General features: G+C 71.1%; 47 protein-coding genes, 2 tRNA genes and 1 pseudogene (2 of these 50 only partly in view). 22 read left to right on the top strand and 28 right to left on the bottom strand.

The genetic code is table 11. The features are described from left to right. The 5 genes in view from DA075_RS24305 to DA075_RS24285 are tightly spaced (at most 25 nt apart) and all read right to left on the bottom strand, a layout consistent with a single transcriptional unit that may run on beyond the window. A protein-coding gene (locus DA075_RS24305) for an ABC transporter ATP-binding protein (RefSeq protein ID WP_099955406.1) crosses the window boundary here: on the bottom strand, positions 1-177 show its 5' end (the start). Its footprint begins 519 nt before the window's first position; only the first 177 of its 696 coding nucleotides appear in the window; the start codon lies at positions 175-177; its stop codon lies beyond the left edge, outside the window. Then, positions 177-929: an ABC transporter ATP-binding protein gene (locus DA075_RS24300; protein ID WP_099955405.1), complete on the bottom strand. Its 753-nt coding sequence runs from the start codon at positions 927-929 to the stop codon at positions 177-179. The genes DA075_RS24305 and DA075_RS24300 overlap by 1 nt, the downstream gene beginning before the upstream one ends. Continuing rightward, positions 926-1,915 (bottom strand): branched-chain amino acid ABC transporter permease, encoded by a 990-nt coding sequence (locus DA075_RS24295; RefSeq protein ID WP_099955404.1) that lies wholly within the window; start codon positions 1,913-1,915, stop codon positions 926-928. Before DA075_RS24295 ends, DA075_RS24300 begins: the two co-directional genes overlap by 4 nt. Further along, complete coding sequence (locus tag DA075_RS24290; RefSeq protein WP_099955403.1) at positions 1,912-2,835, bottom strand: branched-chain amino acid ABC transporter permease; 924 nt, start codon at positions 2,833-2,835, stop codon at positions 1,912-1,914. Before DA075_RS24290 ends, DA075_RS24295 begins: the two co-directional genes overlap by 4 nt. 25 nt (positions 2,836-2,860) lie before the next feature. Next, entirely contained in the window at positions 2,861-4,078 is a 1,218-nt protein-coding gene (locus DA075_RS24285) for an ABC transporter substrate-binding protein (protein WP_099955402.1), read from the bottom strand. Between the two features lie 398 nt (positions 4,079-4,476). On the opposite strand from DA075_RS24285, the gene DA075_RS24280 reads away from it, so the two are divergent. The 6 genes from DA075_RS24280 to DA075_RS24255 all read left to right on the top strand — a co-directional run bounded on the left by DA075_RS24280 (position 4,477) and on the right by DA075_RS24255 (position 12,744). Further along, positions 4,477-6,843, top strand: coding sequence for an oxidoreductase (locus DA075_RS24280; RefSeq protein ID WP_099956781.1), 2,367 nt, complete (start codon positions 4,477-4,479; stop codon positions 6,841-6,843). Between the two features lie 180 nt (positions 6,844-7,023). Continuing rightward, entirely contained in the window at positions 7,024-8,709 is a 1,686-nt protein-coding gene (locus tag DA075_RS24275; protein ID WP_099955401.1) for a methyl-accepting chemotaxis protein, read from the top strand. A 368-nt stretch (positions 8,710-9,077) separates the two neighbouring features. Next, positions 9,078-10,253, top strand: a complete 1,176-nt coding sequence (locus DA075_RS24270) for a glycosyltransferase family 2 protein (RefSeq protein ID WP_099956780.1) — start codon at positions 9,078-9,080, stop codon at positions 10,251-10,253. Between the two features lie 7 nt (positions 10,254-10,260). Beyond that, positions 10,261-11,403, top strand: a complete 1,143-nt coding sequence (locus DA075_RS24265) for an acyl-CoA dehydrogenase family protein (protein WP_099955400.1) — start codon at positions 10,261-10,263, stop codon at positions 11,401-11,403. Then, the gene (locus DA075_RS24260; RefSeq protein WP_099956779.1) at positions 11,403-12,140 is read left to right on the top strand and encodes a PIG-L deacetylase family protein; all 738 of its coding nucleotides are present in this window, start codon (positions 11,403-11,405) and stop codon (positions 12,138-12,140) included. The genes DA075_RS24265 and DA075_RS24260 overlap by 1 nt, the downstream gene beginning before the upstream one ends. A gap of 10 nt (positions 12,141-12,150) precedes the next feature. Beyond that, positions 12,151-12,744: a class I SAM-dependent DNA methyltransferase gene (locus DA075_RS24255; protein WP_099955399.1), complete on the top strand. Its 594-nt coding sequence runs from the start codon at positions 12,151-12,153 to the stop codon at positions 12,742-12,744. A gap of 52 nt (positions 12,745-12,796) precedes the next feature. On the opposite strand, the gene DA075_RS24250 is transcribed toward DA075_RS24255, so the two are convergent. From DA075_RS24250 to DA075_RS24230, 5 genes are all read right to left on the bottom strand, one after another. After that, positions 12,797-15,121, bottom strand: coding sequence for a Tex family protein (locus DA075_RS24250; RefSeq protein WP_099955398.1), 2,325 nt, complete (start codon positions 15,119-15,121; stop codon positions 12,797-12,799). Positions 15,122-15,220: 99 nt separating this feature from the next. Next, positions 15,221-16,192, bottom strand: a complete 972-nt coding sequence (locus tag DA075_RS24245) for a DMT family transporter (protein ID WP_099955397.1) — start codon at positions 16,190-16,192, stop codon at positions 15,221-15,223. 305 nt (positions 16,193-16,497) lie between these two features. Beyond that, positions 16,498-16,719, bottom strand: coding sequence for a YbdD/YjiX family protein (locus DA075_RS24240; protein WP_099955396.1), 222 nt, complete (start codon positions 16,717-16,719; stop codon positions 16,498-16,500). A 4-nt stretch (positions 16,720-16,723) separates the two neighbouring features. Then, on the bottom strand, positions 16,724-18,787 hold the full coding sequence (locus DA075_RS24235) for a carbon starvation CstA family protein (RefSeq protein ID WP_099955395.1): 2,064 nt from the start codon (positions 18,785-18,787) through the stop codon (positions 16,724-16,726). 389 nt (positions 18,788-19,176) lie between these two features. Next, a complete protein-coding gene (locus DA075_RS24230; protein ID WP_099955394.1) occupies positions 19,177-19,842 on the bottom strand; it encodes a response regulator in 666 nt (221 codons plus the stop codon). A gap of 624 nt (positions 19,843-20,466) precedes the next feature. Between DA075_RS24230 and DA075_RS24225 the strand changes: the two genes are divergently transcribed. The 4 genes from DA075_RS24225 (at position 20,467) to DA075_RS24210 (ending at position 24,788) form a co-directional block, all read left to right on the top strand. Beyond that, positions 20,467-21,642, top strand: a complete 1,176-nt coding sequence (locus DA075_RS24225; protein ID WP_099955393.1) for an FIST N-terminal domain-containing protein — start codon at positions 20,467-20,469, stop codon at positions 21,640-21,642. 98 nt (positions 21,643-21,740) lie between these two features. Then, positions 21,741-23,006 (top strand): ATP-binding response regulator, encoded by a 1,266-nt coding sequence (locus DA075_RS24220; protein WP_099956778.1) that lies wholly within the window; start codon positions 21,741-21,743, stop codon positions 23,004-23,006. Positions 23,007-23,304: 298 nt separating this feature from the next. Continuing rightward, positions 23,305-24,465, top strand: coding sequence for an SDR family oxidoreductase (locus DA075_RS24215; RefSeq protein ID WP_232387280.1), 1,161 nt, complete (start codon positions 23,305-23,307; stop codon positions 24,463-24,465). Continuing rightward, positions 24,462-24,788 carry a DMT family transporter gene (locus DA075_RS24210; RefSeq protein ID WP_099955391.1) on the top strand — a complete coding sequence of 109 codons (327 nt, stop codon included), beginning with the start codon at positions 24,462-24,464 and terminating at the stop codon, positions 24,786-24,788. Before DA075_RS24215 ends, DA075_RS24210 begins: the two co-directional genes overlap by 4 nt. Here the strand turns inward: DA075_RS24210 and DA075_RS24205 are convergent. From DA075_RS24205 to DA075_RS24190, 4 genes and pseudogenes are all read right to left on the bottom strand, one after another. Beyond that, on the bottom strand, positions 24,779-25,363 hold the full coding sequence (locus tag DA075_RS24205; protein ID WP_164712474.1) for a TetR/AcrR family transcriptional regulator: 585 nt from the start codon (positions 25,361-25,363) through the stop codon (positions 24,779-24,781). The genes DA075_RS24210 and DA075_RS24205 overlap by 10 nt on opposite strands. A gap of 58 nt (positions 25,364-25,421) precedes the next feature. After that, positions 25,422-25,829 (bottom strand): tautomerase family protein, encoded by a 408-nt coding sequence (locus DA075_RS24200; RefSeq protein WP_099955389.1) that lies wholly within the window; start codon positions 25,827-25,829, stop codon positions 25,422-25,424. A gap of 98 nt (positions 25,830-25,927) precedes the next feature. Further along, the gene (gene bluB / locus DA075_RS24195) at positions 25,928-26,572 is read right to left on the bottom strand and encodes a 5,6-dimethylbenzimidazole synthase (RefSeq protein WP_099955388.1); all 645 of its coding nucleotides are present in this window, start codon (positions 26,570-26,572) and stop codon (positions 25,928-25,930) included. Then, a pseudogene (locus DA075_RS24190) lies at positions 26,569-31,442 on the bottom strand (NAD-glutamate dehydrogenase). The gene bluB and the pseudogene DA075_RS24190 overlap by 4 nt, the downstream one beginning before the upstream one ends. 127 nt (positions 31,443-31,569) lie before the next feature. Between DA075_RS24190 and DA075_RS24185 the strand changes: the two are divergent. Further along, on the top strand, positions 31,570-32,226 hold the full coding sequence (locus DA075_RS24185) for a peroxidase-related enzyme (protein WP_099955387.1): 657 nt from the start codon (positions 31,570-31,572) through the stop codon (positions 32,224-32,226). Between the two features lie 101 nt (positions 32,227-32,327). Then, positions 32,328-33,107, top strand: coding sequence for an ABC transporter permease (locus tag DA075_RS24180; protein WP_164712473.1), 780 nt, complete (start codon positions 32,328-32,330; stop codon positions 33,105-33,107). A 331-nt stretch (positions 33,108-33,438) separates the two neighbouring features. Here the strand turns inward: DA075_RS24180 and DA075_RS24175 are convergent. The 4 genes from DA075_RS24175 to DA075_RS24160 form a co-directional block, all read right to left on the bottom strand. Continuing rightward, positions 33,439-34,376, bottom strand: a protein-coding gene (locus tag DA075_RS24175) for an IS630 family transposase (protein WP_164712472.1) whose coding sequence is annotated in 2 segments (ribosomal slippage) — positions 33,439-34,025 and positions 34,025-34,376 — 939 coding nt in all. Because the reading frame shifts where the segments join, the coding sequence is not laid out codon by codon here. A 193-nt stretch (positions 34,377-34,569) separates the two neighbouring features. Beyond that, positions 34,570-34,654 (bottom strand) — tRNA-Leu (locus DA075_RS24170). A gap of 190 nt (positions 34,655-34,844) precedes the next feature. Continuing rightward, positions 34,845-34,929: transfer RNA gene (locus tag DA075_RS24165), tRNA-Leu, on the bottom strand. A gap of 122 nt (positions 34,930-35,051) precedes the next feature. Continuing rightward, a complete protein-coding gene (locus DA075_RS24160) occupies positions 35,052-35,357 on the bottom strand; it encodes a FliM/FliN family flagellar motor switch protein (protein WP_099956777.1) in 306 nt (101 codons plus the stop codon). A gap of 59 nt (positions 35,358-35,416) precedes the next feature. Between DA075_RS24160 and lipB the strand changes: the two genes are divergently transcribed. The 3 genes from lipB to DA075_RS24145 all read left to right on the top strand — a co-directional run bounded on the left by lipB (position 35,417) and on the right by DA075_RS24145 (position 38,619). Continuing rightward, a complete protein-coding gene (lipB, locus tag DA075_RS24155; RefSeq protein ID WP_099955384.1) occupies positions 35,417-36,142 on the top strand; it encodes a lipoyl(octanoyl) transferase LipB in 726 nt (241 codons plus the stop codon). 174 nt (positions 36,143-36,316) lie between these two features. After that, on the top strand, positions 36,317-37,450 hold the full coding sequence (locus tag DA075_RS24150) for an ATP-binding protein (RefSeq protein WP_099955383.1): 1,134 nt from the start codon (positions 36,317-36,319) through the stop codon (positions 37,448-37,450). 188 nt (positions 37,451-37,638) lie between these two features. Then, positions 37,639-38,619: a TIM44-like domain-containing protein gene (locus tag DA075_RS24145; protein WP_099955382.1), complete on the top strand. Its 981-nt coding sequence runs from the start codon at positions 37,639-37,641 to the stop codon at positions 38,617-38,619. Between the two features lie 81 nt (positions 38,620-38,700). Here DA075_RS24145 and rsmA read toward each other — a convergent pair whose 3' ends face one another. Together rsmA and pdxA are read right to left on the bottom strand one after the other, a co-directional pair. Next, positions 38,701-39,480 (bottom strand): 16S rRNA (adenine(1518)-N(6)/adenine(1519)-N(6))-dimethyltransferase RsmA, encoded by a 780-nt coding sequence (gene rsmA, locus DA075_RS24140; RefSeq protein ID WP_232388531.1) that lies wholly within the window; start codon positions 39,478-39,480, stop codon positions 38,701-38,703. Between the two features lie 53 nt (positions 39,481-39,533). Next, the gene (gene pdxA, locus DA075_RS24135; RefSeq protein ID WP_099955380.1) at positions 39,534-40,556 is read right to left on the bottom strand and encodes a 4-hydroxythreonine-4-phosphate dehydrogenase PdxA; all 1,023 of its coding nucleotides are present in this window, start codon (positions 40,554-40,556) and stop codon (positions 39,534-39,536) included. A gap of 156 nt (positions 40,557-40,712) precedes the next feature. On the opposite strand from pdxA, the gene DA075_RS24130 reads away from it, so the two are divergent. Next, on the top strand, positions 40,713-41,093 hold the full coding sequence (locus tag DA075_RS24130; protein ID WP_099955379.1) for a CCDC90 family protein: 381 nt from the start codon (positions 40,713-40,715) through the stop codon (positions 41,091-41,093). Positions 41,094-41,150: 57 nt separating this feature from the next. Here the strand turns inward: DA075_RS24130 and DA075_RS24125 are convergent, their stop codons facing one another. From DA075_RS24125 to lptF, 3 genes are read right to left on the bottom strand one after another with little or no spacing between them, the layout of a single operon-like run. Further along, positions 41,151-43,820 carry an LPS-assembly protein LptD gene (locus DA075_RS24125; protein WP_232387289.1) on the bottom strand — a complete coding sequence of 890 codons (2,670 nt, stop codon included), beginning with the start codon at positions 43,818-43,820 and terminating at the stop codon, positions 41,151-41,153. Beyond that, positions 43,820-44,908 (bottom strand): LPS export ABC transporter permease LptG, encoded by a 1,089-nt coding sequence (lptG, locus tag DA075_RS24120; protein ID WP_099955377.1) that lies wholly within the window; start codon positions 44,906-44,908, stop codon positions 43,820-43,822. Before lptG ends, DA075_RS24125 begins: the two co-directional genes overlap by 1 nt. A 5-nt stretch (positions 44,909-44,913) precedes the next feature. Next, positions 44,914-46,080, bottom strand: a complete 1,167-nt coding sequence (gene lptF / locus DA075_RS24115; protein ID WP_099955376.1) for an LPS export ABC transporter permease LptF — start codon at positions 46,078-46,080, stop codon at positions 44,914-44,916. 245 nt (positions 46,081-46,325) lie between these two features. On the opposite strand from lptF, the gene DA075_RS24110 reads away from it, so the two are divergent. The 5 genes from DA075_RS24110 (at position 46,326) to DA075_RS24090 (ending at position 52,727) form a co-directional block, all read left to right on the top strand. After that, positions 46,326-47,837: a leucyl aminopeptidase gene (locus DA075_RS24110; RefSeq protein WP_099955375.1), complete on the top strand. Its 1,512-nt coding sequence runs from the start codon at positions 46,326-46,328 to the stop codon at positions 47,835-47,837. Then, positions 47,834-48,568, top strand: coding sequence for a hypothetical protein (locus DA075_RS24105; protein ID WP_244936312.1), 735 nt, complete (start codon positions 47,834-47,836; stop codon positions 48,566-48,568). The genes DA075_RS24110 and DA075_RS24105 overlap by 4 nt, the downstream gene beginning before the upstream one ends. Before the next feature lie 65 nt (positions 48,569-48,633). Next, positions 48,634-50,349 (top strand): AMP-binding protein, encoded by a 1,716-nt coding sequence (locus DA075_RS24100; protein WP_269153920.1) that lies wholly within the window; start codon positions 48,634-48,636, stop codon positions 50,347-50,349. Positions 50,350-50,534: 185 nt separating this feature from the next. Then, entirely contained in the window at positions 50,535-51,647 is a 1,113-nt protein-coding gene (locus tag DA075_RS24095) for a CobW family GTP-binding protein (protein WP_099955374.1), read from the top strand. A gap of 123 nt (positions 51,648-51,770) precedes the next feature. After that, complete coding sequence (locus DA075_RS24090) at positions 51,771-52,727, top strand: GNAT family N-acetyltransferase (RefSeq protein ID WP_099955373.1); 957 nt, start codon at positions 51,771-51,773, stop codon at positions 52,725-52,727. A 24-nt stretch (positions 52,728-52,751) separates the two neighbouring features. Here DA075_RS24090 and DA075_RS24085 read toward each other — a convergent pair whose 3' ends face one another. The 5 genes from DA075_RS24085 to DA075_RS24065 form a co-directional block, all read right to left on the bottom strand. Then, complete coding sequence (locus DA075_RS24085; protein ID WP_099955372.1) at positions 52,752-53,081, bottom strand: HPr family phosphocarrier protein; 330 nt, start codon at positions 53,079-53,081, stop codon at positions 52,752-52,754. Between the two features lie 157 nt (positions 53,082-53,238). Beyond that, a complete protein-coding gene (locus DA075_RS24080) occupies positions 53,239-53,640 on the bottom strand; it encodes a PTS sugar transporter subunit IIA (protein WP_048432106.1) in 402 nt (133 codons plus the stop codon). A gap of 88 nt (positions 53,641-53,728) precedes the next feature. Continuing rightward, positions 53,729-54,178 (bottom strand): HPr kinase/phosphorylase, encoded by a 450-nt coding sequence (locus tag DA075_RS24075; protein WP_099955371.1) that lies wholly within the window; start codon positions 54,176-54,178, stop codon positions 53,729-53,731. A gap of 18 nt (positions 54,179-54,196) precedes the next feature. Next, complete coding sequence (locus DA075_RS24070) at positions 54,197-55,945, bottom strand: stimulus-sensing domain-containing protein (protein WP_414468148.1); 1,749 nt, start codon at positions 55,943-55,945, stop codon at positions 54,197-54,199. A gap of 163 nt (positions 55,946-56,108) precedes the next feature. After that, positions 56,109-56,825 carry a response regulator transcription factor gene (locus DA075_RS24065; RefSeq protein WP_048430384.1) on the bottom strand — a complete coding sequence of 239 codons (717 nt, stop codon included), beginning with the start codon at positions 56,823-56,825 and terminating at the stop codon, positions 56,109-56,111. Between the two features lie 316 nt (positions 56,826-57,141). On the opposite strand from DA075_RS24065, the gene DA075_RS24060 reads away from it, so the two are divergent. Next, positions 57,142-57,166, top strand: the 5' end (the start) of a protein-coding gene (locus tag DA075_RS24060) for a HugZ family pyridoxamine 5'-phosphate oxidase (protein WP_099955370.1). The gene runs 743 nt beyond the window's last position; only the first 25 of its 768 coding nucleotides appear in the window; it begins with the start codon at positions 57,142-57,144; its stop codon lies off the right edge, out of view.

Raw genomic sequence — 57,166 nt, 5'->3', positions numbered from 1 at the left:
CAGGATGCGGCCGGCCCGGGGTTTCAGCAGGCCGAAGATCGACTTCACCGTGGTGGTCTTGCCCATGCCGTTGCGGCCCAGCAGGGTCACCACCTCGCCCTTGGCGACGGAGAGGTCGATCCCGAACAGGATGCGGGAATCGCCGTAGGCGCTCTCCAGGCCCTCGATCGCGAGCATCAGGCCGCCTCCTCCTCGCCGAGATAGGCGGCGCGCACCGCCGGATCGGACCGGACGACCGAAGGCAGGCCGCTCGCGATGACGCGACCGTAGACCAGCACGCTCATCCGGTCGGCGAGCGCGAACACCGCCTCCATGTCGTGCTCGATCAGCACGATCGTGTGGGTCGCCTTCAGCTCATGCATCAGCCCGACCAGGATCGCCGATTCCTCCGGGCCGGTGCCGGCCAGCGGCTCGTCGAGGAGGAGCAGGCGGGCGCCGGTGGCGAGCGCCACCGCCAGTTCGAGCTGGCGCTTCTCGCCATGCGACAGGCTGCCGGCCCGCCGCCCGGCCCGGTCGGCGAGGCCGACGCGACCGAGCGCGTCCATCGCCTCGCCGTTGAGCGTCTTTTCTTTCGCCGCCGGGCGGAAGAACCGGAAGCTCGAGCCTGACCGGGCCTGAACCGCGAGCGCGACGTTCTCCAGCACCGAGAACCCGTCGAGGATCGAGGTGATCTGGAACGAGCGGGCGAGGCCGCGGCGGACCCGGGCGACCATCGGCCAATGCGTCACGTCCTCGCCGGCGAGGTGCACGCTGCCGGAATCGCTCGGGAGGCTGCCCGAGAGCTGGTGGATCAGCGTGGTCTTGCCGGCGCCGTTCGGGCCGATGATGGCGTGCAGCTCGCCCGAGGCCACGTCGAGGCTGACGTCGTCGGTGACCCTCAGGGCGCCGTAGGACTTTCGGAGATTTCGAACGGAGAGCAGCGGGGTCACGCGCGCCTCCCGAGCTTCGCCGCCAGCCCCGCGAGGCCGCCGCGGGAGAGGATCACCACCGCGACCAGCATCAGCCCGAGGCCGAGCCGCCAATGGTCGGAGTAATGCGCCAGCACCTCTTCGAGGGCGATGAGCGCCGCGGCGCCGGCCACCGGGCCGATCAGCGTGCCCATCCCGCCGAGCACCACCATGACGATCAGCTCGCCCGAGCGCTGCCAGCTCATATAGGCCGGCGAGACGAACTCGGCCTGGTTGGCGAGCAGCACCCCGGCGAGGCCTGCGATGGCGCCGGCGAGCACGTAGGCGGTGAGCCGGTAGGGTAGGGGGGAGAAGCCGATCGCCTGCATCCGCACCGCGTTGTCGCGGCTGCCGCGCAGCACCCGGCCGAAGCGCGAGGCGACGACGCGGCGCAACGAGAGGAGCACGACCGCCAGCACCGCCAGCACGCAGTAGAACAGCGCCGGATCGCCCTCGATCAGCCGCATCCCGAACAGGGTCGAGCGGCCCGATAGCGGCAAGCCGTCGTCGCCGCCGTAAGCAGCGAGCGAGACCATGAAGAAATAGGCCATCTGCCCGAAGGCCAGCGTGATCATGATGAAGTAGACGCCGCGGGTGCGCAGAGAGATCGCCCCGGTGACGAGGGCGAAGAGGGCGCAGACGAGCGCTGCCACCGGCGCCTGGATCGCGAGGTCGCGGATGCCGTGGGCGTCCAGGATTCCGACCGCGTAGGCGCCCAGGCCGATGAAGGCGGCGTGGCCGAACGACACCATCGCGCCGTAGCCGAGCACGAGGTCGAGGGAGAGGGCGGCGAGCCCGAAGATCATCATCCGGGTCGCGGTGACGACCAGGAAGGGCAGGCCGGCGGCTTCCGCCGCGACCGGCAGGGCGGCGAGGACCGCCAGCGCCAGTCCGGCGAGGGCGGCGCCCGGCAGCGCGGCGCGGCGCCGGGGCGGCTCGGTCGTCACGCGGGCAACCAGGGTGTTCATCGGGCCCCCCGCGCCGGAAACAGGCCTGAGGGCCGGAAGAACAGCACGGCCGCCATCAGGATGTAGATCAGCATCGGGGCGAGCGTCCGCCCGGTCTGCGAGGCGGAGGAGGCATCCATCACGCTGCGCAGCAGGATCGGCCCGAAGGTGCGTCCGAGCTGGTCGGCGAGGCCGACGAGGAGGCCAGCCACGAAGGCGCCCCGCACCGAGCCGACGCCGCCGATGACGATGACCACGAAGGTCAGGATCAGCACCGAATCGCCCATGCCGGGATCGACCGACAGGATCGGCGCCACCATCGCGCCGGCGAAGCCCGCCAGCATCGCGCCGAGCCCGAACACCACCAGGAACAGCCGGCGGATGTCGACGCCGAGCGCCGCCACCATCGGACCGTTGCTGGCCCCGGCGCGCAGGCGCATGCCGAGCCGGGTGTGGTTGACGAGGAGGTGGAGCCCCAAGGCCGTGGCGAGGCCGGCCGCGATGATCGCGACCCGGTAGAGCGGGTAATGCAGGGTGCCGACGAGGTGGACCGAGCCCGACAGGGCGTCGGGCACCGGCACGCTCATCGGGGCGGCGCCCCAGACGATCCGCACGCCCTCGTTGAGGATCAGGATCAGCCCGAAGGTGGCGAGCACCTGGTCGAGGTGGTCGCGCCCGTAGAGGTGGCGCACGACCAGGAATTCGAGGGCGAGACCGAAGACGAGCGTCGCCGGCAGGGCGAGCAGCAGGCCGAGGCCGAAGCTGCCGGTGGCGGTTGTGAGCGTCGCCGCGAGGTAGGCGCCGATCATGTAGAGCGCGCCGTGGGCGAGGTTGATGAGGTCCATCACCCCGAAGATCAGCGTCAGCCCCGCCGCCACCAGGAACAGCAGGATGCCGAGCTGGACGCCGTTCAGCGCCTGGATCAGGAACAGGTTGAGCATCGGCCCGGCACCTTCCGTCCGTCTGTTACTTCATCTTGCACTCGGCGGCGTAGTTGTCCTGATAATTCGAAAAGATCTTTTCGGCGATCTGGGTCTCGTACTTGCCGTCCGGGCGCTTGGCCGCCTTGACGAGGTAGAAGTCCTGGATCGGGTAGTGGTTGTTGCCGATCTTGAAGGTGCCGCGCAGGGACTGGAACTCGGCGGCCTTGAGGCCGGCGCGCAAGCCGTCCTTGTCCTTCATGTCGCCCTTGGCGCGCTTGACCGCGGCGTCGATCATCAGGGCGGCATCGTAGGCCTGCATGGCGTAGGTGCCCGGCACGCTGCCGTATTTCTTCTCGTAGGCTGCGACGAAGGCCTTCGATTGCGGGTTGTCGAGGTCCGGTGCCCAGTTGGCGCCGCCGAAGTAGCCGACCGCCGCGTCCTTCTGGGCCGGCAGGGTGCTCTCGTCGACCGTGAAGGCGGAGAGGAACGGGATGGTGCTGAGGCCCGCCTGGCGGTACTGGCGCACCAGGTTGACGCCCATGCCGCCGGGCATGAAGGCGAACACCGCGTCGGGCTGGGCGGCCGAGATCTGCGCCAGCTCGGCCGAGAAATCGAGCTGGCCGAGCGGCGTGAACATCTCGTTCACCACCTCGCCCTTGTAGGAATGCTTGAAGCCGGCCAGCGAGTCCTTGCCTGCCTGGTAGTTCGGCGCCAGCAGGACGAGGCGCTTGTAACCCTTGTTCTGGGCGTACTTGCCCAGGACCTCGTGGACCTGATCGTTCTGGTAGGACGAGACGAACAGGTTCGGGTTGCACTCCGCCCCGGCATAGTTCGAGGTGCCGGCATTGGGCGAGATCAGGAAGGCGCCGCCCTCGGTCACCGGACGCACCACCGCGCGCAGCACGTTGGAGAAGGTCGGGCCGACCACGAAGTCGACCCGGTCGCGCTTGACCAGTTCCCGCGCCTTGTTGGTGGCGACGTCGGGCTTCAGCTCGTCGTCGACCGTCACGACGTCGACGTCGAGCCCGCCGAGCTTCTTGCCCAGGGTGTCGAGGGCGAGCAGGAACCCGTCGCGGCCCTGCTCGCCGAGGACGGCCGAGGGGCCCGAGAGCGTGAACATCAGCCCGACCCTGACCTTCTCGCCTCCTTGCGCGGTGGCGGGGCCGGCCACCAGCGCGGCGCCAAGAATCGTGGCACCAAGAATCGTGGCGCCATTCAGGGCGGTCACGAGGCAGCTGGCGGCGTTCCGGATCGGATTCATCCCGTGTGTCCCTTATCTGTCGAGAGCATCGATGGCACTTGTCCGGTGCGAAGCGGCCGGAGTCGAGTCGGCGCGCGATGCGAGAGCGGCGCTCTTTCGTCGGATCCCGGCCCATCCCGTGAGGAATACTTTACGCATGAAATATCGTCTGGCAACCGCCTTTGATGATTTTTCCGCCCTGCCGCATCACTGTGCAATGCAGCGAGCAGAGTGCTGAAAAATCAGCTCTTTTGATCGCTGCGCCGCAGCATTCGGACGGGCGCTCACGATCCTGTCGCGGCCGGCCGACCATGCGCCGGGCGATCCGTCGCGTGCCCCCTTGCGTCGCGATATTTGAAGTATAAAGTTTCTCCATCGGCGAGCCCGCCGCCACAGGAGGAGCCCCCATGACAGGCCCGATGCGCGTCACGGTGATCGGCGGCGGACCCGGCGGGCTCTATTGCGCGCTCCTGACCAAGAAGCGCCGGCCCGAGTGGCAGGTCGAGGTCTACGAGCAGAACCGGGCCGACGACACGTTCGGCTTCGGCGTCGTGTTCTCGGACGAGACCCTGCACGAGTTCCTGTCGCGCGATCCCCGCTCCTTCGCCCGCATCCGCGACGCCTTCTCGTACTGGGACGACGTCGCGATCCACAAGGAGGGCCGGGTGATGCGATGCGGCGGCAACGGCTTTGCCGGGGTGAGCCGGATGCGCCTGCTCCAGATCCTCCAGGAGCGCTGCCGCGAGGAGGGGGTGGACCTCCATTTCGGCGAGAGCATCCCGCCGGATCAACTCTCGGAGCGCTTCCCCGATTCCGACGTGATCGTCGCCTGCGACGGCATCAACTCGCGCATCCGCGAGCAGTTTCGCGAGGCCTTCCGGCCCGAGGTCGAGATCAAGTCCAACCGGTTCTGCTGGATGGGCTCGACCCGGCCGATGGACGAGTTCAACTATTTCTTCCGCGAGACGCCGCACGGCATCGTCTGCGCCCATACCTACCAGTACGAGCCCGGCCGCTCGACCTGGGTGTTCGAGATGGACGAGGCCTGCTGGCAGGGCCACGGCTTCACCGAGACCGACGAGGAGGGCTCGCGCCGGATCCTGGAAGACATGTACGCCGAGGAATTGCAGGGCCACGGCCTGCTCCTCAACCGCTCGACCTGGCGCCGCTTCCCGCGGATCTTCTGCCATACCTGGTCGCACGACAACATCGTGCTCCTGGGGGACGCCAAGGCCTCGGCGCATTTCTCGATCGGCTCGGGCACCAAGCTCGCGATGGAATGCGCCATCGCGCTCTCGGACGCGCTGGTGGACAAGGCGGAGGAGGGCGTGCAGGCGGCCTTCGCGGCCTATGACCGCGCGCGCCGCACCCCCTGCCAGGTGGTGCAGCACAATGCCGACGTCTCGCTCGCCTGGTTCGAGCACATGAACCGCTCCTGGGACATGGATGCGGAGCAGTTCTCGATGGTGGTGATGTGCCGGGCGAAGTCCATCACCTACGACAACCTGGTGGTGCGCGATCCGGATTACGTGAAGGCGGTGGACGACGCGTTCTATGCCCGCCTCTACGCCGAGACCGGCGAGGATTGTCGCGAGAGCCGGCCGACACCGATGTTCACGGGCTTGCGGTTGCGCGAGATGCGGATCCCGAACCGCGTCGCGATGGCGCCGATGGCGCAGTACTCGGCCGATGAGGGCGGCAATCTCACCGACTGGCACTTCGTGCACTACACCTCGCACGCGCTGGGCGGCCCGGGCCTCCTCTTCACCGAGATGACCTGCCCGTCGGCCGACGCCCGCATCACCCCGGGCTGTCCGGGGCTCTGGACCGACGCGCACGAGGCGCAGTGGGCCCGCATCGTCGATTTCGTCCACGCCCATACCGACACGAAGATCGTGATGCAGCTGGGACACGCCGGGCGCAAAGGGTCGACCCAGGTCGGCTGGGAGCGGATGGACCGGCCGCTGCCTCAAGGAAACTGGCCGATCGTCTCGGCCTCACCCATCCCCTATCTCGACGGGGTGAGCCAGGTGCCCGGGGCGCTCGACCGGGCCGGGATGGACCGGGTGCGCGACGCGTTCGTGCAGGCCACCGAGCGGGCGGCGCGGGCGGGCTTCGACATGCTGGAGCTGCACTGCGCCCACGGCTACCTGATGGCCTCGTTCCTCTCGCCGCTCACCAACACCCGCACCGACGAGTACGGCGGCGCGATCGAGAACCGCCTGCGCTTCCCCCTCGAGGTCTTTTCCGCCATGCGCGCCGCCTGGCCGGCGGAGCGGCCGATGTCGGTGCGCATCTCGGCCACCGACTGGGCGGAAGGCGGCATGAACGAGGCCGACATCCTGGCGGTCGCGGAAGCCTTGCAGGAGGCGGGGTGCGACCTCGTCGACGTCTCGGCCGGCCAGACCGTCGCCGACCAGCGCCCGGTCTACGGCCGGATGTTCCAGGTCCAGTTCGCCGACGCGATCCGCAACCGCGCCCGCAATCGCGCTCCCATGGCGGTGATGGCGGTCGGCGCCATCACGGAGGCCGGCCAGGTCAACACCATCCTGCACACCCGCCGGGCCGACATCGTGGCGCTGGGGCGGCCGCATCTGTGGAACCCGAATTTCTGCCGCCAGGCCGCCGCCTGGTACGACGCCCGCACGCAAGGCTGGCCGAAGCCCTACCTGCCGGGCCGCGACCAGGCCCACCGCGAGCTTCCGAAGCTGCGCGAGCAGGAGATCGGCTTACGGCGCAAGGCCCGGCCGCGGCCGCACCAGGCCGGGCAGGCGGCGGCGGAATAGGGCCGCCCAAGTGCTGGGCAGCGCCTGCCCAGTCGATCGGCGCCGGTGCCGATCGTCGCAATGATCTGGCGCTTCGTGCGGCAATGACTTTTTTCTTCATCAAGGACTAACGAAGCGAATCGTATGCATCGAGACGCCTCGAATCCCGAGGCGAGACCATCGATGCCGGGCAGTCGCAGGATGAAGTTGTCGATCAAGCACGTCCTGATCGGGACGACGATGACGCTGATGCTCTTCAGCGTGGCGCAGGGTGGCAACGGGATCTCGCGGCTCATGACGCTGCGGGACGACATCGTCGACATGGCCCGGACCCGGATCCCGGCGTCGAACCTGATCAATCAGATCTACGCCGAAACCCAGGCCTATCGGATCAATCTCTACCGCTTCGTCGTCACCTCGACCGACGATGCCACCTACGACCGCAACGAGCAGGCCCTGACCGACAGCCGCAAGGCGCTGATCGACCTCCAGGCGCGGTACGAGCCCCTGATCTCCGGGCCGGAGGAGCGGGCGACGTTCGGGCGCTTCGTCGCCCGCTGGAGCGACTACCTCGAGGGCCAGAAGATGGTGACGGGCGCGATGGCGGCCGGCGACCAGGCCACGGCCCTGGCGACGCTGACCAGCCCCGAGATGACCGGCACCAATGCCGAGGCGACCGGCGCCCTGAAGGCGATCGTGGCGATGAATGCCGGCGCCGCCCTGACGAGCGCGGAGCAGAGCAGCGCGAGCGCCGATCGCGGCATCCTGGCGGCGGGACTCATGACGGCCCTGGCCTTCGCGGCGGCGATCGGCGCGGTGATCTTCAGTCTCCTCGGCATCGCCCGCCCGATCGCCCGCATGACCGCCGCGATGGGCCGGCTGGCGGCGGGGGATATCGCGATCGCGATTCCGGGCGCGGCCCGGCGCGACGAGATCGGCGCCATGGCGGCCGCCGTGCAGGTGTTCAAGGACGGGCTGATCCGCGCCCGCGCGCTCGAGGAGGAGACCGTGCTGGCCCGCGCCTCGGCCGAGGAGCAGCGCCGTGCCGGCATGCGCCAGATGGCGGACGCCTTCGAGCGGGCGGTCGGCGGCATCGTCGGCCAGGTCTCGGCCGCCGCCACCGAGCTCCAGGCCACCGCCCAGACCATGACCGCCACCGCGACCCAGACCGCGGCCCAGTCCACCGCCGTCGCGGCGGCGGCCGAGGAGGCCTCCTCGAATGTCGGCACCGTCGCGGTGGCGGCCGAGGAACTCGGCGCCTCGGTCCAGGAGATCGGCCGCCAGGTCGACGGCTCGGCGAGGCTCGCCCAGGCGGCGGTCGCGGAAGCCGGGCAGACCGCGCATCAGGTCCGTGCGCTGACCGAGGCCACCGCCCGCATCGGCGACGTGGTCGGGCTGATCTCGTCGATCGCCGCGCAGACCAACCTGCTCGCGCTCAACGCCACGATCGAGGCGGCCCGCGCCGGGGCGGCCGGCCGCGGCTTTGCGGTGGTGGCCGCCGAGGTGAAGGAACTGGCCGGCCAGACCGCGAAGGCGACGGAGGAGATCACCAGCCAGATCGCGGCGATCCAGGCCTCGACCGGGCAGGCGGCGGGCGCGATCGGCCAGATCACGGCGCGGATCCAGGAGATCTCGGGCGTCGCGACCTCGATCGCGGCGGCGGTGGAGGAGCAGGGCGCGGCGACGCAGGAGATCGTCCGCAACGTGTCGCAGGCGGCGGCCGGCACCGGCGAGGTGACGGGCAATATCGCGGGCGTGGCGGGCGCGGCGGAGGAGACCGGGGCGGCAGCCAGCCAGGTGCTGGCCTCGGCCTCGGAGCTGTCGCGCCAGTCCGAGCACCTCTCGGCCGAGGTGACGCGCTTCCTCGACACGGTGCGGGCGGCGTGAGCGCCGCGTCCGGGCGGCTCTCCCGACGGCGCTGACCGCCTCGACATTCTCCCTCGCAGCCGCGTCGTCGCGGGGGAATATCGGTGATGGATGGCCGTGCCGGACAGGTTCGCCATCCATCACACCCTCCGGACGGCCCGCGGGGCTCTGCCCCGGGGCAAGGTATCCTCCCGGGACACCTCCGCGACGTTCGATGGCGGACCCTCAGGCCGAAGCGGTCGATTTGGTCGCACCCGGGAGACTGGGGTAGAGTATGACATAGGTTTGTCTCTGAGGGCGGCCGGCGCGACCGGTTCGGGCCCGCGGAGACGCCGCGTGTGACCTATTCAGAGGATCGGGCCCGAACCCGGAGGCCGGAAACTGGGGGCCTGCCCGCGCCGCGCTGCATCGTCGCCGTTCCGGTCCGCAACGAGGTCGACCGGATCGGCGCCTGCCTGCGCGCGCTGGCCACGCAGGAGGAGATCGGGCCGGAGGCCCTCGGGATCGTCCTCTTCCTCAACAACTGCACCGACGGCACGGCGGAGGTCGTGGCGTCGCTCGTGCCGGCCTTGCGGGTGCAGGTTCGGGTCGTCGAGCGCGATTTCGCGGGGGCGCATGCCGGTTGGGCCCGGCGCGAGGCGATGGAGGCGGCCGCGTCCTGGCTCGACGAGACGGTCGGCGGCCTTGACGGATCGGCGCCGGACGGCGTGATCCTGACCACCGATGCCGATAGCCGCGTGCCACCGGACTGGGTCGCCCGCAACCTCGCGGCCCTGGCGCAGGGCGTCGACGCGGTCGCCGGAACCATTGCCCTCGACGAGGGCGAGGCCGCGCGCCTGCCGGAGGCGCTCCACGCCCGCGGCCGGCTGGAGGGTGCGTATGAGGCGTTGCTCGTCGCCCTCGAATCCCTGATCGATCCGGTCGCGCACGATCCCTGGCCGCGTCACGCGACCCGCTCCGGGGCGAGCCTCGCGGTCCACCTCTCCGCCTACCGCGCCGCCGGCGGCATGCCGGCCCTGCCGCTGGGCGAGGACCGGGCCTTCGTGGCAGCCCTGCTGCGGGCGGATGCCCGGGTGCGCCACGCCCCCGACATCGTCGTGGTTACTTCAGGGAGGCTCGACGGCCGTGCCCCGGGCGGCGCCGCCGACACGATGCGGCAGCGTTGCGCGATGCCGGAGGCCCCGTGCGACCCGCGCCTCGAAACCCTGGGCCGCGCCCTGTTCCGGTACGCCTGGGGGCGCCGGCTGCGGCGCCTGCACGGGTCCGGACGACTGGCCCGGACAGGATTCTGGGCGCCCTGGCTGCGCGTGCCGCGCGCCGAGGCGCGCCGGATCGCCGATCTCGCCTCGATCGGGGCGATCCTCGCCGCAATCGAGGCGGCGAGCCCGCTCCTTGCCTCCCGCCCTCTCCCTCCGCGCGCGCTGCCCCGGCAGATCCGCGCCGCCCGCCTCGTGCTCGCCGGGCTGCGGCGCGGGGCGCGAGGATTGCGGCTCCGCGGCCCCCTCGCGGCCGGCCGCGCCCGGCCGGCCCTCGGACGGGCGTCGGAGGAGGCCGGCAATGCGTGATCGGCCGATGGATCCGTGGCTGCGTCCCGGTCCGACCGCGGAGAGCGTCGCGGCAGCCCGCCGGGTCTCGACCCTGGCCGCCGCGCGGGCCGACGCGCAGGATCGCGACGACGGCTTCCCGGCCGAGGACGTGGCCGACCTCGCGCAGGCCGGCCTCCTCGCCGCCCCGGTCCCGGCGGAGGAGGGCGGGGCGGGCCTCGGGGAGGAGCCGGGCGCGGCCGACCTCGTCGCGGTTCTGCGCCTCGTCGGGTCCGGCAGCCTGGCGCTCGGCCGGCTCTACGAGGGCCACGTCAACGCGCTCCAGCTCGTCGCCCGCTACGCCGCGCCGGCGGAGCGGCACGCCCTGTTCGCCGAGGCCCGCGCCGGCCACCTGTTCGGGGTGTGGAACACCGAGCCGCCGTCGGACGGCCTCCTCCTCGGCGCGGACGGGCGCCTTTCCGGGGTCAAGACCTTCGCGTCGGGCGCCGGCCACGTCACCCGCGCCCTGGTGACGGCGCGCCGGCCGGGCGAGGCGAGGCCGCTGATGCTGGTCGTCGCCCTCGAACCGGGGACCCGGGCCGACCTCTCGGCCTGGCGCGCGCAAGGGATGCGCGCCTCGGCCACCGGTACCGTCGACCTCACGGGGCTCGCGCCGGTCGCTCTCCTCGGCGGGCCGGACGATTATCACCGCCAGCCGCACTTCTCCGGCGGCGCCTGGCGCTTCGCGGCGGTGCAGTTGGGGGGCATCGAGGCGGTGTTCGAGGCCTGGCGCGGCCATCTCGCCCGGACCGGGCGGGGCGCCGATCCCCACCAGCTCGCCCGTCTCGGCGAGGGGGCGATCGCCCTCGAAGGCGCCCGGCTCTTCGTCGGCCGGGCGGCCGCCGTGATGGCGGAGGGCGCCTCGGCGAAAGGCGCCCTGCCGGTGGAGCGGGTCGTCGCCTTCGTCGATCTCGCCCGGATCGCGGTCGAGCGGGCGGGGCTGGAGGTGCTGGGCCTCGCCCAGCGCTCGGTCGGCCTCCAGGGTTTTTTGCGCGGGCACCCGCTCGAGCGGCTGTCGCGGGACCTCGCGACCTATCTGCGCCAGCCCGCCCCCGACCGGGCTTTGACCGCGGCGGCCGCCACGATCCTGGCCGCCGAGGAGCCGGTGGCCGCTTTGTGGGAGGCGCGCTGATGCGGGCCGACGCCTTCCTCGAGGCCGCCGAGGCGCTGCCGGTGGGATCCCTGCGCGACCTCGTGCCCGCGGGCGGGATCGTCGTGGTGGCGCCCCATCCCGACGACGAGAGCCTCGGCTGCGGCGGGCTCATCGCCGAGGCCTGCACCCGGCGGATCCCGGTCAGGCTCGTCGTGGTGAGCGACGGGATCGGCTCGCATCCGAACTCGAAGACCCATCCGCCCGAGCGCCTGCGCGATTTGCGCGAATCCGAGACCCTGGCGGCGGCGGAATGCTTGGGGCTCAGCCCCGATCACGTCGCCTTCCTGCGCCTGCCCGACCGGTTCGTGCCGGCCGCAGGCCCCGAGGCCGAGGCGGCGGCCGAGGCGGTCGCCGCGGCGGCCCGGACCTGCGACGCGGGCGCCCTGTTCGTGACCTGGGAACACGATCCGCATTGCGACCACGCGGCGAGCGCGGCGCTCGCCCGTCGTGCGCGCGACCTCCTCGGTGACGCGAGCCTCTACGCCTATCCGGTCTGGGGCTGGACGCTGCCGCCGGAGACCGAGATCGGCGAGGCGCCCCGGGGCGTCCGCCTCGCGATCTCCCGCCACCGGCGCGCCAAGGCGGCGGCCATCGCGGCCCACCGCTCGCAGACCACCGACCTGATCGCCGACGATCCCGAAGGCTTCCGCCTGGAGCCGGCCATGCTCGCGCATTTCGCGCGGGATCACGAGATCTTCCTCGATGTCGCTCGGTAAGGAAATTGCGATGACCCGCCATACGGCCTCGCTGCCGCCCGGCTACTTCGACGAGCGCTACGCCGACGATCCCGACCCGTGGAATTTCGCCGAGAGCTCCTACGAGCGCGACAAGTACGCCGCCACCCTCGCATCCCTGCCGCGCCCGCGTTACGCTGCGGCGCTCGAGATCGGCTGCTCGATCGGGGTGCTGACGGCGGCGCTCGCGCCCCGCTGCGATACGCTGGTCGCCCTCGACGTGGCCGAGGCCGCCCTGGACCAGGCCCGCGCGCGCTGCCGCGACCTGCCGGGACTCCGCCTGCTCAAGGCCCGGGTGCCGGGCGAGTGGCCGGAGGGCCGGTTCGACCTGATCCTGCTCTCGGAGGTGGTCTACTACCTCGATGCCGGCGACGTCGCCCGCCTCGCCGGCCTCGTCCGCGGCAGCCTGCGACCAGACGGCGACGTCGTCCTGGTGCACTGGACCGGCGAGACGCATTATCCCCTGACCGGCGACGAGGCCGCCGACCTGTTCATCCGCGAGACGCGCGACCGCCTCGCGGTCGACCGGCAGGTCCGCACCGAGGCGTACCGGCTCGACGTGCTGCGCGGGCGGGATGGCGCGTAGATGTTGCGCCGCGGGCACGCCTTTCCGGGAGGCGTGCCCGTCGCGACTCGCCTCAGCGCCGCGTGCCCCGATCCAGCCCCGCCTTGCGCAGGGCGTCCGCCAGGGCGCCGCCGCCCGCCGGTTCCTCGCGGCGGGGTTGCGGGCGCGGGGCGTCGCGGCGGGGTGCGTCGCGGTTCTGGCCGCCCTGCTCGCGCGGCGGCCGGGCGCCGACCTCGTCGTCGAGGCGCATGGTGAGCGAGATGCGCTTGCGCGGCGCATCGACGTCCAGCACCTTCACCCGCACCACGTCGCCGGGCTTCACCACCGCCCGCGGGTCCTTCACGAAGGTCTTGGACAGGGCCGAGATGTGGACGAGCCCGTCCTGGTGCACGCCGATATCGACGAAGGCCCCGAAGGCCGCGACGTTGGTCACCACGCCCTCCAGCACCATGCCGGGTTTCAGGTCGCCGATCGTCTCGACGCCCTCCTGGAAGGTCGCGGTCTTGAAGCTCGGGCGCGGGTCGCGGCCCGGCTTCTCCAGCTCGGCGATGATGTCGGTGACGGTCGGCAGCCCGAAGGTGTCGTCGATGAAGGATTTCGGGTTCAGACCTTTGAGCACCGTACCGTTGCCGATCACCGCCTTGATGTCGCTCTTCGTCGCCTGGAGGATGCGGCGCACCACCGGGTAGGCCTCCGGGTGCACACCGGACGCGTCGAGCGGGTCGTCGCCGTTCTGGATCCGCAGGAAGCCCGCCGACAGCTCGAACGCCTTCGGCCCGAGCCCCGCGACCTTCTTCAACCCTGAGCGGCTGCGGAACGGCCCGTTCGTGTCGCGATGCGCGACGATGTTCTGCGCCACCCGCTCGCTGAGACCCGAGACCCGGGCCAGAAGCGGGCCGGAGGCGGTGTTGACGTCGACCCCGACGCCGTTCACGCAATCCTCCACCACCGCGTCGAGGGAGCGCGACAGCTTCCCCTCCGCCAGATCGTGCTGGTACTGCCCGACGCCGATCGCCTTCGGCTCGATCTTCACCAGCTCCGCCAGCGGGTCCTGCAGGCGCCGGGCGATCGAGACCGCGCCGCGCAACGACACGTCGAGGCCCGGCAGCTCCTGGCTCGCATAGGCCGAGGCCGAGTAGACCGAGGCGCCGGCCTCCGACACCATCACCTTGGTGAGCGTCAGCTCCGGCTGCTTGGCGATCAGCTCGGCGGCGAGCCGGTCGGTCTCCCGCGAGGCGGTGCCGTTGCCGATGGCGACGAGCTCGACGCCGTGCGCCCGGCAGAGCTTCGCCAGCGTCATCAGCGACCCGCTCCAGTCGCGCCGCGGCTCGTGGGGATAGATCGTGTCCGTCGCCACCACCTTGCCGGTGGCGTCGACCACCGCGACCTTCACGCCGGTGCGGTAGCCCGGATCGAGGCCGAGCGTCGGCCGGGCGCCGGCGGGCGCGGCGAGCAGGAGGTCGCGCAGGTTGCCGGCGAAGACCCGCACGCCCTCGGCTTCAGCCGCCTCCCAGAGGCGCGCGCGCAGGTCGAGCTCGATCGAGAGCCGGAGCTTGGTGCGCCAGGCGAAGCGCACCGCCTCCATCAGCCAGCGGTCGCCGGGCCGGCCGCGATCCTGGATTCCGGCCGACAGGGCGATGCGGCCATCGTAGAGGCTCTGGGCATCGACGCCCTCGGGAGCCTCGTCGAGCCGCAGGTCCAGCACCTCCTCCTTCTCGCCTCGGAAGAGGGCCAGCACCCGGTGGGAGGGCAGGCGGGTCAGGGGCTCGGAGAAGTCGAAGTAGTCGGAGAACTTGGCCCCCGCCTGCGCCTTGCCGTCGCGCACCCGCGAGACGAGCTTGCCGCGGGTCCAGAACGCCTCGCGCAACTGCCCGACCAATTCGGCATTCTCGGCGAAGCGCTCGACCAGGATGGAGCGGGCGCCCTCCAGGGCCGCCTCCGGCGTCGCCACGCCCTTGCCCTCGTCGACGAACGGGGCGGCGGCCTGGAGCGGGACCTGATCGGGGCGGGAGAGCAGCGCTTCGGCCAGGGGACCCAAGCCTGCCTCGCGGGCGATCTGGGCCTTGGTGCGGCGCTTCGGCTTGAACGGGAGGTAGAGGTCCTCGAGCCGCGCCTTCGTCTCGGCGGCGAGGATCTGACCTTTCAGCGCGTCGTCGAGCTTACCCTGGTTCTGCACGCTCTCCAGGATCGCGGCGCGGCGGGCCTCCAGCTCGCGCAGGTAGCGCAGGCGCTCCTCCAGGGTGCGCAGCTGCGCGTCGTCCAGGGTGCCGGTGACTTCCTTGCGGTAGCGGGCGATGAACGGCACCGTCGACCCGCCGTCCAGAAGCTCCACCGCCGCCTTGACCTGCCAGTCCTGCGCGCCGAGTTCGGTGGCGATGCGCTGCTCGATCGTCGGCATGGGGCCTCTCCGGTTGGGGAGGCGCGTGTTTAGAGGCGGGCGACGATTCGGGGAAGAGGAGACATGTCGGGGCGGCCGCGCCGCGGCCGCCCGTGATGGTCAGCGCACCCCGCCCGCCGGCAGCACCCCGGTCGGGGCCGGGACGTGGCGCATCCGCTCGCGGTGGGCGGTGTAGAGGCCGCTGCCGCCGATCACCAGGACGCCGAGGCCCATATAGGCGTCCGGCACCGTGCCGAAGAACAGGAAGCCGAGGAGGCCGGCCCAGATGATCTGGCTGTAGGAGAACGGCACCAGGGTCGAGGCCGGGGCGTGGCGGTAGGCGATGGTGACGATCCAGTGCCCGGCGGTCGAGATGAAGCCGATCGCGGCGCCGATCGCGACCTGGTTGAGGTTCGGGGTCTCCCAGACGAAGGGCACGATGGCCGACAGGATCACGAAGCCGACGATGGCCGACCAGGTCATGGTGGTCTGCGGTGCGTCGTAGCCGTTGATCTTGCGGGTCACCACCAGGGCGGCGGCCCAGAACACGGCGGAGACGATCGGCAGGAGGGCGGCGGTCTGGAACGCGCTGGTGCCCGGCCGCACGATGATCAGCACGCCGAGGAGGCCGACGAAGGCCGCGGCCCAGCGCCGGGCGCCGACCTTCTCGCCGAGCACCGGGATCGACAGGGCGGTGACGAAGATCGGCGACACGAAGGCGATCGCCGTGATCTCGGCCACCGGCAGGGTACGCAGGCCCGCGAGGAACAGCAGGGAGGAGCCGACGAGGGCGATGCCGCGCACCACCTGCAGGCCCGGCCGCGCGCTCCGGAACGGCGAGGCGCCACGCTTGAGATGCGCCCGCACCCCGGCAGCCGCCAGCATCACGGCGAGGAAGCCGACATAGCGCAGCCACGCCACCTCGATCCCGGCGAGCTGCCCGGTGAGGTACTTGGCGGTGGCGTCGGAGCTCGACAGGAACATGGTGGAGACCACCACCAGCACGATGCCGCGCAGCGGCTGGTCGCCGAGCAGGGCCGGCAGGGCCGGGCGGGCGGAGGGGACGGCGACGGGGAGTGTCAGGGTGGCCACGGGGCTAACGGCGGGTGCGGATGAGGGACCTCATCTGTAGCATCGCGCCGGCCAGCTCAGCCGTGCCGATTGCGCGCCGCGGCCATGCTGCCGGATCAGCCCTAGTTAAGGCGCGCTTTACCGGATCGTGTCGGGGCGGCGGCGACTTGCGACATCCCCGCCATCATCCCGCCGCAAGCGTTACGGGTGTCTCCTGAAAGACTCGTGAACAGAATTCGTCTTCGCCGGAACCGGATCCGGCATTGCGTGTTGTTTCGCCCGCGCAGGGTCTAGGCCCCTGCGCGGGCGGGCATGTCAGCCGCGGGTCAGCAGCAGCGGAAGCCGCCGCGGCCGCCGACGCCGAACCGGGCGTTCTGGCGCTCGCGGAAGAATTCCGTCGGAGTCATCGGCTGCTGGTCGGGGTGGGTCTTGCGGATATGGGCGACGTAGGTGTCGTAGTTGCCCTGGCCGACCATCAGCCGCGCCCCGTCGCAGACGCAGCGCGTCAGGGTCGCCCAGCGCTCCCGCAAGGTGTCCGCCGAACCCATCGGCTCACTCCGCCGCCGCCGGCATCGCCCGCGGATCCGCCTCGACGGCGGTCCAGCGGTCGGTGCGGTAGGCCTTGAGGCAGGCCTGGACGCCGAAGGCGATGATCGCCACCACGACGCCGACGAAGACCAGCGCCAGCACCGCGTCGACGCGGTCGTTGAAGATGATCTGGCTCATCTGGTCGGCGTTCTTCGCCGGCGCCAGCACCTTGCCCTCGGCGAGCGCGGTGGCGTAGCGGTCGGCATGGGCCAGGAAGCCCACCCGCGGATCGGCGGAGAATACCTTCTGGAGGCCGGCCGTCAGGGTGCAAGCGACGAGCCAGAGGGTCGGCACGATGGTGACGAGGGCGTAGCGCTCCCGTTTCATCTTGAAGATGACCACGGTGCAGAGCGTGAGCGCGATCGCCGCCAGCATCTGGTTCGAGATGCCGAAGAGCGGCCACAGGGTGTTCACGCCGCCGAGCGGGTCGGTCACGCCCTGGTAGAGGAAGAAGCCCCAGGCCGCGACGCACAAGCCCGTCGCCACGATGCTCGGGCCCCAGGACGCGGTGTCCTTGAAGGCCGGCACCGCGACGCCGATCAGGTCTTGGAGCATGAAGCGCCCGGCTCTCGTCCCGGCATCGACGGCGGTGAGGATGAACAACGCCTCGAACAGGATGGCGAAGTGGTACCAGAACGCCATCATCGCCTTGCCGCCGACGACGTTCGAGATGATGTGGGCCATGCCGACCGCGAGCGTCGGCGCGCCGCCGGCCCGCGAGATCACGGTATGCTCGCCGACATCCGCCGCGGTCTGCTTGATGGTGTCGGCGCTGATCGGGAAGCCCATGGCGGTGACCGCCGCCGACGCGCTCTCGGGCGTCGTGCCGATCACGGCGCCGGGCGAGTTCATGGTGAAGTACACGCCCGGATCGATGACGGTGGCGGCGACGAGCGCCATCACGGCGACGAACGATTCCATCAGCATGCCGCCATAGCCGATGAAGCGGGCATTGACCTCGTTGTCGATCAGCTTCGGCGTCGTGCCCGAGGAGATCAGGCTGTGGAAGCCCGAGACCGCGCCGCAGGCGATGGTGATGAACAGGAACGGGAACAGCGAGCCCGACCAGACCGGCCCGGTGCCGTCGACGAACTTCGTCACCGCCGGCATCTGGAGATGCGGCGCCAGCACCAGGATGCCGAGCGCGAGGCCCACGATGGTGCCGATCTTGAGGAAGGTCGAGAGGTAGTCGCGCGGGGCGAGCAGCAGCCAGACCGGCAGGATCGAGGCGACGAAGCCGTAACCGATCAGCATCCAGCACAGCTGCGTGCCGGTGAAGGTGAACATCGCGGCGAGCGTCGGATCGTTGGCGACGGACTGGCCGTAGAGGATCGCGGCCATCAGCAGCACGAAGCCGAGGATCGAGACCTCGCCGATGCGTCCCGGACGGATCCAGCGCGAGTAGACGCCCATCAGCAGCGCGATCGGGATCGTCGCCATCACCGTGAAGGTGCCCCACGGGCTCTCGGCCAGCGCCTTGACGACGATCAGCGCCAGCACCGCCAGGATGATGACCATAATCAGGAAGGCGCCGAACAGCGCGACGACGCCCGGAATCGTGCCGAGCTCGGCGCGGATCAGCTCGCCGAGCGAGCGGCCGTCGCGGCGCATCGAGACGAACAGCACCATGAAGTCCTGCACGGCGCCGGCCAGCACCACGCCGGCGAGGATCCAGAGCAGGCCCGGCAGGTAGCCCATCTGCGCGGCCAGCACCGGGCCGACCAGCGGGCCGGCGCCCGCGATCGCCGCGAAGTGGTGGCCGAACAGGACGTACTTGTCGGTCGGAACGTAATCGAGCCCGTCATTGTGGCGCACGGCCGGGGTCTGGCGGGTCGGGTCGAGCCGCATGATGCGGTCGGCGATGTAGAGCGAGTAGTAGCGGTAGGCGATCACGTAGACCGAGACCGCCGCGATGACGATCCAGAGGGCGTTGATGCTCTCGCCGCGCTGCGTCGCCACCACGGCGAGGGCGGCGGCCCCGAGCGCGCCCACGAGGGCCCAGGGTCCGTGCTTCCGGACGGCAGTCATAGGGGTTTCCTCCCGGCTGCGCCGCCGGGCTGGGACAGGCTTCGGCGGCTTCTTCGACTTTCGGGTAACGGAAACGCCGAGGGCTGCCAATGTGGCGGCGAGTCAGGGACGTTGGGGGAGAATTAGACTTTCGTCGTAGGAATGGATGAGCGGCCGGTCGGATCCGTCACGGAAGGCTCTGACATCCTCCCTCGTCCTGCCGGCGCCGCGCAGCGGCACCCGGGATCCATAACCGCTGACGATGCAGGATGAAGCGGAACGGGATAAGCTTCATTCTATGACGTCGGCGGTTATGGATCCCGGGTTCTCGGCAATCATCGCCCCGGGACGACGTCGCGCGGTGTCGAGGTGGAGGCGTCTCGACTTTGCCTCTTCGATCGTGTGGCCGATCAGCTCGACGGCAATCCCGCCAGGATATGATCGTAATCCAGGTTCGCGGTCTCGATCACGATCTGGGTGCGGCTGATGACCCCGAGCTTGCGCAGGATCTCCGAGACGTGGGCCTTGACCGTCGAGTCGCCGACGCCGAGTTCGTGGGCGATCTGCTTGTTGAGCTTGCCCTGGCGGATCATCAGCAGCACCCGGACCTGCTGCGGGGTCAGCTCGGCGATGCGCTCCGCGATCGGCGCCTTGCCGGCCTTGCGGCCCGGGGCCTCGGCGGGTCCCGAGAGGCCCTCGGGCACGAACACCGCCCCATTGAGCACGTCGGTGATGGCGCGGATCAGCACCGGCTTGCCGGCGGCCTTGGGCACGAAGCCGGCGGCACCGTGGGCGAGCGCCTCGCGCACGATGCGCGGATCGTCGAGGCCCGACACGACCAGCACCGGGATGCGCGGGAAGCGGGTGCGGATGGCGATCAGCCCGTCGAAGCCGTTGACGCCCTGCATGGTGAGGTCGAGCAGGGTCAGGTCGATCGAGCGGCCGCGGGACAGGGCCGCGCAGGCGCTCTCGATGCCGTCCGCCTCCTCGACCTCGGCGGCCGGGAAGGCGAGGCGGACCGCGCTGCTCAGGGCATCGCGGAACAACGGATGATCGTCGACGATGATCAGGTGCATGTCCGACCCCTCCGCGACGGGCGTCGGCGCCCCGTCCAGCCGTGGAAGAGACACCCCAGGGGCCGGACCGGTCAATCCCACCATCGCAGCGGATCATCCTCTCGCAGGCGCGTGGCCGCACGGCCCGCGCACTCGTAGATCGAGCACAGCAACGCCGCCGCACCCGAAAGTCGAAGAAAGAGTTAACACGCGGGTGCTTCAGCAGCTACCGTGCTTTGGTATGGATCCGCAGGGAACAGCCCGCTCCCTGCACATTGGTCCAATGGTGGCTGGCGGGGTCCCGGTCCTATCGTCATGCGACCTCGGCGGCCGAAGGATCTCCTCACCGCGGAGCGGGTGGGAGCGGAGCTGGGCATCTGGCGGCGGCGTCGCGTGGGGCGGCGCAGCCGCCGATCGCGGGGGCGATCGCCCGTCCGGTCCCCAGCGCAGGCGCGGCCGCCGCACCGGTCGCGCCTGCGCACCTCACCTCGTCTCACGTGCCTCACCCAAAATTCGTGCCAGCGGCTGCAATTGCCAGCCGCATCCCGCCGCCGCATAATGCGCGCAATGCCGCAACGGAGCCGGCAACACGGGAGGGACCGCTTGGCGCGGGAAATCTTGGCGCGGCCCAATGCGGCGCGAGCCATGGCGAGTGCAGGGTCGGGTGAGGGCACGCGCACGCGCTCGCATCGCTGCGGGATCCAGACCGCCTGGACCGAGGCGGCCGGGGCCGAGGCCGCCGTGGCGGCGCTCGCCGCCTCCCTCGACGTCGCGCGCATCGCCCACCTCGTCATCTTCTTCTCGCCGGCCTACGGGGTCGAGGCACTGAACGCGGCGCTGGCCCGCGCCTTCCCGGGCGTGCGGGTCGCCGGCTGCACCTCCTCGGGCGAGATCAGCCCGATGGCCGGGCTCGACCGCGGCCTCGTGGCGATCGCCTTCCCGCACGAGGGGTTCCGCATCGCCTCGACGGTGCTGGAGGCGGTCGACCATCTCGACGCCGAGCGGGCCGCCGCCTCGATCCGCTCGCTTCGCTGCGCGCACGAGCGGATCTCCCGCGGCGGGCAGCGTTTCGCCATCTCGCTCATCGACGGCCTCGCCAATGCCGAGGAGACGGTGATCGCCGCCATCGGCTACGGGCTCGACGGGGTGCCCCTCGTCGGCGGCTCGGCCGGGGACGAGCTGACCTTCTCCGAGACGGCCCTGATCCATGACGGGCAGGTGCACCGCCGCGCGGCGATCCTGCTCCTGATCGAGTCGGATTTCCCGGTCGAGATCTTCAAGAACGACAATTTCGAGCCGACCGGCGTCAAGTTCGTGGTCACCGAGACCGATCACGAGCAGCGCACGGTGCGCGAACTCAACGCCGAGCCGGCGGCGGTCGAGTACGCCAGCGCGCTCGGCCTCGATCCCGACTCGCTCACGCCCACGAGCTTCGCGGCGCATCCGCTCGTCGTGCGGGTCGGCGGCGATTATTTCTGCCGCTCGATCCGCCACCTCAACCCGGACCAGTCGCTGAGCTTCCACTGTGCCATCGAGAGCGGCGTGGTGCTGACGCTGGCCCGCCAGAAGGACCTGGTCGAGGCGACCCGCGAGGAGCTGGCCCGGCTCGATGCGCGCCTCGGCGGCGTCGACCTGGTGATCGGCTTCGAATGCGTGCTGCGCCGCCTGGACGCCGAGATCCATCAGGCCCGCCACAGCATCGCCGAGCTCTACCGGCACTACAACGTCGTCGGCTTCGAGACCTATGGCGAGCAGTACCGCTCGATGCACCTGAACCAGACCTTCACGGGCATCGCCATCGGCCGGCCAGCGGGCCCGTGACCGGGGACGACACGAGGGCCGGCCGGACCGCCGCGACGGACGAGGTCGCGGCCCTGCATCGCCGCATCGCCAAGCTGGAGCGCATCAACGCCGCCCTGATGTCCCAGGTCGAGCGCACGATGGACCAGCGCGGCAGCGCCTACTCGCTGTTCCAGACCGCCATCACCCTCGAGGGCCAGGTCCGCTCCCGCACCGAGGAGCTGACGGCGCTGATGCGCAGCCTGGAACGCTCGAACCAGGACCTGACCGCAGCCAAGGAGGAGGCCGAGCGGGCCAACCGCTCGAAGACCCGCTTCCTCGCCGCCGCGAGCCACGACCTGCTCCAGCCCCTCAACGCCGCCCGGCTGTCGCTCTCGGCGCTCGCCGACATGCGGGTCGGGCCGGAGGCCCGCAGCATCGTCGGCCAGGTCGAGCGGGGCCTGCAGACGATCGAGGACCTGATCAAGACGCTGCTGGACATCTCGAAGCTCGATGCCGGGCTGATCCAGCCGGTCGTGCGGCCGGTGCTCGTGGCCGACGTGCTGGAGAGCCTGGAGGCGAGCTTCGGGCCGCTCGCGGCGCGCAAGGGCCTGCGCCTCTCGGTGCGCGGCGGGCAGGCCTGGGTGGCGAGCGACCTCGTGCTGCTCCAGCGCATCCTGCAGAACCTGGTCTCGAACGCGATCCGCTACACTGCCGCCGGCGGCGTGCTGGTGGCGGCGCGCAAGCGCGGGGGCGAGATCCGGATCGACGTGGTCGATTCCGGCGCCGGCATCCCGGAGGGCGAGCAGGAGCTGATCTTCGAGGAGTTCCACCGCGGCGGGCGCGAGAGCGTCGACGGCGAGATCGCGCTGGGCCTCGGCCTGTCGATCGTCCGGCGCTCGGCCCAGGCCCTCGGGCACCATTTGAGCCTCGAATCCCGGGTCGGCCACGGCTCGCGCTTCAGCCTGCACCTCACCCCCTGCGCCCCCGAGCCGCCCCGCCCCGCCCCGTCGCTGGTGCCGCCGACGAGCCTGACGGGGGCCCGCATCGCCCTCATCGAGAACGACAAGGCGGCCCTGGAGGCCCTGGCGCGGCTCTTCCACGGATGGGACGCCAACGCCTTCGCGGCGCGCGACCATCTGAGCCTGGTGCGGCTCCTCGGCACGACCTGGAGCCCCGACGTCGTCGTCGCCGACTACCACCTCGACGGCGGCGCCTGCGGCCTCGACACCGTGGAATGGCTGCGCTCCGTCCACGGCCACGACATCCCGGCGGTCATCACCACCGCCGACCACTCGTCCGAGGTCGAGGCGCGGGTGCGGGCGGCGCGCTGCGAACTGGTGCACAAGCCGCTGAAGCCGGCGCAGCTGCGGGCGCTGCTCGCCCACCTGCTGAGTCGCGGCTGAGCCCGCGCGGCCGCGTCACGATCGTTTCCAATAGATTTCAGAAGATGTCTGAAGCCGGGTGCCGCTGCGATTCGCGGCGGGCGGACCATAATCCTCGTCCCGTCCTATATCGAACGGATTAATTCGATCGTTTCTACTATGTTTCGGGATCTGTTTTTGCGCGAACGGACTAACCAAAACGAGAAATAGACGGTTGCCCGCGCGCAACATACTGCACGAATGAGAGATCGATGCCGCGAGAACAAATTCTTTGCCTGCTCATCTGTGGCATCTCTCCAGCATGCGGGGGGAGTCCAGCGTGGCACGGATCTTACTGACGGGCGCAACCGGCTTTCTGGGCGGCGCCGTCCTTCACCAGGGCTTGAGCCGGCGCGACGGCACCGAGTGGGTCTGCCTCGTGCGCTGCGCCAGCGCCGAGCAGGGCCGGCAGCGGATCGCCGCCCGGCTGTCGCGCTTCACCGACCCGTTCACGGCCCAGCGCCTCGCCCGCGCGGTCGAGGTCGTGCCGGGCGACTTCACCCGCGCCGACCTCGACGCCGACCCGCGGCTCGATTCCGTCACCCACGTGCTGCATCTCGCCGCCGACACCTCGTGGTGGGGCGAGGAGCGGGTCAGCCGCACCAACCACGACGGCACGCTGGCGCTGGCCCGCCGCGCCCGGACCATGCCGCGCCTCGTCCGCTTCCTGCACGTCAGCACCGCGATGATCTGCGGCACCGAGGCGCCGCCCCTCGTCGAGGAGGCGGCCTATCCGTCGCCCCAGGCGCGCCACCTCGTCGCCTATACCGTCTCGAAGGCGGCGGCCGAGACCTCGCTCGCCGGCAGCTTCGCCGACCTGCCGATCGTGGTGGCCCGCCCTTCGATCGTGGTCGGGCACTCGACGCTGGGGTCGGCGCCGAGCTCGAGCATCCTGTGGGTGATCCGTGCCGCCGACCGGCTGCGCCTGGTGCCGTGCGACCCCGCGAGCGCCGTCGACATCGTCCCGGTCGACTGGGTCGCCGACAGCCTGCTCGGCCTGCTGCGCAAGCCGCTTCTCGCGCACAACCTCTATCACGTCTCGGCCGGCGAGGGCGCCCGGGCCCGCTGGGACGACCTGATGCGGGCCTTCGCGGCCGCCGACCCCGAGGGTGGCACCCGCGACGACTTCACCCGCTTCGACCTCGTCGCCGACCGGGCGCTGCTGCGCCGGCGCTTCTCCGAGGCCTTCGGCCTCGACGGCGCCCTGAAGCAGGCGATGCTGCGGGCGGTGCGGGCCTATTACGCCTTCTGCTCCCTCGACCTGACTTTCTCCAACGCGCGGCTCCTCGCGGAAGGCTTCGCACCCCCGCCGGCCTTCGCCGATTACCTCAAGGTCTGCCTCGAGAACGCGCCCGAGATCGCCGAGCAATTCGCCGACGACCTCGAGATGTTCGTGGCGCCGGAGCCGACGCCGGTCCTGCCGCTGACGGCGAGCGCATGAACCCGTTCCTGACCCTCGCGGTGGCGATCGGCGCCGAGATCACCGCGACGCTCGCCCTCAAGGCCGCCGGCGGGCTCACCCGCCCGGGGCCGACCGTCCTGGTCGCCCTCGGCTACGGCACCGCCCTGTGGCTGATGTCGGGCAGCATGGACATGCTGCCGATCGGCATCGTCTACGCGATCTGGGCCGGGGTGGGCATGGTCGGGGCGGCGCTCGGCGGCGCCATCCTGTTCGGCGAGCCGGTGACCCCGCTGATGATCCTCGGCATCGGCGTGATCGCGGTCGGCGTCGGCATCCTGGCGGCGGCGCAGGCTCACGCCTGAGGGCGGGTGGCCGCGGCGACGAGCTGCACGGCGCCGTCGATGGCCTCGCGCATCGCGGCCTCGTCCCAGTGCACCCGGGCGAGCACGTAGCCGCCCTCGACGATCGCGATCAGCACCGCCGCGAACGGGGCGGGCTCGATTCCGGGAATGAGGCTGCCGGCCGCCTTCGCTTCCTCCAGGCTCGCGCGCAAGCAGGCCTGGATGCGCCCGAGATAGGCCGCGACCGGCTCGCGCAGGGCGGGCTCCTCCATGGCGGCTTCGTTGGCGAGGCGGGCGAGGCGGCAGCCGCGCAGGGCCTGCCGCTCGCGGGTCAGGTAGGCCCGCACGCGGTCGAGGGGCGGTGTGCCGGACGCGAACAGCGCGTCGATCACCGCGATCTCCTCCCCGGCCATCTCGGCGAGCGCCGCGGCCGCCACCTCCCGCTTGCCGGGGAAGTGGTGGTAGAGGCTGCCCTGGCCGGCGCCGCTGCGCGCCAGCACGTCCCGCGGGCTCGTCGCCTCGTAGCCGCGCTCCCAGAGCAACGCCTTCGTCGCCGCGACGATCGCCTCGCGCTTCGATGGTCCCTGCCGCGCCACGCCGCCTCTCCTGCCGCCGGGCGCGGTATGCCGCGCCCGGCCCCGCCACGCCAGAGCGTCAGGCCGCGCCCGCGAGGTGGGGCGGGGGGGCATCGGCGTAATGGGCGATGCCGTTGCCGAAGGACCAGTTCTCCCGCGCCGTCTCGACCAGGTTCACGAACACGTCGTCCGGCCGCACCCCGGCCGCGCTGAGATTCTCCGTGATGGCGGCGAACAGCGCCTTCTTCTGCGCGACGCTGCGCCCGGTCGACAGGTGGATCTGCACGATCACCAGATCGTCGCTTCGGGCGATGCCGAGATAGCCCGGATCGTAGATCACCTCGTCGAACTGGCAGGAGACGATCTGGAAGCGGTCGTCGGCCGGCACGCCGATGCTGCCGACGAGGGCGGCATGGACGGCATCCGCGATGGCGCGCCGCTCGGAGGCGGGGCGCTCGCGCTTCAGGGAGATGTGGACCAGGGGCATCGGAAACCTCCGCGGCTGCAGGAGCAGCCTCGATCCTTGTATTGTACCTACTAGTATGTATCAAACTACGATGTGCGCAGCCCTGGCCTGCGTCCTGTTCACCGCTCCAGCATCGGCGCCTCCAGCCGTGCCTGCCAGCCGTGGCGCACCAGCTCCGGATCGGCGTGCTCCTCCGCCGGGTAGCCGACGCACAGATAGGCGATCAGCCGCCAGGCGGTCGGCACGTCGAGCACCGCCGTGACCTCTTCCGGGCAGAGGATCGAGACCCAGCCGACGCCGAGGCCGTGGCTGCGTGCCGCGAGCCAGAACGTGTGAATGGCGGTGACGGCCGAGTAGCGCAGCATCTCCGGCATGGTGGCGCGGCCGAGGCCGTGGCCGGCCCCGGTCGCCTCGTCGCAGAACACCGCCAGATGCAAGGGCGCCTCGCGCAGGCCCGCGAGCTTGAGGCTCCGGTAGGCGGCGGCGCGGGCGTCGTCGTAAGTCGTGGCCGCCGCCTCGTTGCAGCGCAGGAAGCTGGCGGTCACCGCCGCGCGGCGGTCCGGATCCGAGACCCGCACGAAGCGCCAGGGCTGGCTGTTGCCGACCGAGGGGCTGAGGCCGGCGAGGGCCAGGCACTCCCGCACCGCGTCGTCCGGCACAGGATCGGGGCGGAAGCGCCGCACATCGCGGCGCCAGGCGACCAGCTCCGCGAAGCGGGCCCGGAACTCCGCCCCGAATTCCGGCGCACCCGCCGACCCGGTCATGGCCGGGCCAGGTCGCCGAGCAGGCTCGCCGCCACCGAGACCTTCGACACCGTGAGGCCCGAGGCGGCGATGGCCGCGACCGCGGTGCGGATGCGGGCGAGCGAGGCGCCGCGGGCCTGGCTCCAGGCCTCGACCGCGGCGGCGCCCTCGGCGTTGAACCCGGCCGCCTCGGCCGTCAGCGCCCGGTGGGCCGAGGCAATGCCCGCGACCGCCCGCTCCAGCGCGATCCGGTCGAAGGTGTCGGCCACCGGCACCGCCCGGGCGGCGGCCGAGAGGGCGTTGAGGCGGAACAGGTCGGCGATCGCGAAATGCGTCGCGGCGATCGCCGCCGGCGGGCGCCCGGTGGCCTCGGCGACCTGGACGATGTCGGGTGCGGCACCGAGCTCGCTCAAGGCCGCGAGGCGGGCGGCCAGGGATTCCGGCACGCCGTGATCGACGAGGGCGCGGACGCGCCGGCTCAACGCCTCGGCGGCAGCCGGGGGAGGGCGCCCGGCAGGACGGCCGAGACCGCCGCGATCCCGTCGCGGTAGCGCTGCACCGCCGCCTCGATGCCGCCGGGCGCGGCCTCGTTGTTGCGGATGAACCAGACCATGCGCTGGCGCAGAAGGTCCTGCAATTCGGCGTAGAGGGCGAGCTGCTGGTCGCCGCTGATCGCGCCGTCGAGCCCGTCCACGGCCTTGTTGAGCTCGATCAGCCCGAACGCGTCCCGGGTCACCGCGTAAGCCGCCGCGATCGCCGGAGCCTCGGCGCCGGTCTCGTCGGAGAGCCGGCTGACAATCGTCGGCCCGCCGCGGTTGACGATGGCGTTGGCGAGGCTCGTGGCGATGATCTCCCGGCGCAGGCGGTGGCCCTGCACGGCATCGGGGTAGCGCGCCACCAGCACCGGCGGGAAGGACCGCTCCAGCTCCCGGGCGAGGAAGGGATCGTCCGGCACCGCGCTGTCGAGGAGCGCGTCCTTGAGCGCGAGCTTGGCGTAGGCGAGCAGCACCGCCAGTTCCGGCCGGGTCAGGCCCTCGCCGCCCTGCGCCCGCTCGGCCAGCGCCGCGTCCGCGGGCAGGAACTCGACGTTGCGGTCGAGACGCCCGTCGGCCTCCAGCGTCTGCATCAGCCGGGAGGCGAAGCCGGTCTCGGTCGCGGCCGAGCGCTGGGCGAGGGACAGGGCCAGGGTCTGGAGCTGGTTGTTGCGCAACACGAGGTCGGCCACCGCCTCGGTCATGCCGGAGAGGAGCGCGTTGCGGCTCTCCGGGCTCAGGCGGCCGTCGCGCTCCGGCGTCGCCAGCGCGATCTTGATGTTGACCTCGACGTCCGAGGTGTTGACGCCGGCCGAGTTGTCGATGGCGTCGGTGTTGAGGCGAATTCCGCGGCGGGCGGCCTCGATCCGGCCGCGCTGGGTGAGGCCGAGATTCGCCCCCTCGCCGACGACCCGGGCGCGCAGCTCCGCGCCGGTGATGCGGATCGCGTCGTTCGCCCGGTCGCCGGCCTCGTCGTCGCTCTCGGAGGTGGCGCGCACATAGGTGCCGATGCCGCCGAACCACAGGAGGTCGACCGGAGCGCGCAGGATCGCCTGCATCACCTCGGCCGGCGTCGCCTCCGCCCGGTCGAGGCCGAGGCGGGCCCGGATCTGCGGCGACAGCGGCACGGTCTTGGCCTGCCGCGAGAAAACCCCGCCGCCGGCCGAGATCTTCGACCGGTCGTAATCGGCCCAGGACGAGCGCGGCAGATCGAACAGGCGACGGCGCTCCGCGAAGGCGGTGGCCGGGTCGGGATCGGGGTCGAGGAAGATGTCGCGGTGGTCGAAGGCGGCCACCAGCTTCAGGCAGCGCGACAGCAGCATGCCGTTGCCGAACACGTCGCCCGACATGTCGCCGACGCCCGCCACCGTCACCGGCTCGGCCTGGATGTCGATATCGACCTCGCGGAAGTGGCGCTTGACCGCCTCCCAGGCGCCGCGGGCGGTGATGCCCATCTGCTTGTGGTCGTAGCCCTGGCTGCCGCCGGACGCGAAGGCGTCGCCGAGCCAGTGATGCGCCTCGAGCGAGAGCGCGTTGGCGATGTCCGAGAAGGTGGCGGTGCCCTTGTCGGCGGCGACCACCAGGTAGGCGTCGTCGTCGTCGTGCCGCACGGTGGCGGGGGGCGGCAGGATCTGGCCGTCGACGATGTTGTCGGTGAGCGAGAGGAGCGTGCGGATGAAGATCCGGTAGCTCTCGGTGCCCTCCTGCATCCAGGCCTGGCGGTCGGAAGGAGGCGGCAGGCGCTTGGGGAAGAAGCCGCCCTTGGCGCCGACCGGCACGATCACGGCGTTCTTGACCTGCTGCGCCTTGACGAGGCCCAGCACCTCGGTGCGGAAATCCTCCGGCCGGTCCGACCAGCGCAGGCCGCCGCGGGCAATGTAGCCGAAGCGCAGGTGCACGCCCTCGACCCGCGGCGAGTAGACGAAGATCTCGAACAGGGGCCGGGGCAGCGGCATCCCGTCGACCTTCGCGCAGCGGAACTTGAACGCGATGGTCTCGGGGGGAAGGCCGTTGCGGCCGAGCTGGAAGAAGTTCGTGCGCTGCGCCGCCTCCACCAGGTTGACGAAGCGGCGCAGGATCCGGTCCTCGTCGAGGCTGGTGACCTGGGCCAGGTCGGCCTCGATCTCGGCCCGCACGGCGTCTTGCGCCGCTGCCCGGTCGCCGTCTTGCCGGTCGCCGTCGCGGCGGGGATCGAAGCGGGCGTAGAACAGGGCGACCAGGCGCCGGGCCAGAGCCGGGTGGCGCGCCAGCGTCGCCGCCAGGTAGTCCTGGCCGTAGCGGATGCGCAGCTGGCGCAGGTAGCGCCCGAGCGCCCGCACCAGGGCGACGTCGCGCCAGCCGAGCCCGGCTTCCAGCACCAGGCGGTTATAGGCGTCGGATTCGGCGAGGTCGCGGGCGAGGGCGAGCAGAGCCGCCTCGACCGGGCCCTCGACCGATGCGACGTCGATCGCGCCGCCGCCGGCGCGCTCCAGCACCATGTCGTGCAGCCAGACCCGGGCGCCGGTCCCCACGGGCTTGAGGCGGTAGGAGCGCTCGTCGATGACCCGGAAGCCGAGATTCTCCAGGACCGGCACCCGCTCGGAGAGCGGCAGGGCGGTACCCCGGGAAAAAACCTTCAGGCCGATCCGGGTGTCGGGATCGCCGGGCCGGCGGAAGAGGTCGACCGCCCGGGGCTGCGCTTCCGAGATCCGTTCCAGGATCGCGATGTCGGGCAGCGCCTGGGCGCCCGCATACATCTCGCGGTAGCCCGCCGGGAAGGCGTCGGCATAGACCGCGGCGAGGCCGCGGGCGTCGCCGCCGCGGGCCGCTCCCAAGGCCTCGCGCAGGGAATCGGCCCAGGTGCGGGAGAGTTCGACGATGCCGGCCTCGAGCTGCCCCGCATCGATCTCCTCCGGCGGCGCCCCCGGCGTCGCCACGATGACGTGGAGGCGGGCGAGGGGCCCTTCCGGATAATCCGGCGCGATGGTCGAGACCCGGCCGCCCAGCGCATCGGCGAGGTAGGCGCCGATCCGGGCCTGGAGCCGGGCGTCGGTGCGGTCCTTCGGCAGGTAGGCGATCAGCGAGACGAAGCGGCCGAACTTGTCCGGCCGCGCCAGCACCCGCACCCGCGGCCGGTCGGCGAGCGACACGATGGCGAGGGCGAAGCGCAGGAGCAGGCGGGTGTCGATCTGGAACAGGTCGTCGCGCGGATAGGTCTCGAGCACGTGGACGAGGGAGCGCCCGGCATGGCTCGTCGGGTCGAGGCCGGCCTTAGCGAGCACCGCCGCAACCTTGCGGCGCAGATACGGCACCTCCTCGGCCCGGCTCGCATAGGCGCTGCCGGTGAACAGGCCGACGAGGCGCAGCTCGCCCGAGAGATGCCCCTCGCCGGTGAACAGCTTGATCGCCACCATGTCGAGATGCGCCCGCCGGCGCACCCGCGAGCGCAGGCTGGCCTTGGTGACCAGCAGCGCCTCCGGCCCCTCCAGGAAGGCGCGGATCTCCGGCGTCACCGCCACCATGGCGTCGCCGCGGCGCAGGACCTCGACGGCGGGATCGCGCAGGAGGCCGAGCCCGCTCCCCTTGACGCCGGCATGGTCGGCCCCGCCCTCGTCGCGGTATTCCCGCAGGCCGAGCAGCACGAAATGCCCGTCGCGCAGCCAGTCGAGGAAGGCGCGGGCCTCCGCCCGCTCCTCCGGCGCCAGGGGCGAGGAGGCGTCCGCGTAGGCCGCCGCCGCCTCGGCCAGGCGCTCGACCATCGCGGTGTGATCGGCCGCCGTGACGGCGACGTCGGCGTAGATCCGGGCCAGGCTCGCGGCGAGGGCGGCGCGGGCCGCCTCGTCGTCGATGCGGTCGAGATGGACGTGGATGAAGCTCTCGCGGGCGAGTTCCCCCGCATCTCCTCCGGCCTCGCCGCCGGTCTCCTGCGCCGTGGTCTCGCCGACGACCCGCACCAGGGCGCCGTCCGCGTCGCGCTCGACGCCGAGGATCGGGTGGGCGACGAGGCGGGGCTGGTAGCCGCGGGCGACCAACTCGGCCAGGGTCGAATCGAGCAGGAACGGCCGGTTGGCGTTGACCGCCTCCAGCACCGTGAGGTCGCGCCGGCGCCCGCCCAGCTCCACCTCGACGTCGGAGAGGCGTACCGCGCTGATCGTCCGGCCGGGCCGCGCCGCGGCGAGATGCGCCCGGGCGGCGAGCGCCAGGTCAGCCAGGGCCTCGGGCGGATAGGCGGTCAGGTCCTCCGGCGCGACGCGGCCGAAGAGGTCGCGGACGAAGCCGCCGGGTCCCCCTCGGTCCTCCGCCAGCGCCGCGGCGGCGGCGATCAGGTCGGTGCGGCTGGCCTTCGCTTCGGGGGTCGCGGTCGCGGTCGAGGGTTCCACGTCTGCTCGTCCTCTGCCGAGGTTGATGGCCGAGCGGTGGCACAGTGACTTGGCCCCCGCAAGCCCGGCCTCGCGTGTCGGACGCAAACTGCCTATAGCTGAGGCACGATGACGGGGAGGGCACGGGATGGCGGGCGCCAAGACGCGGACGGGGACCAGGCCGGAGGTGGGCGAGCGGCCGGCGCCGCAGGAGACCGAGGGCACCGTGATGGCCCTCGATCTTCCGCCCTCGCCCGACCTGTCGCCGGAGATGCAGGCCTACTTCGACAAGTGCCGCGAGAAGATCGGTTTCGTGCCGAACGTGCTCCTCGCCTACGCCCACGACAGCGCCAAGCTCGAGGCCTTCGCCACTCTTTACAACGACCTGATGCTGGCGCCCTCCGGCCTGTCGAAACTCGAGCGCGAGATGATCGCGGTGGCGGTGTCGAGCGTGAACCGCTGCTACTACTGCCTCACCGCGCACGGGGCTGCGGTGCGCGGCCTGTCGGGGGACCCGGTGCTGGGCGAGATGATGGCGATGAACTACCGCGCCGCCGATCTCTCGCGCCGCCACCGCGCCATGCTCGACTTCGCGGTGGCCCTGACCGAGGCGCCCTGGACCATCGAGGAGGAGGACCGCGAGGCCCTGCGCGACGCCGGCTTCTCCGAGCGCGACCTGTGGGACATCGCGGCGGTGGCGAGCTTCTTCAACATGTCGAACCGCATGGCCTCGGCCGTCGACATGCGGCCGAACCGCACCTATCACGGCGAGGCCCGGGCTCTGCCTGGCTTGGACGAGGCCTGACCGGTCACCCGGTTGCCGCATTGTGGGGCTAGGGCGCTCCGCGACTGATGAATCGGGTCGAGGGCGCCTGTGCGGGGCCGTCGGCCGGGCGGGAGCGGTGGATGGCGTACCAGGCGAAGTCGGCGCTCGAGATCCAGCTGGACGTGCTCGGCGCACTCATGCTGCGCGACATTCGTACCCGGTTCGGCGGCACGATGTGGGGCTACGGCATCGCCGTCGGCTGGCCCTGCGCGCACATCCTGGTCATCACCGGCTTCTACGTAATCCGGCACCTGCCCACCCCGATCGGCGACAGCGTCGTGTTGTTCGCCGTATCCGGCCTCTCGCCCTACATCATTCTCAACTACATGTCCCGAAAGATGATGGAAGGGCCGCTGCAAAATCGGCAGCTGATTTACTTTCCTCAGGTAAAATTCTTCGATGTCGTTATGTCTCGCGCCATTGTCGAGATTTGCACCAGCAGTCTCAGCATAGCTTTGGTCTTTTTCATTGCGGCATGTTGTGGCGCTCAAGTGTTACCAAGGGATCCCTTTGCGTTTTGTGAAAGCATATTGATCGCACTTTGCTTTGCCATGTCGATGGGGTTCACCAACGTCTTCATCTCGCAACTGTTTCCGCCGTGGCAGATCGGCGTCATCGTCCCGACGCTCCTCATGTATTTCACGAGCGGCGCGATCTTCGTGACGGAGTCAATGCCGGCGGTCATTTACGAGTACGTGCAATGGAATCCGCTCATGCACATCGTGAAGATCTGTCGATCGTCCTTCTATCCCGGCTACGGCGCAGATGCCTCGCTTCTCTACGTTCTCATAGTCAGTGGAACGCTCGCGATGATCGGCTTGCTGGGCATCCGCTTCGTGGTGCCGCGCTTCCTCAACTGAGACCGGCGCGGCATGACTTGGCTGCGCCTCGGCCACAGAGGGCGGGGCGACGGATCGCTCGGTCAGCCGCATCGGCTGTCCGGGCCGCTCCGGTTCAGGGCAGCCTGTCGTGCCTGTGCCGATGATGCGCAAAGGTGGCCAGCCATGTCCGGAGAGACGGTGGTGCCTGCCGAGGATCGGGATCGCCCGTTGCTGGGGCTGGTCCTTCGAGGAAGTTAATCCCGGGACCGCGAGGCAGGGGTGAGCCTGCGCTGACGCATGCGGAATGCCGCCCGGACGCGAGAGTCGGCGCTATAGCATTGCCCGATCAGGCTGAAACGTAGCGGTCTGTCTAGTATCCAGCTGCATTGAGGTAGTTGCGACACTCCTTTGGGGTGAAGGCAGCAAAGGCTTGGCGGATCGCAGCATGCAGGTCTTCGACCGTGCGCGCGGCTGCGGTGCGCAGCAAGGTTTTGAGTTTGGCGAAGGCCTGCTCGATCGGGTTGAACTCCGGGCTGTAGGGCGGGAGGTACACCACCCGCGCGCCAGCCGCCGCGATGGCCTCGCGCACGCCCGTCACCTTGTGGGCCTGAAGGTTGTCGAGGATCACCGTGTCGCCTGGCCGGAGCACTGGGACCAGCGTGTCGGTGACGTAGTCTAGGAAGCGCCGGCCGTTGGTGGCTCCATCGAAGATGGCTGTCGCCGTCAGGCCGCTCGTACGCAGTGCCGCCGTGACGGTGGTGGTCTTGTAGTGCCCGCACGGCACTGGCAGGCGACAGCGCTGGCCGCGTGGAGCCCAGCCATAGCGACGCGCCATCCGGGTCGAAGCGGCGGTCTCGTCGATGAACACCAGACGGTCCGGATCGAGGTCGAGTTGGCCCTCGAACCACGCCTGGCGCGCCTCCGCTACGTCCGGTCGGTCCTGCTCGGCGGCGTGAAGAGCCCCTTTTTACGGGTGATGCGATGGCGGGCCAGGAAGCGCGACAGGCTGCTGGTGCTGGTGGCGACGCCCTGCTCGGCCAAGGCGTCGCGCAGTTCCGACAGCACGATGTTGCCGCGCTCCTCGCACAGCCTCAGGATCCGCGGGGCGTGGGCCTCGATGATCTGCGAGCGCTGGTCTCCGCCCATCGGCTTGGGCCGGACGTGGCCGTCCCGGAGATGGCGGGCGTGCCAGCGGCTGACGCTGGCGGCGCTGACACCGAACCGCTCGCCAGCCTGGCGGCAAGACGCGCCCGCCAGGACAGCGGACACCACACGCTCACGCAGATCGAGGGACAAGGGTGAGGTCATCGCTGGCTCCTCCACCCAACCAACGCCCAAAACAACTTGGCCGTTGCAGGACGATCGCACAGCGCTCTAGGGTGGGGGCTGGGAAATCGCAGTCTGATCCGTGGGAGATCAATGTCCTCGTCTCTCGGCGCGGCCAGCGCCCGAAGAGACGGGTCCTTCGACAAGGATTCCGACATCCTGCTCACAGGCAGGATGGTGCGGCCGAGAGGACTCGAACCTCCACTGGTTGCCCAACTAGCACCTCAAGCTAGCGCGTCTACCAATTCCGCCACGGCCGCGGAGCAGGCTGGATATCGAAATGGGGTCCAGCCGAATTGAAACAAACTGATAAAACTCAACGCCATGACCGCCACACGGCCCGACGTCTCGGCAACCTCACTCGGAACTAGCCTCGACGAGGATCGAGACTCTCACGCCGAATGCGGTCTCCATCCCATCCCGCCGCGGTGCAAGACCCTGCAGGATGAATGGTGCGGCCGAGAGGACTCGAACCTCCACTGGTTGCCCAACTAGCACCTCAAGCTAGCGCGTCTACCAATTCCGCCACGGCCGCGGATGCTTGCTCTCGCCGGAACCGGCGGGGCGGGGGTGAGACCCGTCCGAAGCGAGGCTGCGAATACCAGTCCCCTCCCGGGGACGCAAGCGCCCCGATGCGGATCCGGCGAACATTCTCGCCTAGAGGGCGTCCGACAGGGCGTTCAGAAGGCCGGCGCTGCCGTCGCCGATGCGGACGCCCGGCTCGCGCACCACCTCGGCCTTGCGGATCAGCTCCGTGACCTCCACGGAGATGCGGTTGCCGGTGACCACGATCTGCCCGCGGGCGATCGGGTGGTTGTTGGCGAGGATCTCGACCATATCGGAATCGGTGGAATCGAGCTCGATCACCGCGCCGCGGCCCATGCGCAGCAGCATATGGATCGGCATCCGGGTCCGCCCGAGCACGACCGCGAGGTCCACCTTGAGAATGTCGAGGACTGCCAACGGACGCACCCACCTGACGACGAAGCGATGACCGAACAATCCGATCTTATGGTGAAGTCTTGGTAAACGACCGGCTCGCAACCGTCCCGGGCAGCCTCCTGCCCGCGCCCGGCAGCCCCCCCGTCGAGTGGGTGGTGCGCGACGCGCTCCTCGATTACCGCGAGGCGGAACGCGCGATGGAGGCGCGGGCCGCCGCGATCGTCGAGGGCCGCGCCCTGGAGCGCGTCTGGCTCGTCGAGCACCCGCCGCTCTACACCGCCGGCACCTCTGCCAAGGAGGCCGACCTGGTGGCGCCGGAGCGCTTCCCGGTCCACCGTACGGGCCGGGGCGGGCAATACACCTATCACGGCCCCGGCCAGCGGGTGGCCTACGTGATGCTCGACCTCAACCGGCGACGGCCGGACCTGCGCGCCTACGTGGCCGCCCTGGAGGCCTGGCTGATCGACACTCTCGAGGCGTTCACGGTGCGGGGCGAACGCCGGGAGGACCGGGTCGGCGTCTGGGTGCGCCGGCCGGAGAAGGGGCCGGGCGTCGAGGACAAGATCGCGGCGATCGGCATCCGGGTGCGGCGCTGGGCGACCTTCCACGGCATCAGCCTGAACGTCGAGCCGGACCTGTCGCATTTCTCCGGCATCGTCCCCTGCGGCGTGCGCGAGCACGGCGTCACCAGCCTGGTCGATCTCGGCCGGCCGGTGACGATGCCGGAGGTCGACGCGGTGCTGCGGGCGCGCTTCGAGACGATCTTCGGGCCGACGGTCCTGGTTGACGACGATGGGCGGGCTTAAGCCGGACAGCACCGGGCATCGCGGTTTCCACGCTGCCCGGACTTGCTCTAGAGTGGCGCAAGACCGCTGCTCCAGGTTTTTGATTCTACTGCGTGTTCCGACGGATCAGTGACCGGTTCGCCAGACAATGCCCAAGGCGGGCGGCCCCGGCCCGCGCATCACGGAGGTCCGCCCGTGCCGGATGTCCCCGCGCCAGTGCCGGCCGCTGAGGCGCCGGGGGAGGGCGGGACCCTGCGCGCCGCGCTCGCGGCCGCTCCCCTGCCGTCTCTGCTGGTCGCGCCCGGCCCGGCGGGCGAGATACTCTTCGTCAACCCGGCCGCCCTCGCCCTCCTCGGCGAGGCGCCCGCCGGCGTCGCGGCGTTGGGCGCCGAGCCCGAGGCCGAGGCGTCCTTGCGCGCGCTCCTGTCAGCCGGCGGCCCGGCCAGCGCCGAGGTGCTGCTGCGCCGGCGCGACGGGGCGACGCTCTGGGCGCTCCTCCACCTCTCGCCGGTCCCGGGAGCGGAGCCGTCCGGCCTGATCCAGGTCGTCGAGACCTCGCGCCGGCGCGACGTCGAGGCGGCGCTCGCCCTCGCGCAGCGCCGCGAGGCGCTCGGCCAGCTCACCAACGGCGTCGCGCACGAGTTCAACAACCTGCTGCAGATCCTGGTCGGCTACGTCGACGGCCTGCGCCGGCGCCTCGGCGAGCATCCGGACGCCTTCGTGCAGCGGGCGCTCAGCCGCTCGACCGACGCCGCCGAGCGCGCCTCCTCGCTGACCCGCCACCTCCTGGCCTTCTCGCGCCGGCACAAGCCGGAGCCGCGGCCGGTCGACCTCAACGGGCTCCTGCGCGGCTATCGCGAGCACGCCCAGGGCCTGCTCGGGGAGGGGGTTGCCCTCGACCTCGACCTCGCCGAGGATCTGTGGATCGCCTGCCTCGATCCGGTCCAGACCGAGCTGATCCTGCAGATCCTGCTGCGCAACGCCGCCGAGGCGATGCCGGCGGGCGGGCGCGTCACGGTCGAGACCCGCAATCACGGCGGCGAGGGGGTGGCGGCCGACGGGGCGGCGGGCCGGCACGTCGCGTTGACGCTGGCGGATACCGGCGACGGCATGGCGCCGGAGGTGCTGGCCCGGGCGCTGGAGCCGTTCTTCACCACCCGGGAGCCCGGCCGCGGCACCGGCCTCGCCATCCTCAACGCCCTGGTCAAGCGCCAGAACGGCGCCGTCGCCCTGCGCAGCAGCCCCGGCGAGGGCACGACCGTGCGCCTCACCTTCCCGGCCGCCGAGATCCTGCGGCCGCGGCCGCAACGAAGTGCCGCCACGGGCTAATCCCGGACATCTCAAAAATTTATCGCTTGGCAGATCTGGCGCCGATCGGCGACTCTTCATCGGGTGTAGTTACAAACAGGAAGGCATCCGGCGCGATGCCTCCCTTCTACTGCGCCACCCGCACCCCCATATGCATGGCAAGGGGCGGGACGCCCCTCACTGGTGACGGCACGAGGCGATACGAACCGATGATGACCACCTTCTCCCGTGGCCGCCGGACGGCCCTGGCTTTCGGCCTGGCGGCCCTGATGGCCGTGGCGGCGACGGCCGGCGAGGCGCGTCCCGGCGGCGGCTCCTCGATGGGGTCCCGTGGCTCCAAGACCTTCTCGGCCCCGCCCCCCACCGCGACCGCCCCCGGCGCCCCGGCGCCGATGCAGCGCTCGATGACGCAAGCAGGCCCGCAGATGGGCGCCCCGGCCGCGCCGCAGCGGCGCTTCGGCGGCGGCTTCTTCGCCGGCCTGCTCGGCGCGGGCCTGCTCGGCGCGCTGGTCGGCGGCGGCTTCTTCGGCGGCCTCGGCGGCATCGCCTCGTTCCTCGGCCTGCTGCTGCAGATCGGCCTGCTGGTCGGCGTGGTGATGCTGGTCCTGCGCTTCTTCCGCCGCCGTCAGGCCGAGCCGGCCATGGCGGGCGCCTATAACCGTAGCGGCCCGGCGGCCGGTCCCCGTCCGGGCGGTCCTCTCGGTGGCAATCCTCTCGGTGGCAATCCGCTGGGTGGCTTGGCCGGCCTCGGCGGCGGCGCGGCCGCGCAGGCCCGCCCGGCCCAGCGCGACGAGGTCGGCATCGGCCCGCAGGATTTCGAGGCGTTCGAGCGCACGCTCGGCCAGGTCCAGCTGGCCTACGGCGCCGAGGACATCGGTACCCTGCGCCGCCTGACGACGCCGGAGATGGCCAGCTACTTCACCGAGGAGCTGCGGGCCAACACCGCCCGCGGCCTGGTCAACAAGATCGCCGACGTGAAGCTGCAGCAGGGCGACCTCGCCGAGTCCTGGCGCGAGGGTCCGGTCGACTACGCCACCGTGGCGATGCGCTACACCCTGCGCGACGCGCTGATCGAGCGCGCCAGCGGCCGGGTCGTCGAGACCAACCCGCCCGAGGCGACGGAGGTCTGGACCTTCCTGCGCGAGCGCGGCGGCCCATGGGTGGTCTCGGCCATCCAGCAGACCCGCTAACGGTTCTGCCGCCGGGAGCCACGCTCCCTGCGGCCCTTGCGAAGCCCCCGATTCCGTCCGGAATCGGGGGCTTCGTCGCATTCAGAGCACCCGCGCCATCGCCACGAACCCCTCGACCGGCACCTCCTCGGCCCGTGCCGTCTCCGGAACGCCGGCGGCGGCGAGCAGGCGGGCAGGGTCCGGGGTCGCGGCCTTGAGGCTCTGGCGCAGCATCTTGCGGCGCTGGCCGAAGGCGGCGCCGGTCACGGCTTCGAGGGCCCGGACCCGGCAGGGCAGGGGCTCGGGCCGCGGCACCAGCCGCACCACGCTCGATGTCACCTTCGGCGGCGGCACGAAGGCGGAGGGCGGCACGTCGAACAGGATCTGGGCCTGCGTGCGCCAGCCGCACAGCACCCCGAGCCGGCCGTAATTCGCCCGGTCGCCCTCGTCGGCGACGATGCGCTCGGCGACCTCGCGCTGGAACATCAGGGTCAGCGAGTCCCACCAGGGCGGCCAGGCCTCCGGCGTGAGCCAGCCGGTGAGGAGCGGCGTGCCGACATTGTAGGGGAGGTTCGCGACGATGCGGGCCGGCCCTTCGCCGATCAGCGGCCGCGGGTCGAAGTCCAGGGCGTCGGCCTCCACCACCTCCAGGCGGCCGGGGTAATGCGCGGCGATCTCGGCGAGCGCCGGCAGGGCGCGGGGATCGCGCTCGACCGCGATCACCTTGGCCGCGCCGTGCATCAGGAGCGCCCGGGTCAGGCCGCCGGGACCGGGGCCGACCTCGACCACCGTCACGCCCTCGAGCGGCCCCGACGACCGGGCGATCCGGCCGGTGAGGTTCAGGTCGAACAAGAAATTCTGGCCGAGCGAGCGGCGGGGCATCAGGTCGTGCGCCTGCACCACCTCCCGCAGCGGCGGCAGACCGTCCGGGGCGCTCACGCCGACGCTCCTTCTTGGGTTCGGGTCAGCCGGCCGGCGAGCTTCAGGGCGGCGATCAGGCTGTCGGGCTTGGCGAGGCCCTTGCCGGCGATGTCGAAGGCGGTGCCGTGGTCGGGCGAGGTGCGCAGGAAGGGCAGCCCGAGGGTCACGTTCACGCCCTCGTCGAAGGCGATCGTCTTGATCGGGATCAGGGCCTGGTCGTGGGTCGGGGCGAGCGCCACGTCGTAGGTGGCCCGGGCGCGGGCGTGGAACAGGGTATCGGCCGGGTGCGGGCCCGTGATGGCGATCCCCTCCGCCCGCAAGGCCTCGATGGCGGGCGCCAGCACGTCGCGATCCTCGGTGCCCATCGTGCCGGCCTCGCCCGCATGCGGGTTGAGCCCGGCGAGCACCAGGCGCGGGGCGCGCAGGCCGAAGCGGGCCCGCATGTCCCGGTCGACGATGCGGGCAGTCTCGACCACGAGGTCGGCGGTGAGGAGGTCGGGCACCCGGCGGAGCGCCACGTGGATCGTCACCGGCACCACCGCCAATTCTGCCGACCACAGCAGCATCACGGGCGTCGGCGGGGCTTCGCCGGGCTCGGCGGCGAGGGCGGCCAGGTATTCGGTGTGGCCGGGATGGCGGAAGCCCGCCTCGTAGAGGACGTGCTTGGCGATCGGGTTGGTGACGAGGGCCGGCGCCCGGCCGGCCTGCACCAGCCGCACCGCCTCCTCGATCGAGGCGAGGGTTCCGGCCGCGCTCGCCGGATCGGGTCGGCCGGGCTCGGCCGCGACCGTGAGCCCGTCCGGCAGGCGCATCACCGGCAGGGCGTGGGCGAAGGCGTCCGCCGCATTCTCGGGCGTCGCGTCGGCGAGCGGCACCGCGAGGCCGAGCCGGGCGGCGATGTTTTTCAGGAAATCCGGGTCGCCGATGACGAAGAACGGTGCCAGGCCGTGCTCTTCCCGGGCGAGCCAGGCCCGCAGGGTGATCTCCGGGCCGATCCCGGCCGGATCGCCCTGTGTCAGCGCGAGGGCTGTGGTCATCGCGGGTCCCGTTGCGTGGTGGCGCCTCTCCTCGCGCCATCGCATCCCGGCTCCCGCCGGGCAAGCGCCGCGTGCTCCTTGAAGCGAACCTTCCGTTGCGGCGGCGGTTGGCTTCGGACACCCTTCGACAGTCCAGCTCTCGGATCAATCCGCCCCATGGCAAGCGTCGCCTTCGACACGCTGACGTTCGCCCGGACCTTGCGCGACAAAGCGCAGCTGTCGCCGGAGCAAGCGGAAGGGTTCGCCGTTGCCGTCTCGGAAGCCGTTCAGGGCGATCTCGCGACGAAGAGTGGCTTGCAAACTCTGGATACGGGGTTGCGCCATGAGATGCAGGCGCTTCGGACGGATTTGACGCACGACATGCAGACGCTCCGGACCGAACTCAAATCGGAGCTACGCGAGCCCGAGTCTCGCCTGGAGACCAAGCTGGAGCATCAGCGCTCGGAGACCATCAAGTGCACGTTTGGAACGATCGGGTTCCGGACGCTGATCATCCTCGGCGCGGTCATCGCGCTCGTGCGCGTCGTCCGCCCCTGAGCCGGCAGGCGCCCTGGTCATGTCATGCGCCCCGGCGAACGGGGCGCATGGGACCCGTCACCGGGCCGTGGCGATGCCGTCCGCCGTCGTGGTGGTGCTGAGGTTCTGGCGGAAATTCGCCTCGCCGAGGGTGCGCAGCTCGATCCGCAGCAGGAAGGTGCGGTTGCGCTCGCGCAGGCCCGACGCCGTCTCGATCGGCGAGGACAGGTAGTTCAGCGAGATCGTGGTGCACTCGTCGCGATAGCCGAAGCCGAGGCCCGACGAGGAGACGTAGAACTTGTCCGCCTTGTCGTAGGTCGGCGCCGTGCCGACCGGGTTGAGGAAATAGGCCTGGGCCGCGGTGGCGTAGAACTCGCGCACCTGGAGGTAGTGCGAGAGGTCGAACAGCACCGAGCCGGTCACGAACCAGTTCGGCGTGATGTTGTAGAGGGCCGAGGCCTGGAGGCCCTCGCGGCGGCGATCGTAGCCGAGCTCGGGCTGCGCCTCGTAGCGGGCATAGATCAGCGAGGTCTCGAGGGGCAGGAACGGCGCGAACTTCGCCGTGATCCCGCTCTCGAAGCGCTTGAGCGCGAAGGTGGCGTTGTCGAACCGGGCCCGGGTGATGAAGCTGATGTTCTGGTTCGGCGAGACCTGGAAGCGCGAGACGAAGTCCGAGCGAGTGGTCTCGAGGCCGGAATCGCGTCCCACATTGGCGATGTCACCGCGGCGGAACGAGTTGACGCCGGCGAGCGCGATCGACTCGCCGAACATCGCGTTCATGTAGAAGCCGTTGCGGCCGGTGATCGAGTACTCGGCGCCCAGATTGGCGCGCACGCCGCCCTCGACCCGGTCGTAGCCGGAGAACTTGTCCCACTCGAACAGCGAGGTGTCGTCGAAGACGAGGCTCTGGGCGTCCTCGTTCGGCAGGCGGCCGATATGGGTCTCGCTCGGCCGCGCGATGACCTGGACGATTGGAGACACCGTGTGGACTCCGAGCGGGCCCATATCGGCGACGAAGGGATAGCGGTATTCGAGGCCGACCGCCGGCATCACCCGGCCGGAGAAGTTCGATTCCGGCGAGAAGAGGTTCGTGACCTCGGGATTCTGGTAGCCGGTCGTGTTCGGGTTCACGAAGAACGCGTCGCCGCGCAGGTAGGCGAAGGGCTGCCAGCGCTGGCCGAATTCGTCCGTGAAGGTGCGCCGCCACGACACCTGGGCGGTCGCCCGGGTGGTGTCGCCGGCCAGCCCGCTCACCAGGCACTGCCCGCGCTCGAACACCGAGCAGGTGCTGTAGAGCGGGAACGAGATGCCGTTGACGCTCGGGCTGAGCAGGTAGGTCCCGGTGCGCGGGATCTGGGTGTACTGCGTCGCGTCCCGGGTCAGGTGCGTGAAGTTGGCCTGGAACCGCACCTCGCCGCCGATCGGGTCCGGCCCGTCGCGGCGCTTGTCGTAGTCGATCACCGGGGCGACGATCGGCTGCTGCTTCTGCCAGTCGTAGGTCGACAGGCCCTTGAAGTAGTAGCCCCGCGCCTCGAACCACGAGCGGTCGCCCTGGCCGATCAGGTAGGCGGTCGAGACCGCCTCGCGGAAATAGTCCGTGCTGATCGTCTGGTTGCGGATGCGGTAATTGTCGAGGAACCATTTGTCGGTGACGCCGACGACGTCCCAGCCGGCGCGCCAGTTCTGGCCGAGGTAGAACTGGCCGGCCGATTCGATCGAGCCGCGGAAGTCGCGGTCGCCCGAGCCGAGGGGCCCGGGCAGGAAGGCGCTCGGCGTCGACTGGAAGATGCCGCTGACCCGGACGTTGTAGAAGCCGTTGGCCAGCCGCTGGCGCCACTCGGCCTGGCCGAGCACCCCCTGCTTCGACAGGAAGGTCGGCTCGACGGTGAGGTCGTAATCGGGCGCGATGTTCCAGAAGAACGGCGTGCCGATGCCGTAGCCGAGCACGTTCGAGGACACGAAGTGCGGCGCCAGGAAGCCGGTATCGCGGCGCACCGTCGGGTCGGGCGAGTAGAAATAAGGCAGGTAGGCGATCGGGATCCCGGCCACTTCGAGGTACGAGTCCTCGTAGTAGATCCGGCGCTCCTCGTTGTTGTGGATGATCCGCGCCGCCTTGACCTGCCACAGGGGCGGCCGCTCGGGATGGTCCTTGCACGGCTCGCAGGCGGTATAGGTGCCGTACTCGAAGGTCGTGGTCTCGCCCTCGATGCGCTCCGCCCGCGGGGCGGAGAACCGCACCCGGGCCGGGCGGCCGCGCTGCTCGATGGTCTGCTGGATGCGCAGCGAGTCGATGAAGCCGGACTTGAAGTCGTCGGTCAGCTCCATCCGGTCGCCGGTGACCACCGCGCCGGTCTCGTCGGTGAGGCGGACATTGCCCTCCGCGAAGACCCGTCCGGTGTTGCGGTCGTAGCGCACGCGGTCGGCCAGCAGGGTGCGCGGGCCGTAATGCAATTCGGCATTGCCGACGGCCGAGACCGTGTTGCGGTCGTTGTCGTAGACGAGCTCCTTGGCCTCGACGAGCAGGCGCTCATCGCCGCTGCCGGGCTTGCCCTGGTTCTTGGCGGAGCGCGCCGCCAGGCGGTCGTTGAGCGTGCCCTGCGCGTGCGCAGGCCCGCCCGCGCCCACCGTCACGGCGGCAGCCAGCAGAACCGTCAGGGATCCCGTGACCGCGGCGCCCGCAGCCTTACGCACGACTCGACCCATCCCCGCACCCGCTATGCCCGCGCCGCGTCTCCGGAGGTTGGGCATCAGCCGTCCTCCAGATGCAGAAGCGCGAGCGTTCCGAGAAGACTCCCTACCACGGCGGGGAACCACGCCGCCACCGGCGCCGCGACCAATCCAGAGGCGCCGAGGCCCTCCATCACCTGGCGTGCCACGTAGAGCACGAAGCCCGCCGCGACGCCGCCGAGCACCATCTTGCCGATGCCACCAAAGCGGAAGAACCTTAATGAAACCGATGCCGCCACCAGCACCATCGCCAGGAACAGCACCGGACGGGCCATCAGCACGTCGTACTGCAGACGGTAACGCGTGGCGTCGAGTCCCGCCCGCTCGGTCCGGGCGATCGTCTGGCGGAGTTGCCAGAAAGGCACGGATTCCGGCGGGGTGAAGCGCTGGCGCACCTGCGAGGGGTCGAGCGTCGAGGCGATCAGGTAGGTGTCGTAGCTCTGCGGCTCCTGATCCATCCCCTGCACCCGCACGTCCTGCAATTCCCAGTAGCCGTCATGCAGGGTGGCCCGGGCCGCCTGCATCTCCTGGGTGAAGGCGCCCGCTTCGTCGAAGGTGAAGACCGCCACGCCGGCGAGCGTCGTGGTGCCCTCGATCGCGGTCTCGGCCCGGATGATCGCCTGGCCGTCGAGGCTGCGCTGGCGGATCCACAGGTCCTTGCCGGAGGCGGCCTTCGCGGATTTGGCGAAGATCTTGGCCTCGATCTCGGTCGAGCGCTGCTTCAGCTCGGCCGAGACCGGGTTGTAGACCCCGACCGTGAAGGCGCCGATGCCGAGCGCCACCAGGGCGCCGGGCTGCAGGAACTGCCAGGCCGAGATGCCGGCGGCCCGCGCCACTACCAGTTCGAGCTTGCGGCTGAGCTGGAGCAGCGCCGCCATGGCGCCGAACAGGATCGCGAAGGGCAGCACCTGCTCGGCCACCGCCGGGGTGCGGAACAGCGCGAGCCGCGCCATCACGGCGGCCGAGGCGCCCTCGGCATCGCCGGCGCGCCGCATCAGCTCGACGAAGTCGAGGGTGTAGACGAGGGCGAAGACCGTGAGGAAGACCCCCAGGATCATGCGCAGGAAGCGCGCCGCCAGGTAGCGGCCGAGGGTGACGCCGATCAGCATCGTCGTCAGCCCGCCCGTGCCCGCAGGACCGGGACCGCCCCCGAGAAGCGGCGCAGCCGCGCGGCCACGCCCGCGTTGAAGGCCCGCACCCGGTTGCCCTGGGTGGCGACGAGGAGCGACAGCGCGATCGCGACGAGCGGCACGGCGTAGACCGCCGTCACGGCTCCCTGGCTGCGCACCGCCGCGCTCGCCGCGGCGAAGCCCGCGATGCGCAACCCCACCACGGCGGCGATGGCCCCCGCGACGGCGAGGCCCCGTCCCTGGCGGGTGGTGCGCGGGTCGCCGAGCGCCGCGAAGGCGATCAGCCCGAGCGCCAGCGGGTAGAGCCAGGAGGACAGCCGGTCGTGCAATTCGGCCCGGAAGCGGCCCTTGGTCAGCTTGTAGTAGGTCTCGTCCGGGTTCGGGAACATCAGCTGCACGGTCGAGCGCTCGCGCGGCTTGTAGATCGTGTCGGCATCGGGCGGCGTGAACGCCGCGAGGTCGACGGCGTAGCGCTGGAAGGTGATGATCGAGGTGTCGCGGCTGCCGGGCTGCTGGCGGTGGATGCTGCCCTTCTCGAGCACGAGGTAGGTCTGCCCGTCGAGATCGACCGCCTGGCCGCGCTCGGCGAGGTAGACCACCGTGCGGCCGGCCTCGCGCCGGTCCTGCATGAAGATGCCGAGCAGCGCCCCGTTCGGCGCCCGCTCGCGGAAGTGGAAGGTGATGCCGCTGTCCAGCGTGGTGAACTGCCCCTCCTTGACCACGTTGGCGATGAAGTCGCCGCGCACGCGGGTGAGCACGTCGCGCAGCTCCTGGAAGCTCGACGGCATCACCTGGATGGTCAGGAAACCGATCGCCGCACTGACGAGGAGGGCGAGCGTCAGGAACGGCCGCATCAGGTGGCGCGGCGACATGCCCGCCGCGCTCATCACGATCAGTTCGGAATCGCCGTTGAGCTTGTTCAGCGCGTAGACCACCGCGATGAACAGGGCGACCGGCGCGATCACGGTGATCAGGGTGGGCAGCGACAGGCCGGTGATCAGGAAGAAGATCAGCAGGGTCTGGCCCTTGGCGGTGATCAGGTCCAGCTCGCGCAGGGCCTGCGTCACCCAGATCACGCCGGTGAGGCCGATCAGGCACGACAGGAAGGCCCCGAAGGCGATGCGGAAGATGTATCGCTCGATCTGTCTCATCGGCCGGCTGCGGTCGGGCCCCCTCCCGCGTCGATGCTGGTTAGGCGCCCCCCGCCGGCCGCACAAGCACCGGGTGCTCTCAAGCACGGCAAGTGCGGCCTTTTGCGGGCGGGCGCGCCCGGCCCGCCACACTTGGTCCGCGTTACTTGGCCCGCGTTGCGTTCTCCGGCATCCCGCCGCTACACAGGATCGACGCGGCGCCCATCGTGAGACGCGCGATCCAAGGACGGGACGAAAGCAACGCCATGGCGGACGGCATCAGCATCGAGATCGAATCCCTCGCCGCGTCCGGCGCGCAGGCCAAGCCCGGCGGCGACCTCGTGCTGTTCGTCGGCGAGGACCTCGCCCTGTCGCCCCGGGCGGCCGAGATCGCCGGGCCCGGCGCGGCCGAGCTGGTGGCGCGCGGGGCGAGCGTCGAGCGGTTCAAGGGCAAGGCCCAGAGCGCCCTGGTGCTGACCGCTCCCTCCGGCCTCGCGGTCGAGCGGCTGGTGGTGATCGGCACCGGCGCGGAGGAGGCTTCCGCCCGCGACTGGGCGGCCCTCGGCGGCTACACCTCCGGCAAGCTCGGCAGCCGCTCGGCCACGGTCGTGCTCGAATGGCCCGGCACGGCCCCGAGCTCGGACGAGGTCGCGGCCTTCTCGCTCGGCGCGCGGCTTCGCGCCTACAGGTTCGACCGCTACAAGAGCAAGAAGTCGCCCGAGGGCGAGGAGAATGGCGGGGGAGGGCGCCTGACCCTGCTGGTGCCGGAGAATGCCGGCCTGAAGAAGGCCCTTCGCGGGGCCGAGGGCCTGGCCGAGGGCGTGATCCTCGCCCGCGAACTCGTCAACGAGCCGCCGAACGTCCTCGACCCGGAAGAATTCGCCCGCCGCGCTTCGGCGCTCGAGAAGCTCGGCGTCGAGATCGAGGTCCTCGACGAGAAGGACATGAAGAAGCTCGGCATGCGGGCGCTGCTCGCCGTCGCGCAGGGCTCGGCCAAGGAGGCCCGGGTCGTCATCATGCGCTGGAACGGCGGCGAGGACGCCTCCGAGGCGCCGGTGGCCTTCATCGGCAAGGGCGTGACCTTCGATTCCGGCGGCGTCTCCATCAAGGGGAGCGGCGGCATGGAGGACATGAAGGGCGACATGGCGGGCGCCGCCTGCGTCGTCGGCCTGATGCATGCGCTCGCGAGCCGCAAGGCCAAGGTGAACGCGCTCGGCGCTATCGGCCTCGTCGAGAACATGCCCGACGGCAAGGCCCAGCGCCCCGGCGACATCGTGACCTCGATGTCGGGCCAGACGATCGAGATCATCAACACCGACGCGGAAGGCCGCCTGGTGCTCGCCGACGTGCTCTGGCACGTGCAGCAGACCTACAAGCCCCGCTTCATGATCGACCTCGCGACCCTGACCGGCGCGATCCTGGTGGCGCTCGGCCAGGAATTCGCCGGCATGTTCTCGAACAACGACGAACTCGCCCAGCGCCTCTCGGCCGCCGGCGAGGCCACCGGCGAGAAGGTCTGGCGGATGCCGCTGGCGCCCGGCTTCGACAAGCTGATCGAGTCGAAATTCGCCGACATGAAGAATACCGGCGGCCGCCACGGCGGCTCGGCCACGGCGGCGCAGTTCCTCAAGCGCTACGTCAACGACGTGCCGTGGATCCACCTCGACATCGCCGGCGTCGGGATGGGCTCGCCGGCGACCGAGCTCAACCGCTCCTGGGGTTCGGGCTGGGGCGTGCGCCTCCTCGACCGGCTCGTGCGCGACCATTACGAGGCGTGAGCCCGCTCGCCGGCGCCCTTCCGGGCGCCGCCCCGGCGGGGGTCGCCTCCCGGCCGGGGCGCTTCGCCGCCCTCCTGCCCCTCGGGGCGGCGCTCGCCGTGGTGGCGCTCGCCGCCGCGGCGGGGGTGACGCAAGCCAGCCTCGACGCGGCCGGGTTCGGCCAGTGGACCTACGGCTTCTTCGCCGACCGCTACCCGCTGTTCTTCGCAGCCATCGCCTATGGCGTCGTGCGGGTGGCGCTCCTGCCGCTCGTGGCGCCGAAATGGCGCGGCTGGCTCGGCGCGCTCCTGGGGGCCGCCCTCGTCATCGTCCTGTCGCTGCACCCGACCTATGGCGGGCTCGTGCTGCGGGCCGGCTTCTCGGTCGGCGGCGTCGCCTTCCTGTCCGGCCAGCCGCTGGCGCTGGCGCAGGGGCTCGGCGCCGTGGCGGCGGCCTCGCTGCTCGGCGCTGCCTTGGGTCTCGCCGCCCTGGTCGCGCGGGGCCTGCCGCGTCGGGGCAGCTGGGGCCGGGCTCTCGTCCGCGGGCTCCTGCGTTTCCTGGCTTTGGCCTGGGCGCTGGGCGTGCTGGCATCGGCCCGGGATCTCGGCTTGTCCGGCTTCCCGCGCTCAGCCCTTTCCGGTGCGCAGGCGGGGTTGGCCATGGGAATCGTGCTCATGGCGTTCCTGCCGCACGCACTCCTCGGCCTCGTCCGGCCCCGCGCGTCGGTTGAATCCACTCCGGGGAGACGCTAACCCGAAGGCAAGCTGGAGCCCCGAGGGCATTCGTGAGGCATCCGGCGCCGGGGAGGGTGGAGTTCATGGGCAAGGGGCCGAGCGCGATGGAACCGAACACCCCGCCGCGGCCCTGGCTCGCCGCCTATCCGGCCGGCGTTCCGGCGGAGATCGAGACCGAGCGTCTCGGCACCCTCGTCGAGCTGATCGAGACCGCCACGCAGCGTTTCGCCGACCGCCCGGCGATCACCTGTTTCGGCGCCTCCCTGACCTATGCCGCCCTGCGGCGCGAAGGCGAGGCGATGGCGGCCTTCCTGCAGTCACAGGGAATCGGCAAGGGCGACCGGGTCGCCCTGATGATGCCGAACGTGCCGGCCTTTCCCATCGCCCTCGTCGGCGTGCTGCTCGCGGGCGCCACGGTCGTCAACGTCAACCCGCTCTACACCCCGCGCGAGCTGACCCACCAGCTGCGCGATGCCGGCGCCCGGGTTCTGGTCGTGCTGGAGAATTTTTGCCATACGGTCGCCGAGGCGTTGCCGGAACTGCCCGGCCTCGAGCGGGTGGTGGTGGCCGGCGCCGGCGACGGGCTCGGGCTGAAGGGCTCCCTCATCACGCTCGCGGCGCGCCACCTCAAGAAGGCGGTGCCGGACTTCGCCTTGCCGCCCGAGCGCCGGACTGACTTCAAGGCGGCGCTCGCCGCCGGGCGCCGCGCCACGTTCCGGCCGGTCGCGGTCGGTCCGGACGATCTCGCCTTCCTGCAATATACCGGCGGCACCACCGGCGTCTCGAAGGGGGCGATGCTCACGCATCGCAACGTCGCGGCCAATGTCGAGCAGAGCCGGGTCTGGTTCCGCATGCGCGACGACGAGGGGCCGGGCCGGGTGATGGTGACGGCCCTGCCGCTCTACCACATCTTCGCGCTGACCTGCTGCTTCTTCTTCATGATGCGGCTCGGCGCCTGCTGCCTCCTGGTGCCGAACCCGCGCGATATCGGCGGCTTCGTGAGCCTCTTGCGCAAGAGCCGCTTCACCAACCTGTCCGGCGTCAACACCCTGTTCAACGCCCTGCTCAACCACCCGGACATTGCCAAGGTCGACTGGTCGCGGCTCGAATACGCCATCGCCGGCGGCATGGCGATGCAGGCGCCCGTGGCCCGGCGCTGGAAGGCCGTGACCGGCAAGCCGGTGATCGAGGGCTACGGCCTGTCCGAGACCTCGCCGGTGGTCTCGATCAACCCGCCGGACCTGCACGACTGGTCGGGCACGATCGGCTACCCGGCGCCCTCGACCGAGGTGTGCATCCGCGACGCCGAGGGCACCACCCTGCCCGCCGGCCAGCCCGGCGAGCTCTGCGTGCGCGGGCCGCAGGTGATGGCCGGCTACTGGGGCCGGCCCGACGAGACGGCCCGGGCGATGACCCCGGACGGCTTCTTCCGCACCGGCGACATCGCCTTGATCGAGCCCGACGGCCAGGTCCGCATCGTCGACCGGATGAAGGACATGATCCTGGTCTCGGGCTTCAACGTCTACCCGAACGAGGTCGAGGACGTGCTCGCCGCCCATCCGGGCGTGCTCGAAGTGGCGGTGGTCGGCGAGCCCTCGGCGGAAACCGGCGAGAGCGTCGTCGCCCACGTGGTCCGGCGCGACCCCGACCTCACCGCGGAGGCCCTGCGGGCCCATGCCCGGGAGGGCCTGACCGCCTACAAGGTGCCCCGCCGCTTCGTGTTCCGCGACAGCCTGCCGAAGACCAATGTCGGCAAGGTCCTGCGGCGGGCGCTGCGGGACGGGGAGCCGGTGGGGTAGCGCGCCGCTCCGGAACCCGCCGCCGCAGAGCCGGGGCCGCCCCGGCAGAGGATGAGCACGAGCCGGCCTGTCTGCCGGCGGTCGGGCTGGACTCTGCCGCCGTCCCACCCTCGACATCCACCCCACCCATCCCGCATGTCCATCGGGCTCCCCATCTCCGGACCTCCGTCCACCGAGACCGCCCCATGACCGACGCCCCCGGCCGCCCGACCCCGATCCCGCTCACGATCCTCACCGGCTTCCTCGGCGCCGGAAAGACCACCTTGCTCAACCGGCTGCTGCGCGCGCCGGAACTCGCCGACACGGTGGTGATCGTCAACGAGTTCGGCGAGGTCGGGCTCGATCACCTGCTGATCGAGACGGTGGACGAGGGGATGATCCTGCTCGGGGCCGGCTGCCTGTGCTGCACCGTGCGGGGCGACCTGATCGCGACCCTCGAGGACCTGCTGCGCAAGCGCGACAACGGGCGGATCCAGCCGTTTCGCCGGGTGGTGATCGAGACCACCGGCCTCGCCGACCCGGCGCCGATCCTGCACGCGCTGCTCTACCATCCCTACGTGGCGATGCGGTACGCGCTCCAGGGCGTGGTCACGGTGGTCGATGCGGTGAACGGCGACGGTACCCTCGACGCGCATCCGGAGGCCCTGCGCCAGGCCGCCGTGGCGGACCGGCTGGTCGTAACCAAGACCGACCTCGCGGGCGATCGGGCCGAGACCCTGCGCGCGCGCCTGGGCCGGATCAATCCGGGCGCCGCGATCCTGGCGCCGGAGGCGCCGGCGGACGAGATCCTCGGCGGCCTGTTCGACCTCGACGGCAAGGTGGCCGACGTGCGGGCCTGGCTCGGGGCGGAGAGCCGGCACCACGAGCATCACCACCCTCACGGTCACGACCAGCACCACGGCCATCACCACCACGACGTCAACCGGCACGACGCGGCGATCCGGGCCTTCCACCTGGTGAGCGACGAGCCGGTGCCGCGTGCGGCCTTCGAGATGTTCCTCGACCTGCTGCGCTCGGCCCACGGCCCCAAGCTCCTGCGGCTGAAGGGGCTGGTGGCGCTTGCCGACGATCCCGGCCGTCCGGTCGTGGTGCACGGGGTGCAGCACGTCGTGCACACGCCCGCCACCCTGCCGGCCTGGCCCGACGGCGACACCCGCTCGCGGCTGGTGCTGATCGTGCGCGACCTCGATCCCGCCTTCGTGCGGCGGCTGTGGGACGCTTTCCTGGGCCGGCCGGCGATCGATGCGCCGGACGCTGCGGCGCTGACCGGCAACCCGCTGGCGATCCCGGGCGGCTGATCGGCAGTGCCGGTCCCGCGCTGGGCCGGCACGGCGCTTGAAGGGCCTCCCCCGGCACGGCCGCTGGGGCCGCGCCCCTGTCCCATTCCGGGACGGGTGACCCGGAACGAGGCTGCGACGAGCATGTCCTTCACGCTGATCGAGGGCGGGCGGGCCGACGCGGTGAGCCTGCGGGCGGAGCTGCGCCATCCCTCCTCGCTGCGCGAGCCCGAGGTGGAAGCCTGGCGCAGCCTGATGGGCCGTGCCCTCGAGCCGAGCGTCTACGCCGATCCCGATTTCACCCTGACGGTGGCGCAGCACCTCGCCGACGGGCAGACCCTGGCCCTGCTGCTGGTGTGGCAGGAGGGCCTGCGCGCCCCGATCCTCCGCGGCGTGCTGCCGCTGCGGCTTCCGGCGCGGCAGGGCCTGGCCGGCCGCGCCCGGCTGTGGCGCCTGCCGCTCGCCGGCACCGCCGAGGCAGCGGTGGATGCCGACCACACCGCTTCGGTCCTGCGCGCAGCCCTCGACCACCTGCGCCGGTCGCCGCTCCGGCTCGTCGACCTGCACTGGCCGGACCTGCGGCCGGATTCCGGCCTCGCGGTCGCCCTCGGCGAGGCCGCGGGCAGCACAGGGCGCCGCCTCGCGGTGACGGATCAGGCGGAGCTGCCGGCGCCCGATCCGGCTCCCCTGACCCTGCCGGCCGGCCGGACTTCGCTGGAGCGGGTGCGCGACCCGGTGCGCCTGCGCGATGCGGTCGAGCAAGTCCTGGTGCTGGACGCGCGGCGCGGCCCCGGCAGCCTGCTGGCCGACCCGGCAGCGGCGACGGCCTTCCGCGTGGTGACCCGGCGCTTCGCCCACCGGCGGCAGGCCTGCGTCGATCTGGTGCGGCGGGACGGGGAGGTGGTGGCGGCGGCCGTGCACCTCGCGACCGGGCGGCACGACACGATCTGGCGCCAGGCCGGCCTCTGCCTGGCACAGGGCCCGGTGCCTGCGCCGGTGCCCGCCCGCATCGAGGCGGTGGTCACCATGGAGGCAGCCGGCATCCCCCGGCCGAAGCCGGGGCGGACGGGATTGCGCCGCCTGCTGCGCCTGCGGGCCTGACGGTCCCCGCCGGAATCCGAAGGGCTATTCGTCCTCGCCGAAGCGGTTGGCGAGGAGGGCGGTGATCGCCTCCATGCAGGAATCCTGGTCGGGCCCCAGCGCCGTGACCCGGATGCTGGTTCCCTGCGCGGCCCCGAGGGTCAGCAGGCCCATGATCGAGCGCCCGCCCACCGTCTCGCCGCCCCGGCTCACCGTCACCTCCGAGCCGAATCTTTCCACTGTCTGGACGAACTTGGCGGAAGCCCGGGCGTGCAGGCCGCGGCGGTTGATGATCGGCAGGTCGCGGGCGCTGGCGCCCTCAGGGATCGGCGGCAGCTCGCCGTCCTGGTCGTCTGTGTCGGAAAAGGGCGTCATCGATCGGGGCACCTGCTCGGAGCCGGTTCGGACCGTGCCTGCGGTCGTCCGGCTCTCGCGCGCATCATGGGTCAGCGGCCGGTTACGGTAACCGGGCGTCCGCAGAAAGCTAGAGCGGATGGTGCGGGAATCGAGGGCGCGGAGCCGCCCGGCCGGCCTATTTGCCGGCGAGCACCCGCGACGCGACGTTGATGTATTTGCGCCCCGCCTCCTGGGCGTGGAGCACCGCCTCGCCCAGGGATTCCTCGTCGCGCACGCTGGCGAGCTTGATCAGCATCGGCAGGTTGATGCCGGCGACCACCTCGACCGAGCCGCCATTCATGCAGGAGAGCGCGAGGTTCGAGGGCGTGCCCCCGAACATGTCGGTCAGCACGACGACGCCGTCGCCGGAATTCACCCGGCACACCGCCGACATGATGTCCTTGCGACGGACCTCCATGTCGTCCTCGGGGCCGATGGTGATCGTCTCGAGCTGCTCCTGCGGCCCGACGACGTGCTCCAGCGCGGCCTTGAATTCCGTCGCGAGCAGGCCGTGGGTGACGAGCACCATTCCAATCATCGACACGAGTTCCGACGCCCCGTTGGAGCCGAGCCGCCATTTTGTGCAGCGCAAAGGCGAGCGCAAGAGCAATACGGCGAAATCCGCATCATTCAGTCATCATCATGACACGGAGGCGGCGCCAACGCCACAGCACCGTTGCGGCCCGGCCCGGGTCTGGCGACAGGACCATCCTGGGCAATGCCACCTCCCGGAGATGGATCGTCTCCGCCCCCTCGTCGGGCATCCGCGGGACGCTCCCCTCGAGGTCGACGACGAGGCGCAGGACCGCCGAAGGCACCGTGGCGTCAACGGGTTGCAGGCCGAGGCCGCGGATCTCCAGGAGCCCGGCCAGGGCCGGGTGCGGGGTCGCGACGAGGCGTCCGTGCCGCTGCGTCAGGGTCACGCGGTCGTCGCCCACGAGGGCCGCGAAGATGCCCGAGATAGCGCCGAGCCCCAGGAGGTCACGCACCAGGGTCGATTTGCCGCTCCCCGCCGGACCGCGGATCAGGATTCCGTCCTCCCCCAGCACCACGCAGCTGGCATGAACGGCGGCCATGGCCCTGTTACCCACGCCTCAGCGGCTCTGGGCCGGGATGCGGACGATGAAGCGGGCGCCCAGCACCGCCGGCTCGCCATCCTCAGCCAACGGCCCGAGGCGGTTCTCGGCCCGGATCGTGCCGCGATGGGCCTGCACGATCTGGCGCGAGATCGAGAGGCCGAGGCCCGAATTCTGCCCGAAGCCCTGCTCAGGCCGGTCGGTGTAGAAGCGCTCGAAGATCCGCTCCAGGGCGTGGGGCGGGATGCCGGGCCCGTCATCCTCCACCGTGAGCTCGACGGCGTTGCGCCGGCGCCGCAGCGTCACCCGCACGCTGGCGCCCTTCGGCGAGAACGAGCGGGCATTGTCGAGCAGGTTGTTGACGACCTGGCCGAGCCGGCTGTCGTGGCCGAGGATCGCGAACGGGTCCTCGAGGCCCGCGGGGGACGGCTCGACCGTGAGGTCGATGGCGGCATCGCCCCGGCGCCGGCGCTCATTGGCCACCGACACCACCGTGGTGATGAGCTTCTTGAGGTCGACGCGGCCGGCCTCGGCCCGGGCCAGCTCGGCGTCGAGGCGCGAGGCGTCGGCGATGTCGCTGATCAGCCGGTCGAGGCGCTTCACGTCGTGCTGGATCACCTGCATCAGCCGGCCGCGCGATTCGTCGGTCTTGGCCAGCGGCAGGGTCTCGACGGCGCTGCGCAGCGAGGTGAGCGGGTTCTTCAGCTCGTGCGAGACGTCGGCGGCAAAATTCTCGATCGCGTCGAGACGGCGGTAGAGCGCCTGGGTCATGTCGCGCAGCGCCCCCGAGAGGTGGCCGATCTCGTCGGTGCGCCGGGTGAAGTCCGGGATCTCCTGGCGCGACTTGATGCCGGTGCGCACCCGCTCGGCGGCCTCCGCCAGCCGCCCGACCGGGCCGACGATCTGGCCGGCGACCAGCATCGACAGCACCACCATCACGAGGGCCGCGATGATGAACACCTGCAGCAGCGAGAAGCGTTCCGCCGCGATGATCTTGTCGATGTCGCCTTCCTGGGTCGAGAGCAGCAGGGCGCCCCGGACGGTGCGGCCGCGCTGGATCGGCACCGCCACCGACACGATGGTCTCGCCCGGGCCGTTGCGGCGCACCAGCGTGCCGCGGGCGCCGGCCAGCGCGCGCTGCACTTCCGGCAGGGTGCGCCCGTCGGCCGGGCCCGGCTCGTCCGCCGCGGAGGGGCGGCCGAGACCCGGCACATGGGTGCGCACGGCGTTCCAGGCCTGCTCGATCAGGCTCGGGCGCTCCTTGCGCGTCGGGGGCGGGTCGCGGCTGAGGTCGCCCCGGATGTAGAGGCCGCGCGAATCGATCAGCATCGTGCCGTCGCGGTCGTAGACCCGGGCGCGGGTGCCGGTGGGCGTGATCAGGCGGCGCAGGAGCGGAGCCACCCGCTCCGGGTTGAGGGAGAATTCGAGCCCCGACGGCGTCTCGTCGCTGAAGGCGCCGCCCTCGCCGGCCTGCAGCTGGAGCAGGCGGTCGGGGTCGATGGTGATCGCGTCGGTGTCGACGGTCGCCGAGGCCGCGATGGCGCCGGCGATAATGTCGCCCTGCGTGAGCAGGCTCTGCACCCTTGCCTCGATCAGTCCCTGGCGGAACTGGTTCAGGTAGAGGAAGCCGAGAAGCAGCGCGATCAGCCCGGCGAGGTTCAGGACCACGATGCGCCGGGTCAGGCTCGAGGCGAAGCGCTGCGCGATCCAGCGCCGGACCGTCCGCAGGCCGAACGGCTCGCGCGCGGCCTCCGCATCCGGGTCGATCTCGCTCGACGGCTTCAGGGCCGGACCGCCGAGGAGGCGGCCTTTGGCCAATCCCCTGGTGGCAAGCAGGCGGCGCACGGCGCCGAGAGCCGATCCGTCGCTCACGCGGGCCAATCTCTGGAAGCCAGGTCTCTGAAATCGAAGTCGCTGACGGTCAAGTGTCTTACATTTCCTTGAAGCGGTAACCGACGCCGTACAGCGTCTCGATCATGTCGAAGCTGTTATCGGTCACCTTGAACTTCTTGCGCAGGCGCTTGATGTGGCTGTCGATGGTGCGGTCGTCGACGTAGACCTGGTCGTCGTAGGCCGCATCCATGAGGGCGTTGCGGCTCTTGACGACGCCGGGGCGCTGGGCGAGCGCCTGCAGGATCAGGAACTCCGTCACGGTCAGCGTCACCGGCTCGCCCTTCCAGGTGCAGGTGTGGCGCTCCGGGTCCATCATCAGCTGGCCGCGCTCCAGCGAGCGGGCGGCCGCCGCCTCCGCCTCGCGGGCCGAGGCGCCGGGCCCCGCCTCCTTGGCGGCGAAGCGGCGCAGGACCGCCTTGACCCGCTCGACCAGCAGGCGCTGCGAGAACGGCTTCCGGATGAAGTCGTCGGCGCCCATCTTGAGGCCGAACAGCTCGTCGATCTCCTCGTCCTTCGAGGTCAGGAAGATCACCGGCAGGTCGGATTTCTGGCGCAGGCGGCGCAGCAGCTCCATCCCGTCCATGCGCGGCATCTTGATGTCGAAGATCGCGAGGTCGGGGGGCGAGTGCTTCAGCCCGTCGAGGGCGGAGGCGCCGTCGGTATAGGTCTGGATCCGGTACCCCTCGGTCTCCAGGGCGATCGACACGGAGGTCAGGATGTTGCGGTCGTCATCGACGAGGGCGATGGTCGGCATGGGCATTCCCTGGGGCGCGGGCGTCGCCCGCAGGACGCACCGGCCCTGCTGAACGCCACCCGACTGGACCCGGTTCCGGGCCAGATCTCGCGTGGCGCGGCCCCGGTCCCAATAAAGGCTGGACAGTGGCCGCGACGCCACGATTCGGACTCCCTTAAGGCCATCCCGCCAAAAAAGCGAGCACCCGTGGCGAGACCGCCACAGAGAGGGCCAGGTCCGGGCTCGCGAGCCACGGCGTCGCACGGCCTGGACGGGCCTGCGGGACGGCGCCAAGGTAAGCTAGCTGACGACGCGCGCGGGGCGAAGGGAAAAGGGCATGGCGGAGGGAGACAGGAAGCAGG

The sequence above is a fragment of the Methylobacterium currus genome, from assembly GCF_003058325.1.
GTDB classification, from domain to species: Bacteria; Pseudomonadota; Alphaproteobacteria; order Rhizobiales; family Beijerinckiaceae; genus Methylobacterium; species Methylobacterium currus.
This window is presented reverse-complemented; position numbering and strand designations above follow the sequence as displayed.

What these genes read in the sequence shown, in the direction of transcription:
- DA075_RS24065 (WP_048430384.1), bottom strand. Translation starts at nt 56,825, where the DNA reads ATGCCGACCATCGCCCTCGTCGATGACGACCGCAACATCCTGACCTCC.
- pdxA (WP_099955380.1), bottom strand. Translation starts at nt 40,556, where the DNA reads ATGACCACAGCCCTCGCGCTGACACAGGGCGATCCGGCCGGGATCGGC.
- DA075_RS24080 (WP_048432106.1), bottom strand. Translation starts at nt 53,640, where the DNA reads ATGATTGGAATGGTGCTCGTCACCCACGGCCTGCTCGCGACGGAATTC.
- DA075_RS24230 (WP_099955394.1), bottom strand. Translation starts at nt 19,842, where the DNA reads ATGCACCTGATCATCGTCGACGATCATCCGTTGTTCCGCGATGCCCTG.
- DA075_RS24225 (WP_099955393.1), top strand. Translation starts at nt 20,467, where the DNA reads ATGGCGAGTGCAGGGTCGGGTGAGGGCACGCGCACGCGCTCGCATCGC.
- DA075_RS24095 (WP_099955374.1), top strand. Translation starts at nt 50,535, where the DNA reads ATGACCGACGCCCCCGGCCGCCCGACCCCGATCCCGCTCACGATCCTC.
- lptF (WP_099955376.1), bottom strand. Translation starts at nt 46,080, where the DNA reads ATGAGACAGATCGAGCGATACATCTTCCGCATCGCCTTCGGGGCCTTC.
- DA075_RS24290 (WP_099955403.1), bottom strand. Translation starts at nt 2,835, where the DNA reads ATGCTCAACCTGTTCCTGATCCAGGCGCTGAACGGCGTCCAGCTCGGC.
- DA075_RS24250 (WP_099955398.1), bottom strand. Translation starts at nt 15,121, where the DNA reads ATGCCGACGATCGAGCAGCGCATCGCCACCGAACTCGGCGCGCAGGAC.
- DA075_RS24240 (WP_099955396.1), bottom strand. Translation starts at nt 16,719, where the DNA reads ATGGGTTCGGCGGACACCTTGCGGGAGCGCTGGGCGACCCTGACGCGC.
- DA075_RS24235 (WP_099955395.1), bottom strand. Translation starts at nt 18,787, where the DNA reads ATGACTGCCGTCCGGAAGCACGGACCCTGGGCCCTCGTGGGCGCGCTC.
- DA075_RS24180 (WP_164712473.1), top strand. Translation starts at nt 32,328, where the DNA reads ATGGCGTACCAGGCGAAGTCGGCGCTCGAGATCCAGCTGGACGTGCTC.
- DA075_RS24090 (WP_099955373.1), top strand. Translation starts at nt 51,771, where the DNA reads ATGTCCTTCACGCTGATCGAGGGCGGGCGGGCCGACGCGGTGAGCCTG.
- DA075_RS24130 (WP_099955379.1), top strand. Translation starts at nt 40,713, where the DNA reads ATGGCAAGCGTCGCCTTCGACACGCTGACGTTCGCCCGGACCTTGCGC.
- bluB (WP_099955388.1), bottom strand. Translation starts at nt 26,572, where the DNA reads ATGACCGGGTCGGCGGGTGCGCCGGAATTCGGGGCGGAGTTCCGGGCC.
- DA075_RS24110 (WP_099955375.1), top strand. Translation starts at nt 46,326, where the DNA reads ATGGCGGACGGCATCAGCATCGAGATCGAATCCCTCGCCGCGTCCGGC.
- DA075_RS24275 (WP_099955401.1), top strand. Translation starts at nt 7,024, where the DNA reads ATGAAGTTGTCGATCAAGCACGTCCTGATCGGGACGACGATGACGCTG.
- DA075_RS24075 (WP_099955371.1), bottom strand. Translation starts at nt 54,178, where the DNA reads ATGGCCGCCGTTCATGCCAGCTGCGTGGTGCTGGGGGAGGACGGAATC.
- DA075_RS24125 (WP_232387289.1), bottom strand. Translation starts at nt 43,820, where the DNA reads ATGCCCAACCTCCGGAGACGCGGCGCGGGCATAGCGGGTGCGGGGATG.
- DA075_RS24210 (WP_099955391.1), top strand. Translation starts at nt 24,462, where the DNA reads ATGAACCCGTTCCTGACCCTCGCGGTGGCGATCGGCGCCGAGATCACC.
- DA075_RS24260 (WP_099956779.1), top strand. Translation starts at nt 11,403, where the DNA reads ATGCGGGCCGACGCCTTCCTCGAGGCCGCCGAGGCGCTGCCGGTGGGA.
- DA075_RS24255 (WP_099955399.1), top strand. Translation starts at nt 12,151, where the DNA reads ATGACCCGCCATACGGCCTCGCTGCCGCCCGGCTACTTCGACGAGCGC.
- DA075_RS24280 (WP_099956781.1), top strand. Translation starts at nt 4,477, where the DNA reads ATGCGCGTCACGGTGATCGGCGGCGGACCCGGCGGGCTCTATTGCGCG.
- DA075_RS24185 (WP_099955387.1), top strand. Translation starts at nt 31,570, where the DNA reads ATGGCGGGCGCCAAGACGCGGACGGGGACCAGGCCGGAGGTGGGCGAG.
- lptG (WP_099955377.1), bottom strand. Translation starts at nt 44,908, where the DNA reads ATGCTGATCGGCGTCACCCTCGGCCGCTACCTGGCGGCGCGCTTCCTG.
- DA075_RS24085 (WP_099955372.1), bottom strand. Translation starts at nt 53,081, where the DNA reads ATGACGCCCTTTTCCGACACAGACGACCAGGACGGCGAGCTGCCGCCG.
- DA075_RS24145 (WP_099955382.1), top strand. Translation starts at nt 37,639, where the DNA reads ATGATGACCACCTTCTCCCGTGGCCGCCGGACGGCCCTGGCTTTCGGC.
- DA075_RS24200 (WP_099955389.1), bottom strand. Translation starts at nt 25,829, where the DNA reads ATGCCCCTGGTCCACATCTCCCTGAAGCGCGAGCGCCCCGCCTCCGAG.
- rsmA (WP_232388531.1), bottom strand. Translation starts at nt 39,480, where the DNA reads ATGCCCCGCCGCTCGCTCGGCCAGAATTTCTTGTTCGACCTGAACCTC.
- DA075_RS24100 (WP_269153920.1), top strand. Translation starts at nt 48,634, where the DNA reads ATGGGCAAGGGGCCGAGCGCGATGGAACCGAACACCCCGCCGCGGCCC.
- DA075_RS24220 (WP_099956778.1), top strand. Translation starts at nt 21,741, where the DNA reads ATGTCCCAGGTCGAGCGCACGATGGACCAGCGCGGCAGCGCCTACTCG.
- DA075_RS24285 (WP_099955402.1), bottom strand. Translation starts at nt 4,078, where the DNA reads ATGAATCCGATCCGGAACGCCGCCAGCTGCCTCGTGACCGCCCTGAAT.
- DA075_RS24265 (WP_099955400.1), top strand. Translation starts at nt 10,261, where the DNA reads ATGGATCCGTGGCTGCGTCCCGGTCCGACCGCGGAGAGCGTCGCGGCA.
- DA075_RS24295 (WP_099955404.1), bottom strand. Translation starts at nt 1,915, where the DNA reads ATGAACACCCTGGTTGCCCGCGTGACGACCGAGCCGCCCCGGCGCCGC.